The following is a 57,671-nucleotide window of genomic DNA, read 5'->3' on the forward strand; positions in this document are numbered from 1 at the left end:
AAAAAAGTTGCATTAACGGCCTGCATGCGAAAGTTTATTACTATGTTGAATGCCATGGTAAGAGATCAAGTTACTTGGGCTTATTGATCTTTTTATTAGTCGGGTTGACGCCACAGTCGCTTGTTAGTAATACTCTACTTTCCTCGAAAACTAACGCGTCATCTTGGTGCTGATGAGTTGTTAGATTTAGAATTATGAAATATTTAGAAAAATATCTATTAAGTGCTTCACGTATTGAGTTAAAGAATCTCGTGTAATGCTTTTGAAGCCTTAGATACTTCTTTTAAAGCTCCTGTTATATGATACAATCCTCGGGTCGATAAAAGGATATGGCAGGAACAATGGAAGAAGAAGAGCTACTCGGAATTGCTGATTACCTGGCCATTCTCAAACGGAGGAGAAAACAGTTAGTTATCCCGGCAGTAATCATCCTCCTTTTAAGCATTGGCTTGGCAGTGGGACTGCCGTCTATCTATCGATCTGAAGCTACCATCTTAATCGAACAACAAGAAATCCCCAGTGAGCTCGTCCGATCAACTGTAACCTCATATGCAGGTGAGCGAATTCAGGTGATCAGTCAGCGAGTAATGACGACTGAAAATCTGGGTAAAATCATTGACAATTATGGTCTTTATAAAGATGAGCGTGAAGACACCAGTATTTCATTGCTTGTTGACGAACTACGTGAAGATATTGAATTGGATATGATCAGTGCTGACGTGATCGATCCACGAAGCGGCCGACCTACCAGTGCGACAATTGCATTTACACTCGCATTCAGTAATAAACAACCGAGGGTTGCACAGAAGGTCACAAACGAACTTGTATCCCTCTATCTCGACGAGAATCTCCGCCAGCGTACTCAATCTGCATTGGAAACCTCGAGCTTTCTCAGTACTGAGGTAAATCGGTTAAATCAGGAGATAATCAAGCTGGAAGCATCACTGGCTGAGTTTAAAGAAAAGCATGTACATAATCTACCGGAGCTTCAACAGCTCAATATTCAACTGATGGAGCGTAATGAAAGGGAGTTGTCTACGACAATTCAACAGATTAGAAATCTGGAAGAACGGAAAATCTACCTACAATCAGAGCTAGCCCAAGTTAATCCTACCACTGATATCTATAATTCCAGTGGAAATCGAGTTATGGGGACAGAAGACCGACTCAGGGCACTGAAAGCAGAATACCTGGCATTATCAACGCGCTACACGGACAGTCATCCAACGCTAGTTAAAATGAGCGAAGAAATGGAGGTGCTTGAAGCGGAGCTTGGTGCTAATACGAGTGTTAAAAATAAAACTCATTCCGACAATCCTGCTTATCTTGCGCTTGAAACACAGCTCCAAGCTGCAGATAGTGAACTAGCCTCACTTGTTATTGTGAGAGAAGATATTAAAGAAAAAATTAAGGGTTTTGAAGATAGATTGGTTCAAAGCCCGCAGGTGGAGCGTGAATATAGAAACTTAACACGTGACTATGAAAATGCTTTAGCTAAATACCAGGAAGTAAAATCAAAGCAATTAGAAGCACAATTGTCAGAATCTCTGGAACGAGAACGGAAAGGTGAAAGGTTTTCACTCATTGAACCGCCTCAATTGCCAGAAGAGCCTTACAAACCAAATCGTATAATTATTCTTGTTTTAGGCGTGGTTTTTAGCTTTGTAGGTAGTATGGGAAGTGTCTTTATCAAAGAAAGTATGGATGAGTCCATATATAGCATCAAAGATGTTTCAGTAGCAACTAAGTCGCCGCCGTTAGTAGTCATTCCATATATAGAGACTAGTGATGATATCGATAACCATAAAAGAAAAAGGTTAGTGTTGTTGTTCTCTCTTAGTAGCGCGTTTTTACTAACTCTTATTGTGATACATAACTGGTTGAAACCATTAGATGTTGTATTGTTTACGGTATTAAGGCTATTTGGATAGAGTTTGTAGTTTATTAAAAATGTATTTAACTATTACATGATTAGCTAAATAAATGAAAAGTTCATTATTCTAACTCGAAGCGGTGATGCGGTATGGAGAAAATTAAGAAAGCTCTCGAGAGGGCTAGAGAGAAACGTAGTTCAGAACTTATCGATAGTTCGGATCAGTATCATTCACATATGCGCATTAACCCGATGGAGAAAGTAGATCTCACAAAAATATCATATACAAAGACCAAAAAAATTGAAGTATCAAAAGAATTACTAAGAAAAAAAAGGGTGTTTTCTGGTAATGAGAATAGCAATATATCAAGTCAGTACAAGGTACTTAGAACGCATGTTTTACAATGTTTAAAGTCAAACAATTGGAATTCAATAGCAATCACAAGTCCAAATGAGGGTTGTGGTAAAACACTCACTGCTATCAATCTAGCAATAAGTATGGCTCGTGAAGTCAATCATTCTGTTCTTCTTGTTGATATGGATTTGCGTAGACCTAGTGTGCAAGATTATTTTGTAGATGAGAGGCTTCCTGGAATAAGTGAATATTTACAAAATGAAAAGGATTTAAATGAGATATTGTTTAACCCAGGCCTGGATAGAATGGTTGTATTACCGGGTAATAAATCGATAGAAAATTCTTCTGAAATGCTCTCTTCACCTAAGATGGTTGACTTGGTAACTGAACTTAAGAAACGATATCCAAATCGTATCGTTATTTTTGACTTGCCTCCTCTTTTGTCGTGTGATGATGTAATAGCTTTTTCGCCATATATTGATGCGCTAATGTTAGTCGTGAGTGAGGGAGAGACACTTAAAAAAGATCTAGTTCGGTCTTATGAGCTTTTATCAACGAGAAATATAATTGGTACAGTTCTGAATAAATCAAACGAAGAATGTAATAATAGTAGTTATTACTAGTAAGGTATCTAGACGATAATGTAAAGCATTAACTGCAATTGACGATGTTTTCCAGAAAGATTAGATATTTTAGTAATATATATATACTAGACTGACGATAGTCCAATCTTAAAACTTCTTCCTATATAAAAAAGTTACCTAATCAATAATTGCAATCAAACAATCATAATATGTATTTCGAGATATTATGTAATATTTAGATTATATAGGCTTTACTAGAAAATAAGATAGTACTCAAAAGAACAAGATTAGTCGAATAAAATCCAATTTTAATTTAAAAAGCAAAACTGAGTGAAAATACGCAAAACTATGGAGCTAATAAAAAGTTTATTATAACCAATAATTTTTCACTAGCTGTGAATTACAGGATAAATTCTTTGTAGTTGTTTTATGAAAGTATTAATAATAAATAATATCTACTACCCATACAGAATAGGAGGTGCAGAGGTATCCGTTCAGGTACTAGCTGAAGGGCTTAAAAAGCAAGGATATGAGGTTTTAGTTATTGCACTTGGTAACGTTAAATTTGAACAAGATACACCGAAAGATGTTAGTTTCATTACATACCCATATATGGAAAAACTGTGGCCAGTAGTAGAAAATAGAAATATTATTTCCAGACTTGCTTTTCAATATGTCGGAGATTTTATAAAAATACACGCTTCTACAAATATTAGACGTATTATACATTCATTTATGCCTGATGTGGTTCATACAAATAATCTTGCTGGAATTGGAAGTTGTGTTTGGTCAATAGTGTCAAATTTAAAAGTGCCAATTGTTCATACTCTTAGAGATTATTATCACTTATGCATTAAGCAAACTATGTATAACCCGAATAAAAGCTGTAATTGTTCAAGGCAATGTAAAATGTGTCTTATTACAACTGTAGTCAGGCGGATACGCTCATCACATGTAAATGTGGTAGTGGGAAATTCTGAACATATTCTTCAGTCACACCTTAGAGAAGGTTACTTCAAGAATGCTCGTACAGATGTAGTAAGTGGCGGGTTACCAGATTCCTTTAGGCTTTCAAACAGAGTGCCTACAAAGAGTGTGAATCGCGTTGGATACTTAGGACAAATAGTCAAAACAAAAGGCGTAAATGATTTTATTAATCTAGCATATATCAATAATAGTATTGAATTCTTAATTGGTGGTGATAATACGAGCCTATATGCATCAAAGTTGCAAGATAACAATCTATTGCACAATCTAAAATGGATGGGCCGTGTTGATCCGAAAGAGTTTCTAGATTCTATAGATATCTTGATTGTCCCAAGTAAGTGGCATGAACCGTTACCACGCGTTATCTATGAGGCTTATTCCCGAGGAGTCTTGGTTGTAGCTACAAAGAATGGTGGGAACCCTTCAGTTATGGATGAATTACCTAAAGCATATCGCTATCTGTATGAAAGTAATAACTTTGAATTAATGACTTCAACGTTTCAAAAGGCAGTTTCATTTGTTGAATCAAACGATTTCAAACCAAATATCCTAATTGACCATTCGATTTTATTTTCTGAAAGTAACATCATTGATAAATATTGCAGGATATATGAGGGTGTAAAAAACTTCAGCCCTAAAAGTAAATAAAATGAGATTAATATTACATTTAATACAAATTAATAAATATTTGTAATTCAATAATGGTCAATCTAATTTAATATTACATGGCTCACACTTTAGCAACAGGTAGAAAAGCTACTTTTGTGAAAATTACTTATGCTGCTACAGCAAAGGTTACTTCAGCTTTTATTCTATTTATTCTTACGGCACTGGTAACGCGAAATATGCCAGGAGAGGAAGCAGGTTTGTTTCTCCTTGGTATCTCGTTACTTGGCGTAATGTCAGTTATTTTTCGTTTAGGTCTGGACAATGTTATTCTGAGGTTTTTATCTGCGCATAGTAATAATAGTTTTGCACAAGATAAATTAAATCGTGGTCTTCAGTGGATAGTGACTTTGTCTATCCCGGCTGCTCTGTTTGGCATTATCAATAGTAAATATATAGCAATATATATCTTTCAAAAACCAGAATTTGGTGATGTATTATTTTGGCTGTTACCAGCATTACCAGCAATGGCTATATTTTTTCTATTATCTTTTGCTTTTCAATCACAACATAGAGTAATTACCACGGCAATATTCCAAAAACTAGGAATATCTTCGCTATTTATAATAGGTTTTGGGTACCTATTGTTTAATATGCCGAGCTCGATAAGTGCTGTCAATAGCGCTAAGATCTACACAGTTGCTGCCATAATTATATGTGTCGCAGCAATAGTAACCTGGTATCGACAATCAGGAACTAAACTGTCACTGACAAGCTTTTCTGATCATGAACTTAAAAGCGCAAGTCTAAATCTATGGGTCGCCAGTTGTATGGGTTTAGCTGTTGAATGGTCTGGTTTGTTAATAGCAGGAGTAATTCTTACAGCTGAAGACGTAGCATTACTGAGTGCGGCTCAGCGTACTGCAATGTTAACTAGTTTTGTGCTTATGGTAGTGAATATGGTAGTTGCTCCCAGATATGCAAAAATGTGGAAAGAGAGTAATTTACCAGGCATAGAGCGTTTAGCAAAATATTCAACACGTGGTATGGTTACGATGGTAATACCAGTTGTAATTATAATCTTTTTATTTTCAGAACAACTTATGAGTTTATTTGGGGTTGGTTATGAGGCGGCAGGTATATTATTAATTATAATGACAATAGGTCAGTTTATAAATGTCTCGACTGGTTCGGTAGGTTATTTATTAAATATGAGTGGACATGAAGAAGACTTTCGTAAAGTAACATTAATGACGGGTCCTATTTCAATCATTATTTCTATTTTATTTATCACCGAGCTCGGATTGATGGGGGCCGCCATTGCAACTGCTATTAGTGTAGGAATCCAAAATATTGCTGCGTTAATCATGGTTAAAAAACGGCTTGGATTCATCCCTATAGGTTAATAAGGTATAAGATGTAAAACACAATAGACAAATTTAGTAAAAATCATCTCTCTTGCTCTTTAAAATGAAATAGTATTAAGATCGACTGCTTGTGAAAAATACTGATTTAGTCAATTCAGAAGTCACTACCAGATAGATGATTATATAATATAGCAACTGAATAAGTTAGATAGTTAAACTTAATGTGTGAACAATGTGATTGCTTACTACCAAACATTGAAAGAAATCATTTAACTAAAGGGAAGGATAGTGTAAACAATAGTATGATATTAAAAAGGGTTTATGTCTTCATTCTTATGTTCACCTATGATTACATATACCATTTTATATGGCGCTAATTTGCATAAAAAAACACTGTTAAGAAATTCCAAGATGTCATTGTTAATACTAACTATAACTAACTAATATATTTCAACATTAAAATGAAATAAGAGAGCACAAAAGTCAAAAAAAGTACTTAGATAATATCCTAGTAAATATTACAGTGTAATAATGAAAATATTGTACATCGGTATCAAATTTAATGGAGAATATATTTTATAATCTCTTAAATATTACATTGTAATCAGAGAAAGGAACAAGGATGTAATGAATAAGATAAACGTTAGTAAGAGTATATAGTATGAAAGGATATCTAAAAGTTGTTGCAGTTTATCTAACAGGTACATTACTTTCACCCTATCTGTTTCTTCAATGGTTAAGAATAATAAGAGAAGGAAAAGTTTGTAGTTTGGATGCCTATATAAGAGTAACAAGCCGCTATTTCCTGCGCTTTTTTCGTATGCCTAATCTAATTAGACCCCAAGACTACAACGAAAAAATAACGTGGTTAAAACTTTTTGACCACAATATGTTAAAAGTCGAGTGTTGTGATAAATATGATGCAAGAAAATACATAGTAAACAAAGTCGGAGAAAAATTCTTACCAGATAATTACTATGTAGGCCACGATTTTGATCGACAACTAGCTAAAACTATTAACCATCCATTTGTGATTAAAACTACACACGATCAAGGTGGGGTTTACTTCTGTACAGGTGACGAAAATATCGAGGAAATAGAAAAGGATGTAACATCAAGGCTCAAAAAACGTTATGGTTTTATAAATTATGAATGGCCATACCTAATGCTAAACGGAAAAGTAGTGTATGAGGAGTACCTAAACTACGGTGGAAGAATTCCAGATGATTACAAATTTCATTGCGCTAATGGTGAAGTAAAATGGTTACAATATATTACTGACCGTGGTATCGATACTAAAGAAGGCATTTACGACCTGGAAGGTAATAAATTAGATCAGGTACTTGATGCAGATATGAAAAGATTTTGTGGAAAGTTAGCTGTAGATTTCAAACTTTTTCAAAAGATGATCTCTCTTGCAGAAATGTTAGCAAGCGAATTCAAGTATGTACGTGTCGATATGTATTGCATAGGAGAAAAAATAAACATAGGTGAACTAACGTTTTTTCCATTAGGAGGCCTATACAAAAGTAAAGATGTTGATTTCTTTGGTAATTTAATAGATTTTGATACCAGTTCTGGCTATAAGAATAATTTAGATGAAAAGTAAAGTAGATTTATTTATTGTTGGTTGTATAAAAGGTGGAACAACGTGGTTGTATGACGTGCTATCAACATCACCTGACATATATGCACCAATGCTTAAAGAACCACATTACTTTTCTAGAATAAAACAAATAAGACCTCATATTAAGCATGTAAATGATTATAATGAATATTTAGCACTTTACCAGTCAGGAGATAGTCATAGATATCGAATGGATGGGAGTGCAAGTTACTTATATGAGAAAAACACCGCACAAAGAATATATGAATATAATCCTGATGCTAAAATATTAATATTGTTAAGGCACCCAGTGAGACGTGCATTTTCTCATTACCAAATGCTTTTGAGGGAGGGTGTTTTGGTCGATGACTTTGAAAAAATCATTGATGTTGATTACTACAATGGTTGTAGTATGAATGATTCACATTGTTTGATTAAGATGGGAGAGTACTTTGGGCAAGTTAAAAACTATTATGATTTATTTGGTAATAATGTTCTAGTTCTTACCTTTTCAGATTTGTCGAATTCCAAGGAGCAATTAATTAAAGAAGTTACAGAATTTATAAGCATTAATTATTCGGAGCTCGAGATAAAAAATGAAAAAAGCAATGCTGCCGCACTACCAAAAAACAAACTATCTAGATTAATACTAGGTACCAATTCGCTGCGTTATATAATCCAAAAAGCCTTACCAAAATCATTTCGTGTATTTATAAAGAACAAATATTTACTAGAAAAATCAAGTATGAAATTACAAGAAGAAAAGATTGTACAGTTATACAATAAGTACTTTAAGTCAGATAGTGAAAAATTATTTGAGTTGATTAATAGAAGATCGTGGAATGAGGTGAATGATATATAAATAGAATGATAAAGAATCCGACACTATTCAATGACAGAAGAGTAAAGAAACTGTTCTATTATTCTTGAGTCTTATATTAGTTAATAAACAGTACGCGATTTGTGTCAATCTGACAGAGAGGTAAGTGGTTAGTTTGTTTATATTGGTTTCATTAAATTATTATCTGTTGAATAGATTCACATAGTAATAGAATAATTTAAGTTATGAGAAGTTCAGTACATAAAAAACCAAAGAAATATTAAGTGTGTATTATTATATGTTATGGTTGTAATGTAGGAACTAAACAGAAGTAATAAAATCAGAAAGCCTTATTCAACTACGAAATGGCCATTGCTGCAATTACATGGATAGCCTCTTTAATCTTAGTAGTACTCCTACTAAAGTGGTCTATTGTAAATACAAGAGTCGCTGTTGTAGCAATTGCTTTAGTGTTGGCGTGGCAGTATTTACCTAGGTCTTTAATGTTTCTTACAGGCTTGGATGATCCCTATCCAGCTTATTTGTTTAACAAAGATGCGTGGGATTTAATAGCTCAAAGCTTGATAGCGCTTTTAGCATGGCTTGTTATTTTTTTCTTAACTTACTCAATATTTTATCAGAAAACAATATCTATACACAGACTTTTACCTAAAATACCTGACAGTAATGTAGGTGTAATATTGTTTTTTGTTGCTCTTATTACGACATTAATAGGAGTATCTTCAACAGGATATTTGATAGAAAGTGTGGGCTCCATCGGTAGCTTTATGTACCAAGTAAAGGTTGGTAAAACCTTTGCAGGGTACTACGTGATTAGAGAGATATCGATTACTGGTGCGATATTTAGTGGAATTGCTCTATTATATTTCGAAAAAAAATACAGATTGTCAAAAAAGAATAGACGTTCACGTAAAGTTGTCTGGCTTTGCGTAATACTTTATGTGGCTAACCTTGCTTTTAATTATTTTTGGGGAAACCGTTACAATATAGCAATGCTACTTGGTGCTTTTGGAATTGGATGGCATTTTTACATACATAAAATCAACGTATTAAAAGCAGCTATTTTGATTCTCGTTGCGGCAACAATGCTACAAACGTTAAAGAATTTACGCTCAGAAAATTTTGGCGAAGTATTATTTGTCGAAATTAAATCAACGCAACCCTTTTGGACAGATGTCTCGTTATCATTACATATGAGTCAATTTGATGCATTTATGTTGGCTTACAGAGATGCGGGAAAAATATTTCCATACAGAAATGGTAAAGATTTTAAAAATGGTCTATTAGCGTTTATTCCAAGAAAACTATATCCTAATAAAGAAACATACGCAGTAGGAGGTTGGTTTAGAAGGGTATATCAGCCAGAAAAAATTAACGGCTGGCCAATTACAATAATAGGTAATTGGTATGTTAACTTCGGTATGCTAGGTATTTTGTTAGGCGCTTTAATATCAGGAATTATAGCAGCAATATTCGACACAATTAACCGACATCTTAAAGACTCCTATTGGCAGGCAGGGGCTGTACCACCAATTGCATTTTTTATTTTTGACGGTGGAGTCAGTACGGGTTTCGTCCAAAAAATATTTCTTAATGTTATTCCAGTGGTTTTATTAGCAATAATTCTAAGTCGTACAGCCAGAAAAAAACATATATAACTAATAAATGTATCAATGCAATATAAATAACATATAGATTATTTTACTTTAGTACTAGAGTAAATCTTAAACTTTTACGTTAAAAACCATTATCGTCGCAACAGTTGATAAATGAGATTGATATATGATGACTTATGGTAATAAAACACGCCGCAGTTTTATAAAAAATTTGATAGCAACAATATTAGGTGCCTATACAGCAAGTACAAGTTCTGCACAAAAAAATAAAATCAGTAATCGTCCGATTAAAGCAGCAAAAAATTTCGCGTTTGCACATTATATGACTGGCTTATGTACGCGAAAAAGAAAACAGTCTGTGGATGACTGGAAGCAAGATATAGAAGATGCTATAGAGTATGAGATTGATGGATGGCAGTTTAATTTTGGTTTTTATGAGGGTATGTTCAAGAAAAATGTCAGCAACTTTATACTTGCTTTAGAGCAATTGAATATTGGTTCGAATGATTTTAATTTTTTTCCATCATTTGATTGTAATCATGGAAAAGTGCCAAATGTAAATCATATCATCGACTGGTTTGCAACTTATTACAATCACCCAAATCACTTTCGACTAAATGGGTTACCATTGCTAACTGTATGGCAAGGACGTGACGTAGGTAATGACTATTTTATAAAAATCAAAGAAATTCTTGCTAACAAAGGCATGCCAATAGCGTTTATTCCCTATGTAGCTAGTAGGCCTAAGTACTCAGTAATGCTCAAGCTATTTAAAGATTGGCCAGTAGTTGATGGTTTTTATACATGGGTCGCTGGGCAAACATCTAAGAATGTTGTTCTATTCAATAAAATCGCAAGTAGTTTATGCAAGAGTTTCGATAAAACGCTAATGGCAGGACATGGATATAGCTATCTGGCAATAAACAAGAGACCTGTCTTTGTAAACAAGCACGCAGGAGAAGCAATTACAGAACAAATGATGCCACTTATAAATGGAGAATTTGGTGACTGTAACATCTTAAATATATCTACATGGAATGATTATGGTGAAGATCACCATATTTCTCCACACCCCCCGTGGGGGGCTGTCCCGGTTGGAAGTACACACCCAGTGTGGTGTCATATTGGTTATTCTGTGATTGTTAAATACTATCTAAAATGGTGGAAAACTGGCACGCCACCAATCATAAACAGTGATACTGTAGCCATTTTTCATTTAACACAACTTGCAAAGGATGGGACTCCACCTTTTCCTTACAAAGATTATCAACCCGATAAAGAAGATGATACTCTATACATCACCTCGATCCTAAAAGAACCTGGGGTTATTGTTGTAAAAAGTGGTCAAAATGATCCAGTTGTTTTTCATGCCTCCTCTGGTGTCTCGCATTGGCGTACCTCCTCGAACATAGGAGAGCAGAAATACGGTTTGTGGCGTAATGGTGTGCAAATATTTAATAAAACGAGCGAAGTACTAATTAAGCCGGGAAATAAGTCTCCATGGTCGTGGGGTAGATTTACGGATGTATACACAGTGTAGAAGAGGGATATCAATTTTGAGGAATAATGGTGGCACAGTAGTTATATCATCATTGGATTATAATCCAATTAATTACAACTGAACATTTAGTATAAAAAAATATACTAAGTAAAAGTAATTAAATGTTTATGTTTACTTTAGTTATCAAAAAGTGTGATTACTAATAGTTTAGATACACTTTATATAATATTAAATATTATAAAAGATAGAAAATATATTTAATAAATTAACTTCATTAACTTAAAAAATGAATGGCAATATGGAAAGTTCTGGTAATACCTTTGGACAGTACAAAGTAGCAATAGTACACGATTGGTTGACTGTATTTGGTGGAGCGGAAAGAGTATTAGAGCAATTATTGAAATTATTTAAACAAGCGGATATATACACGATTGTAGATTATTTAGATGACAAAGATCGGTCATTTTTAAATAATAACAATATTACTACATCGTTTGTACAAAAATTACCCTTTTCAAAAAAACATTACCGCTCGTATTTGCCTTTGATGCCATTGGCGATTGAGCAGTTCGACTTAAGTCAATATGACCTGGTCATTTCCAGTAGTTATGCTGTAGCAAAGGGTGTGCTCACTGGGCCAAACCAATTACACATTAGTTATGTGCATTCACCTATTAGGTATGCATGGGATCTTCAACACGAATATCTACACACAAGTGGTTTCGATAAAGGATTAAAATCAATCCTAGTAAGATGGTTTTTGCATAAAATAAGAATATGGGATCATAGAACATCGAGTGGTGTAGATGAATGGATTGCAAATTCAACATTTATCAAAAAAAGAATCAGTAAGGTTTATCGATGCAAATCGAAAGTTATTCATCCACCAGTAAATACAAATCGTTTTAAACCAACGGAATTAAAAAAAGAACACTATTTTACCGTTTCAAGAATGGTGCCATATAAACGCATCGACTTAATAGTAAACGCGTTTAAAAAAATGCCAGATAAAGAACTTATTGTAATAGGTGATGGTCCAGAATTTGGAAAAATAAATAAGAACCTTACACCTAATATAAAATTACTTGGGTTTCAAAGTTCATCTATTGTTGAAGAGTATATGAGTACTGCGAAAGCATTTATATTTGCTGCACAAGAGGATTTTGGAATCGTGCCTGTTGAAGCTCAGGCATGTGGTATTCCAGTAATAGCCTATGGAAAAGGAGGCGTTTTAGATTCAGTCGAGGAAGGAAAAACAGGCATGTTTTTCTCCCAGCAAACAGAAGACTCCTTAATACAATCAATACAAATGTTTGAATTAAACTATAAAAACTTTGACAGTAATTATATTAGAAAGCACGCAGATAAATTTTCTGAAGAAAGATTTAGAAATGAAATGAGTGAAACTGTTCAGAGAGCAATAGATTGCTACTTTGATAATAAACAATAGAAGTATCTAACATCTTTAGTTTAAAGTAGGGTAGGCAATTAACCAAAACAAAGTTACATGTTTAATTAATGTAAGGTCCTCCTTGATTAAACTTGTTGATACGAGAAAAACACTCACAAAAAAACATCTATCAGAATATTTAAATGAATAATTCACTATGAATTGGTCAAAGATTGTTACCTGATAAATGGAATAGTTAGGTGTTATACTTTGGTTATTTTAATGTAATTTATCGACTAGAAAATATACAGGCATAAAGCGAATGATTGTTACAAGAATAAAGTGCTACATCCTTGTGATGCATAAGCAATAATTTAACAAGATTCAACACTAGAAGTCACAAAACATGCATATTTGACCATCTATTCAACAATCACATAATTATATTACGTGCAGTGTGATAAAGTTCTCTAAGTTATTACTCTTAACAAGTAAAATATAAACGATGTCTAAAATATAGATAATCAATTAAAAGGAAGAGCGGTTAAAGAAAAGGAATATTACTGTTATGGCCTGGCGGTATTCATTATTAACAATAGTTCTTATATTCACAACATCAATCATTGTATTATACGGATTTTGGGATGGTATTACAGATATGGTCCATTTATGGGCTAGGAAGGAAGAATATGGGTATGCCTATTTCATTCCATTCATAACAGCTTATTTAATATGGCAAAGAAGAAATACACTTACGCTAATTGAGTTTAACTCATCCTGGATTGGTGTGGCGATTATTGTTTCCGGTGGCCTGTTATTTTTTGTGGGAACAATTGCAACAACTTTTACACTTGTCCAATACGCACTAATATTAACAATAATTGGGTTTGTATACGCATATCTAGGCACGCAAGCAATAAAAACAATACTTGGGCCATTACTGCTGCTTTTCTTTATTATTCCTTTACCTCCATTTATTTACAATTCCCTTTCAGGTGAATTACAACTTATATCATCAAAATTAGGTGTATACGTAATTCGTATGTTTGGTATTAGTGTTTATTTAGAAGGTAATGTCATTGATTTAGGTAATTATAAACTTCAGGTAGTGGAGGCTTGTAATGGATTACGTTATCTCTTTCCTCTAGCTACTCTTGCTTTTCTTGCAGCTTATCTCTACCGGGTCGAACTGTGGAAAAGGGTAGTAGTTTTTCTATCCAGTATACCAATAACAGTATTGATGAATAGCTTCCGTATTGGTGTTATCGGTATACTTGTTGATAACTGGGGACAAGAGCACGCAGATGGATTTTTGCACTATTTTGAAGGTTGGGTCGTTTTTATGTCATGTCTTTTAATTCTGCTGATAGAGATGACATTGCTAGCCAAGATTGGTTCGCCGAATAGAAAACTGAAGGATGTTTTTGGATTGGAAATGCCAAAACCTTTACCAGAAGGAATTACTTATCATATCAGACCAATATCCTCCGTCCACTATGCGATTCTTATTACCGTTTCAATGATCGCTACCAGCTCACTGTATGTAAAAAATCAACAACAGATCCTACCTGATCGAGAGAATTTCAGCTCTTTTCCCTCACAAATAGGAAATTGGCAAGGTGATGAAGACTTGTTGGAAGAAAAGTATCTAAAGTCTCTGAAATTAGATGATTATATTATTGGTGATTATACCAATCAGCTGGGTTCTCTTGTTAATTTTTACATCGCTTACTACGCATCGCAACAGGCAGGATCAGCTGCTCACAGTCCTCGCTCGTGCATTCCTGGTGGCGGATGGAAGATTGATGCTGTGACAGAGGTCTCTATTACCGGCCTGGATATTAACCATACACCGTTGACAGTAAATCGATTGGTTATCATGAAAGGGGACGTGAAACAATTGGTCTATTACTGGTTTCAACAACGTGGCCGTGTGATTACAAATGAATGGCTAGTAAAATGGTACCTTTTTCTAGATGGCTTCACAATGCATCGTACTGATGGAGCACTTGTTAGGCTGACGACTACGATTAGAGATGGAGAGGATTGGATAGATGGTGATAAACGTTTGGTTGAGTTTGCAGGGAAGGTAGCACCAATTCTTGTGGACTATATTCCCAACTAACTCGCAATACATAACTTTATATAGAGTTCAATCTAAATCACAATATCAGTTTTCTTTTCTCGTAATATTTAAGTATTTAAGAATGGAATCAAAGTATAATTTTAAAGAGTGAATGCATATTTTGATTATTTTTTATAAATCAACGATAGACCGAATGAATTATTAAGGAAAGCTCGTTGTAGGAATTGTCTATGAAGGCGGCCATGGAATTTGTAAAATCAAAAAATATTTTGTTCAGTTTTCTTATATTTTCATTCCTTATGCTAGGTACTGCCTGTACAAGTAAGGAAAATAGAAAACAACACTATTTTGATCGGGGCATCGAACTGTACAATCAAGGTAACTATACAAAAGCAAGACTAGAATTCAAGAATGTCTTACAGATAGATCCTCAGGATGCTGATGCATACTACATGTTCGGCTTAATTGAAGAAAAAGAGGAAAACTGGCGCAAAGCTTTTTCGCTGTTTTTCAGGGCAGTTGAACTCAAACCTGAACATCAGAATGCCCAGGTTCACCTCGGTACAATCTATGTATTAGCCGGGGATACAGAAAAAGCATTAGAAGCTGCAGAAACCGTTCTCAAGACAACTCCGGACCACTCTGAGGCACTCGTACTTAGAGGCTTCGCACTGGCGAAATCCGGTGAAAATGAGGCGGCTATCGAAGACGTATTAAATGCTTTTTCATCAGATCCCGGTAATGTGGAAGCAGCATCGCTACTTTCAGCTCTCTACGCAGATAGAGGTGAATTGGATAGGGCTATTCAAATTGCTAGAGATTCATTAACGCAACATAAGGAAAGAGTTGCCTCCTATCTGCTTCTGGCCAGGCTTTATGCCAAGGCAAATGAAGAAAAGTCTGTTATTCAAGTGCTTAACGACTTAATACAGTCTAATCCAAATGAACTGCAACACCGGCTTCATCTTGTAAGTTACTACGAAGAAAAAGGTGATAAAGAGCTGGCGGAAGCTGTGCTACGACAGGCAGTAAATGATCTGCCTCGCAGTGCAGACGCAAAACTGGCTTTGGTCAGTTACTTAAAGAGTAACAAGGATATCATCGGCGCTGAGTCTCTATTGAGCACGTATGTTGTACAGAATCGGGACAATCATACCTTTAAGCTCGAACTGGCTAAACACCACATCAGTCTCAACCGAAAGGCTGAAGCAATACAAATGCTTTCAGATGTGATCAATCAGGCCGATTTATCAACGGATGGTCTGATTGCTCGAACACTCAAAGCCAGTATTCTAGTCAAAGAGGGTTCAATTCAACAAGCCAGTCAATTGATAGAAGAGGTATTGGAAGCTGATCCCAAGTACAAGGATGCACTCTTGGTCCGAGCCGGCATAGCACTTGTTAGTGAAGATCCAGATCGAGGTATTGCAGACCTTAGAACCCTACTGAGGGAGGATCCTGGTCATGTCAAAGCTCATCGCCTGAAAGCAAGATCTCATTTAAAAAAGGGTGAAGTTGAGCTGGCCCGTCAAAGTCTTGAAGATGCAGTGAAAGCCCAGCCTCAGGAAACCACAACCAATTTTGAGCTGGTACAGCTCTTGATTCAAACCGGTGAACTCGATGATGCAGAAGTTGTGCTGCAAAAAATGCTGAAATTTGCTCCCAAAGAGATTTCAGTGCTTCGAGGACTCGGAATTGTCTATCTCAAACAAAAGAAATGGGGTGAATTACTAAAAATAGCTAAGACCCTCCAATCTGAATATGAAGCTGAGCCAATTGGTTATTACTATCAGGGCTTGGTTGACCAGAATAATGACAGATTGGAACAGAGCGTCATATCTCTGACCCGATCACTAGAACTCAAACCAGGGGCGATTGATGTACTGGTAGCCCTGGCGAAAAGCTATTTTGGATTGAAACAGGCAGATGAAGCCCTGAAACAGGTCAACCAGGCTGTTACTACGGATCCTAATCACTATCTGGCTTACAATCTGTTGGGGGAGATACACCTTTCCCAGAAGCGCTTGAAGGAAGCAGATAAAGCATTTGAGCGCAGCCTGAGCATCAATGAGAAGTGGCCGGTTCCCTATCGGAACCTGGTCAAAGTCAAGCTGATGGAGGGTAAACAGGCTGATGCAGTTGCTATGTTGCGTAGAGGTTATCAGAATTCTCTGGATCCTGCTCTGGGCATTGAATTGGCAAATACTCAGGATAAACTGGGGCAGGTTGATGAATCGATACAGATTTACCAGCAGATTCTCGACAAAAATCCGGATAATGTGCTGGCAGCCAATAACCTAGCGATGATTCTACTGAGAGGAAAACCTGATCAGACTAAACAGGATCAGGCGCTGAAGTTGGTGGAAGGTTTTTCAACCTCTGAAAATCCCATTGTGCTTGATACTCTAGGGTGGACCCATTACAAGCGGGGAGAGACGGATAAAGCCATATCGGTACTCAGGCGGGCTCTTAGGAAGAACTCAAATATCCCGGAAATCGACTATCATCTCGCTCTGGCCTACAAACAGATTGGTAACATGGATGCTGCAAAGACACACCTGGATGCGGCATTGTCATCGGGAAAGCCATTTGAGGGTATTAGCGAGGCAAAATCCCTTCAAGCTCGGCTCCAATAGTTCGATTTGAAACCGGGTGCCACTAGGCTAAAAGACATCCCAACAGGGTGCTATTTTACGGCACCCTGTACCAGTCCGCGAAGCCTGTTACTCGTGTAGTTCACAAAACTGATTAGAGGATTAGTCGGATCGGCCCGTCTCGACATTCTCGGGTCTTGCCACCAAATACTCCGACCTGCGTCAAGATTATTTGTGGGCTTTGGCATGCTCCTGAATCGTTGCTAAAAGGCATGGTTCTCAAGCTCTGAACTCGCAATCTCAGGCCAAAAAGTTACAAATTCAATCACCACGTAGTTGATAGGGTCTCAACTCTGTATAATGCTGCATTGCATTACCAACTGGTGATGTCGTAACATATTGAAATAAATGGCATTATAAATAATGAAGACGATTCTCGTGACCGGTGGTGCCGGATTTATCGGTGGAAATTTTATCCACTTTCTACTTTCACAACAGGATTCCCTGAAGGTAATTAACCTGGATGCTCTCACCTACGCAGGCAATCTGGATACCCTGAAATCGCTGGAAGATCACCCGAATCACCACTTCGTTCAAGGGAAAATTCAGGACCGGGAATTGGTATCTGGCCTATTTGAGCGCTACAAGCCGGATGCTGTGGTCAATTTCGCCGCAGAGAGCCATGTAGATCGCTCCATTGATGGTCCGGCCGAGTTTATCGACACCAATATTGGCGGGAGCTTCAACCTGCTGGAGTGCGCCAGGGTGCACTGGCAGTCACTGCCTGAGACCGAGGCCGAATCATTCCGTTTTCTGCATGTCTCCACCGATGAGGTGTATGGCTCATTAGGGGCGGAGGGTCTGTTCACCGAGACCACTGCCTATGCTCCGAACTCTCCCTATTCGGCCTCAAAAGCGGCCTCGGACCACTTGGTGCGTGCCTGGCATCACACCTACGGGCTGCCGGTTTTGACCACAAACTGTTCAAATAACTACGGTCCCTACCAGTTTCCGGAAAAACTCATTCCGCTCTTTATTCAGAAGGCATTGAGGGGTGAACAGCTGCCGATCTATGGCGATGGCAGTAATGTACGGGATTGGCTCTATGTGGAGGACCACTGCCGGGCGATCTGGCAAGTGCTCAAGGCGGGTACACCGGGTGAGGTCTACAATGTGGGCGGGAATAATGAGATGTCCAACCTGGAGGTTGTGGAGACACTCTGCGCCTTGCTGGATGAGCTTGCACCGGATTCAGAGTTCAAACCCCACAATCAATTAAAAATCTTTGTTAATGATCGGCCTGGTCATGACCAACGCTACGCCATCGATGCGAGCAAACTTGAGCGGGAGCTGGGCTGGACACCATTGGAAACCTTTGAGACCGGGTTAAGGAAAACGGTCCAGTGGTATCTGGAGAACAACCTCTGGTGCCAGCGGGTGCTGGATGGGAGCTATCGTGGCGAACGACTGGGGCAGGGCTGAGCATGGCTAAGACAGTTAAAAAAGGCATTATTCTGGCGGGTGGCTCGGGAACCCGTCTGCATCCGCTGACCCTCACGATCTCCAAGCAGCTTCTGCCTGTCTACGACAAGCCGATGATCTACTATCCACTCTCCACCCTGATGCTGGCTGGGATCCGGGATATTCTTATTATCACCACACCCCAGGATGCCCAGTTGTTCAAAGGGCTGCTGGGAGATGGCCATCAATGGGGAATAGAGATCACCTATGCTGTTCAGCCCGATCCGGGTGGCCTGGCGCAGGCCTTTATCATCGGTCAGGAGTTTATTGCGGGTGATCCCTGCTGCCTGATTCTGGGGGACAATATCTACTATGGCCATGGGCTCGTTGACTCACTCAAGCGAGCCGCCCAAACTTCCGATGGCGCGACGGTATTCGGATACTGGGTAAAAGACCCGGAACGCTATGGCGTGGTGGATTTCGATGAGCAGGGGCAGGTGAATGATATTGAAGAAAAGCCCGTAAAACCAAAATCCAATTATGCGGTTACCGGCCTCTACTTTTATGATGAACAGGTTACTGATCTGGCGCTCTCGCTGAAGCCTTCGGCGAGGGGTGAGTTGGAGATTACCGATCTGAACAAACGCTATCTTGAGATGGGTAAACTGAGCCTGGAAAAGATGGGGCGTGGTATTGCCTGGTTGGATACTGGTACCCACGAGAGCCTGATACAGGCAAGTAACTTCATTGAGACCATCGAGCTTCGCCAGGGGCTGAAGATCGCCTGCCCGGAAGAGATTGCGTTCTCTCAGAACTGGATCAGCCTGGAAGATCTGAAATCGATGGCGGCAGCACTGAGTAAGAACGGTTATGGGCAGTATCTGCTGGGGCTCTGTGAGCGGAGAATGTAGCAATGGAAGTGGTGGAGACGAAAATTCCAGGAGTTCTGCTGCTCAAACCCAAAGTGTTCGGCGACCAGCGCGGTTGGTTTATGGAGAGCTGGCAGAACGAACGCTATGCCTCGCTGGGTATTCCTGAGCATTTTGTACAGGACAATTTGGCCTATTCTGAACAAGGTGTGTTGCGAGGTCTGCATATTCAGAATCCCTACGGTCAGGGAAAGCTGGTGCAAGCCATCAAAGGTGAGGTCTTCGATGTGGCTGTCGATGTGCGCAAAGGATCCCCCTGGTTTGGTCAATGGGTTGGTGTACATCTTTCTGAATCGAACCGCCATCAGTTTTATGTGCCTGTGGGTTTCGCCCATGGCTATCTGGTACTGAGTGAAGAGGCGATTTTTGCCTACAAATGTACCGACCATTACCATCCTGAAACCCAGTTTTCCGTACGTTGGGATGATCCGGAAATCGGTATTGAATGGCCTGGTGGACTGAAACCGCTGCTGGCAGAGAAGGATCGAGACGCACCCCTTCTCAGTGACATCCCAGAAGAGACGCTTCCTCTCTATACGGGTGAGAAAGGGGCATAGTATGTCGACAAAACACCCGAAGATTTTGTTGATCGGTTGTGATGGCCAGGTTGGATGGGAGCTGCAACGGAGTCTGGCCGTGCTGGCCGACGTGACGGCTACCTCGCTTTGTGGCAGTTACGGCTATGCATTGGATTTATTGGATCCTGACGCCATAAATAAAGCGGTTGCTGAGACAGAGCCTGACTATATTGTCAATGCTGCTGCCCATACGGCCGTTGACAAGGCTGAGTCGGAAGTAGAGCTGTCAAAACAGCTTAATGCCGAGGCGCCGGCGCAATTGGCGAGACTGGCAGCTGAGCACGATGCCGTATTCATTCACTATTCGACAGACTTCGTTTTCGACGGTCAGAGTGAAAGGCCCTATCGAGAGGAGGATCCAACAGCCCCCCTGGGTGTCTACGGACAAACCAAGCTGGAGGGTGAGCAGCGTATCCTGGCAACAGAGGCAACTGCGATGGTTTTTCGCACCAGTTGGGTATATGGCAATCATGGCCATAATTTCATGAAAACCATGCTCAGGTTGTTTCGTGAAAAGGATGAGTTGAAGGTGGTGGATGACCAGATTGGGGCGCCTACCTGGAGTCGGATGATTGCAGAGGTGACGGCTCAGGTCATCGGCCAGCTGCATTCTGGCGCAAAGCATGCTGATGAGCTTAAAGGCATCTATCATTTGACAAGTAGCGGGGAGACCAGTTGGTATGGTTTCGCCAGACAGATTCTGGAACTGTCCGGTGAATCTTGTTCCCTTTTGCCGATTGCTACCCACAAATATCCAACACCTGCCCGTCGGCCAGCGTACTCGGTTCTGGATAATAGTAAGTTAAGTCAAGTGTTTAGACTGTCTATGCCGAACTGGTCCAGCGCACTTAAGCGCTGCATGGAAGATGAAAGGCCTACTTCATGAGAACATGTCGATGTCAGATCAAATTTGTAATGCTGACTGACACAGTCTCAATCTGATTACAAATCTAAAAACCATCTTTGTTGACTACAGACTGAAAGTGTCGACTTGAATATTGCTGTGCAGCGATATAGCGTGAGATAATGGAGATTCTGATCTACAGCATTTGAGGAAGCTACCTCATTACGGGGCAATACAGCGGATGTATGAGACTTTCTACGGTTTTGCCGAAAAACCATTCACCTTGTTACCTGACCCGTCTTTCCTGTTTCTTGGGAAAAAGCACAGTACTGCCTATTCCATGTTGGAATACGGGATGCTCAGCCAGGCCGGGTTCACAGTGATTACCGGAGAAGTGGGCAGCGGTAAAACTACCCTGGTGCGCCACCTGCTCAACCAGTTGGAGGATGATGTGACTGTTGGGCTGGTAAACACCAGTCACCGTGACATGGGTGAATTGCTGCAGTGGGTATTGCTCTCTTTCGGGTTGGAGTATCGGGAGAAGGAGCGGGTGGTTCTACATGATCTCTTTACCCAGTTTCTGATCGATCAATATGCTCAGAACAAACGCACCGTATTGATTGTGGATGAGGCGCAGAACCTGGATGCGCAGGTTCTGGAAGAGCTGAGATTGCTCTCCAATATCAACGCCGACAAACATCAGGTCCTGCAGATCATTCTGGTTGGGCAGCCCCAACTGCGCAGCATGCTATCACACGAGGATTTCCTACAGTTTCAACAGCGGGTTTCGATCGATTATCACCTGTCGGCGCTCGATGAGAAGGAAACAAAGGCCTATATTTTCCACAGAACGCGCTCTGCCGGTCGTACAAAACCGCTATTTACCAAGGGTGCCTCACAGCTTATCTATCGAGCCAGTCAGGGTATTCCAAGGGTGATCAATACCATCTGTGATGCCGCATTGGTGTATGGCTTTGCGGATCAGAAGACCATACTGGATAGCAGAGTGATAACCAGTGTCTTAAGGGATAAAGCGAAAGCGCGAAGGGCGCATGTGAACAATGCTCAAAATCCTGCTGGCCATCTCAAGCCGGTAGTATTGGGAGACCGTCAGAACAATATCGAGCAATTCCAGTCCGATGACCAGCGTGGCGATCCCAATGAATCAAACAAAAAACTGACTGAGTTTAATCGGGATGCGGCAAAGTTGCTGTTCAAAAAATATTACCATGACTCATGATTTTCATAGGCTAAGTATATTTTCTGAGTGTAAATCTTAAGTATTGAAATACATCCTATTATAGGAAAGTTAATCAGGACTGATTGATATGGAAACTGGAAGTTATTCAATATCGGATTTGATGTTGAATTCCGGGGTGAGGTTTGGAACCAGTGGTGCACGGGGTTTGGTGAGTGCAATAACCGACCAGGTCGCTTACTCATACACCTATGCTTTTTTACAGCATCTTGAAATATCCGGACAGCTAAAAACAAATAGACGTGTTGCCATAGCCGGTGATTTCCGTCCCAGTACACCCAGAATCATGGCTGCGGTCTGCAAAGCAGCTATCGATCGTGGTCTTCAGGTAATCAACTGTGGATATATTCCTTCGCCAGCGATTGCGCTCTATGGCCTGCAACAGGGTATTCCATCCATTATGATTACCGGAAGTCACATTCCAGACGATCGTAATGGAATCAAGTTTAACCGTCTGGATGGTGAAATCCTAAAAGAGGATGAACAGGCAATCCGCGATCAGGTCATAGAGATTCCTGAGCAACTGTTTGATCAACAGGGATACTTTGCTCAGAAACAAGATCTTCCGTCCGTCAATAGAACGGCTTACGAGAATTATGTAAGACGCTATACCAACTTTTTTAGTCCAATGTGTCTCGAAGGATTGAGAATCGGTCTCTATGAACACTCCAGTGTTGCCAGAGAGTCAGCTGCTGAAGTTCTTGAAGCCTTGGGGGCAGAGGTTATTCGATTGGGCTATTCCGATCAGTTTGTTCCAGTGGATACAGAGGCTATCAGACCTGAAGACATTGCATTAGCCAAAGATTGGGCGAATATCCATGATTTGGATAGTATCGTCTCGACAGATGGAGACGGGGATCGGCCATTGGTCAGCGATGAAAAAGGAGAATGGCTGCGGGGTGATATGGCAGGCATGCTATGTGCGTATTTCCTTAATGCAGAATGGGTGGCTACACCGGTTAGTAGTAGTAGTGCCGTTGAGCGATCAGGCTGGTTTACTGGAGTGAGTCGTACCCGTATAGGATCACCTTATGTGATTTCTGCCATGTCCACGCTACTTGACGAGGGTAGAGAAGGCGTTGTTGGTTATGAGGCTAATGGTGGCTTTCTCAATGCGGATACACTTGTATATGGTGACAAAATGCTTGAGCCATTGCCAACCCGCGATGCACTTATCGTCATAGTCGGCATTCTAAATCGTACTCAAAATGGTGCCTTGAAGGTATCTGAACTCTGTGCTTCAGCACCAGCACGATTTACATCAAGTAATCGTTTGAAGGCTTTCCCCATTGACCTGAGTCAGGAACGGCTTGCTGCTTTCACAAGCGGGAACTTCGAACGAGACAGTAGAGCTATCGAGCAGGTATTTGGAAATCAGTTCGGTGAAGTCAAATCAATAGACTTAACGGATGGCGTGCGCATAACCTTCAAGGGTGAGGATATTATTCACTTACGCCCATCAGGTAATGCTCCGGAACTACGCTGCTACACGGAAGCGGACTCTGAACAGTGGGTTCGGGAGATGAACCGGATTTGTCTAAATTTATTGGAAGAATGGAGAGTACATTGATAGTACCAGTTATATTGTCAGGTGGGTCAGGAACGCGTTTGTGGCCACTCTCCAGAAGTGCCTATCCTAAACAATTTATACCACTGATGGATGAAACCTCCCTCTTTCAGGCCACCCTGGAACGAGTTTCAGAGTTACCTGATAGCACAGACGCCCTGGTAGTATGCAATGAAGAACATCGCTTCATGGTTGCTGAACAGGTTAGAAAACTTGCTAAAAAGTGTTCCGGAATCATACTCGAACCTGTAGGGAGAAACACAGCGCCTGCCATAGCGTGCGCTGCCTTGCATGCCTTGAAGCAGGATCAGAACGCATTGATCATGGTGACCCCTTCAGATCATATTATCAGTGATCAAACACGGTTTTCAGAATCGATGGAGAAGGGGATAGAGGCTGCAAAAAACGGTGGCTTGGTCACCTTTGGTGTGGTGCCCGACAAACCCGAGACAGGCTATGGTTACATCCGCAAGGATGAGGGTCGTCAGCAACTTGGGGCATACCGGGTTGCTGAGTTTGTTGAGAAGCCGGATCTGCAGACTGCCGTCAACTATCTCGATTCAGGTGAATATCTTTGGAATAGCGGGATGTTTGTTTTCCAGGCACAACGCTATCTGCAAGAGCTTACAAAATTCGAGCCTGAAATGGTTAAAGCAGTAACCAGCGCATTTGAAAAACAGAGTGTTGACCTGGATTTTATCCGCCTCGATAAGGAAGCCTTTCTCGCCTGTCCTTCGGAATCCATTGATTATGCGGTGATGGAGAAGACTGAGAAATCGATGGTGGTACCACTGGATGCCGGATGGAGCGACATTGGTTCCTGGTCTGCGCTCTCTGATGCTGCTGGAACCGATAGTGAAGATGACAATGTCTTATTGGGGGATGTTCTGGCCAAGGACGTGACAAACAGCTATTTACGCAGTGAAAATCGAATGATAGCTGGCATTGGACTAGATGGATTGGTGGTTATCGAAACGGCGGACGCGGTTCTGGTTGCTGATAAGTCCAGATCCCAGGATGTCAAAGAGATCGTAGATCAACTCAAGGTTTCCGGCCGTTATGAGCCTTTCACCCATGTCAGAGTTTACCGACCCTGGGGTAGGTATGAGACTGTCGATGAGTGTGCCCGGTTCAAGGTCAAACGTATTGTAGTCAATCCTGGTGCCAGTCTCTCATTACAAAAACACAACCACCGCGCCGAGCATTGGGTTGTGGTCAAAGGTACGGCCAGGATTATCAATGGCAAGGAAGAGAAACTGTTGACAGAGGACCAATCCACTTATATTCCGATCGGTACTCTGCATCGTCTGGAGAATCCAGGCCTCATACCTCTTGAGATTGTTGAGGTTCAGACTGGCAGTTATCTGGGAGAGGATGATATCGAGCGGTTTTCTGACGACTATGGTCGTCATGTGCCTGAAACTGAACCGAAGTCTATACGTAAGACTGTTTGACTTGGCTGATCATTAGTCCCATTCTTGAGGTATTGAATTAGGGCCTATTGGATTAGTGTTAACAGACCCTAACGCTCTTATAATCAAAGTTATATGGATTGATACCAATGATTTGTTCAAGCGTTTCGTGTCTGTTCAAGTGAATTGTGATTCCTTAACTTATCCCTTCTAGCCTAGGTTTTTTTGTATCTAGTCAGAGAACCTACGAGTAATCCACCAGCCTTCTGCATTTACTAAATCATTATTAAAATTATAAAATAAGCCTATTCTAAATAAGTGAGTATTAAGAGCTTTTTAAATGTATAAGCTCTTTGCTTACTTCAATTATTAGTCTAAATTTATACACTAATTCAGGATAATGTTATTTGGGATCAATATTTACAAGGAGGGTAGTGTAGATTAAAGGAAACACATATGAATGGGGTGAATGAATATACTCTGCGTATAATAAGTCGAATCTATGATGGAGGATTATCTTCTGGTAATTGGCCAGCCATTATTGATGATTTGACTGATTACTTTAATGCCAGCGGGTCTGCTTTATTCTATTCAGATAATCAAAATCCAGAAATTAATCCAAAAATAACTTGTTTAAGTGATTTCTGGCGTAAGCAAGGTAACTTAAATGAATATCAAAATAATGTAGCTGATGATGAGCCTTCAGCAAGAATCCTTAGAAATCGAGAGCCTCGAGATATTGTCACAGATGATGTTCTGACAACAGAGGAAAGGCAAAGTATCATTGATTATGGCCAAAAAATGAAAGAGATTTTTGGTCTTGAAGCTATGATGGTGGCGCGTCTTACTGAGACAGGGGCATGGTTTGACTATGTAACATTCCAATTTGACGGAAAACATGGTCCTGTAAGAACGGAGGAGATGAAAAATTTAAAAATTCTCTTACCACACATTGCCAAGTCTCTTGAGATTTCACGTCCTATGACGGTGCTTGAGCAGAGGTTCAATCGTGTCCTCGAAGCCTTGGATCACTTTCATGTGGGTGTGCTAATTTTAACAGAAAAAAACTACTGCTTACTCAAAAACAAAATGGCTTTAAAAATCCTCGAGATGAAAGATGGAATTTCACTAAATTATGGAAATCTATTAAGAGTTACAAATGATCTTGAGGATAAGCGTTTACGATATGCTGTACGGTGTGTAACTCAGACTGCGAGTGCAAATGGACTTGATGACGGTAGAGTTATGTCCATTACACGAACATCTGGGAGGGATTCATTTCTTTTGGAAGTGGCCCCTCTTAGTTGTGATGCGGATGCATTTGGAACTGGGTTCAAGGGTGCGATCGTATTTCTTATAGATCCAGTCGAGCCGGGTAAAGTATCTACATGTGGTATGCAAGAGCTTTATAAATTAACAACATCTGAAATTGAGGTTTGTAAATCAGTAGTAGAAGGGTGCAGTAATCAACAGATAGCTGATATAAGAAATGTTTCGTCAGAAACAATAAAAACTCAGATTCAGTCACTATTCCGGAAGACAAATACTGCTAACCGTTCCGAGCTCATACGTAGAGCACTCTCTGTCAATCTACCTATAGATAGAACTTAAATTGGATTGTAGAGAAAATAGTTACACTTATAGCTAGTACTCTTGTGTGGATTTACATTTCTATTGAGAGAGAAAAATAGAGTAAATACGTGCAAACCCTAGTCATAAAATCCTATGTAACAATTTTATTCTTTAATATTCTAATATAATTGCGCTTTCATGTTGGAGTATTTGGCAAAATAATCTATTTATCCCCCACATGGGGGATGTAAAAATAGGCCGCCTTTCATAATCTCACTTTTAAAAGAAGTTCAAATAAGAAATCACGAAAACCTCGAGTTAATTAGTGTGATTTCATCATTTCAATTAAATCACTATTGGAAACTAGATCGACTGCTAAGTCATTTTTTATCTAGTTTGGATTTTATATTAGTAGGTACTACAGGAAGTGAGAAAATGAACTCGAAAAATACGATATGTCGCCTATCTAATACTCAAGCGTTAATTTATCTTTTGATATTATTAATGTGTGCTTCATGCGGTGGTGGAAGTGGAGGTGGAGACAGTTCGGGATCTTCAACAGAAGTTACACCTCCACCGAATGAAGTAACAACACCACCGCCAGCAACATGTCAGGATAATGACACAGTAGAGTGTGCAGATCCATTAACTGGTAATAATCCAAGCATTACAGGACATGGAAACAGCTCTAATGATGTTCATGACTACTTTGAGTACACACCCAGTCAATCAGGGACAGTGACGGTTACATTAAGTGGCTTTGGAGCTAATGATTTTGACTTGTTTCTCAGGTCTTCATCTGGCGTAGTAATAGATTCAAGTGAGTCAGTAAACACTCAAGAACGCATAGTATTCACTGCTAGTGCGGGTGCTACTTACTTTATATCTGTTATGGCCTATCAAACATCGGGTATGACTATTTCATATGATTTAAATATAGCGTTAAGTTCAAATACTAATACACCGCCACCACCGCCGCCGCCATCAACAACTTCAACTATGAGTTACACGATTATTGATTCCTGTAATGATGGCTATTTGATTCGGTATAAATTATATGATGTCGACAATGATCTCGTGTGGCCTACAGCAACAACACATTTTTCTACTCAAGGATTGAATCGTGACAATACACACTCATTGGCCTGTAGGACGGGGGCAAGAATTTGTTACGGAGGGTCACTAACACCAGATGGGTCAGGATTGTATTGGGGAGTGGGGTTGTTTGGTAATCAAGGTTGTTCAACCTGCTGTTATACTTGTACCAATGGTGGATCCGTAAGAGTCGGGCTCACATGTGGCAGTCGAAAGCAGTCCTCTGAAAATGATATTTTATCTATGACCAATACTTCTTCAAATTACCAGCCAGGGCTAACTTCCGATGGTGAGTCTTTGGAAATGGGTAATGATGGACTAATAAAGAATATTGAGGTTTATGACCCAGATATAGATATAGATTTACATTAAGTTCGAGTGATGGGTGTAATTGGAGGAATGCGTCAACGTTAAAGCCAGGTATGGTATTACCTGGCTTTAATGAGTCCTTTAAATCAATTTACAACAGTCTGAGATAGTATGGATGGTGGAGGCGGGCGGATTCGAACCGCCGTCCGCGAGTCCTCTGCCAAAAGTTCTACATGCTTAGTCCTGCCTATTATATTTAACCGATTACCACCCGACGGACAGGGCGTGTAATAGGCGATTCCGGATAGGTTTTAACGTTTCCACCCCGGATGAGCTTCAACGCGATCTTGTGAGATATGACGCCTGAAAAGCTGGACGCACAAGCACGGCTCCAGTCAGACGGCACCCTACTGGGTATTAAGCAGCGAGTGCGTAGTTGTCGTCGTTGGCAACTATAAGTTTGCAGATGGTTTAGCGAGGTACTCTGCACCTCGGCATGCACTTCAGGTTTTGCAACCCCCGTCGAAGCCTACGTCGCCCCCATGACGGTTATGAGTCAGACATTATATGCCAGGGTTTGGTTCCAGGTCACGGAAAAACTGCACTCGAGATTGGTGTCGCGCTAGCCGTGCTTGAACAGCCGCTCTTTTTCCCGCTTCCAGTCCCGGTCCTTGTCGCTTGCCCGTTTGTCATGGAGTTTCTTGCCTTTGGCGACGCCGATCTCCAGTTTGGCCATGCCTTTCTTCCAATACAGCGCCGTGGGCACCAGGGTATAGCCCTTGCGCTCGACCAGGCCGATCAGTTTATTCAGCTCACTTCGATGCAGCAGCAGCTTGCGGGTACGTATAGGATCCGTGCGGATGTGGGTGGAGGCGGTGCTGAGAGGCACGATATGGGCGCCGAACAGGAACGCCTCGCCCTCCTTGATAGTGACGTAACTCTCTTTGATCTGAACCTTTCCTTCACGCAGACTTTTCACTTCCCAACCCTGCAGGGAGAGGCCGGCTTCGTATCGATCTTCGATGAAATAGTCGTGATTCGCCTTTTTATTCAGCGCGATGGTGGGGCGCCCCTGGACTTTTTTCTTTGCTTTACTTGCCATCGGCCTATTCTAATGCCGGAAAAGGCAACTCACCAGAGGCGGCTTGAGAAATGGTCCAATTTTCAGGAGAATCAACAACCTTTAGATGAATGACAACCCGGCGATCAGTTGGTTTACCCTCTGTCTTCTGGGCAAATATGGCCCAACTGACAACGCTGTAAGCTGATTCGTTTAGATTTTGAGAGCTGAATAAGGATCAAAAGTAATGGCTGAAAGACAATCCATACATGGCCAGTGGTCGTCGCGGCTGGTGTTCATCCTGGCAGCTACCGGGTCTGCGGTCGGATTGGGTAATGTCTGGAAGTTTCCCTACATCACCGGCGAAAATGGTGGTGGCGCCTTTGTTATCGTCTATCTTGTGTGCATTGCCCTGGTCGGTGTGCCGATCATGATGGCTGAGATCATGCTTGGCCGCCGGGGCCGGCAGAGCCCGATCAACACCATGGCTGAACTGAGTCGCGAGGAGGGGGCCAACAAAGCCTGGTCTCTGATCGGCTGGAGCGGTGTGTTGGCCGGTTTCTTCATCCTCTCCTATTACAGTGTGATTGCCGGTTGGGCTCTGGCCTATGTGGCTCGTGCCGGAGCCGGTCTGTTCAGCGGGCTCGATGCGGCCGGGGTGGAGAGCATGTTCAATGGCCTGGTGGGCAGTCCGGAACGTCTGCTGGCCTGGCATACCCTGTTCATGCTGATGAGTATGTTTGTGGTTGCCAAAGGGGTGAAATCAGGCCTGGAAAAGGCCGTGACCTATCTGATGCCGGCCCTGTTCCTGCTGTTACTGCTGTTGGTTGGCTATGCCATGAACACAGGCTTTTTCGTGCAGGGGCTTGAATTTCTTTTTTCACCGGATTTCAGTAAGTTGATATACACCTGTCAGGTGGTCGACGGGGTTGAGCAGTGTGATATCAGTGGCGGGCCGTTACTGGTTGCGATGGGGCATGCTTTTTTCACCCTGAGTCTGGGGATGGGGGCGATCATGGTCTACGGCTCCTATATGCCGAAAAAGTCTTCGATCGCAGGATCGGCGGTGCTGATTGCACTGCTCGATACGTTGGTCGCTCTGCTGGCAGGCATGGCGATATTCCCGATTGTATTTGCCAACGGGCTTGAGCCTGGGGCTGGTCCCGGATTGATCTTTCAAACCCTGCCGATCGCCTTTGGCGCTATGCCGGGGGGACATCTGTTCGGTACGCTGTTCTTTGTCTTGCTGGTCTTTGCCGCCTGGAGTTCCGCGATCTCGCTGATCGAGCCGGCGGTGGCCTGGTTGGTGGAAAACCGCGAGATGACCCGGGTGCGGGCGTCGATCTGGATCGGGCTGACTACCTGGGTCATCGGTCTGGGTACGGTCTTTTCGTTCAACATCTGGTCCGATGTCAAACTGTTCGATATGACCTTTTTTGATCTGCTCGACTACCTGACGGCCAATATCATGTTGCCGCTTGGTGGTTTGTTGATTGCGATCTTCAGTGGCTGGCTGATGAAAAAAGCCTCAAGCCAGGATGAGTTCGCCATAAGTGGGGTTCGATATAATCTTTGGTGGACCCTGATTCGCTATGTTTCGCCGTTAGCTGTCGTGGTGGTTTTCTTACACGCAATTGGATTATTTTAACTGTGCCGGTTGTCAAAAAGAGCGCGCTGGTAGCGCATTCAGCGCATGAGATGTTTCAATTGGTTTGTGCATTTGAAGCCTACCCCGAGTTTCTGCCCTGGTGCAGTGACAGTCGCCTGATCTCCCGTACGCCTGAAGAGATCTGCGGTGAACTGGAAGTGTCACGGGTTGGGATCAGGCAGCGGTTTTCCACCTGCAACAAGTTGGTAACAGACGAGAGAATGGATATCCAGCTGCGGGATGGACCGTTTCAGAAGTTACAAGGCAGCTGGCATTTCATCCCATTGAAGGAGGATGCTTGTAAAGTTGAGTTGGTGCTTGAGTTTGAGTTTGCCGGTCGCTTGATCGATGCGGCGTTCGGGCGGGTGTTCAGTCAGATCGCGAATACCCTGGTCGATGCATTTTGTAAACGGGCGGATGTAGTATACAGGAAGGCCAGTGGATGAAATTTGAAGTAGCTTATGGGACGTTGGATGGGCAGGTTCTGTTGATCGTGGAGTCCAGGGAGCCGCTCACGGTAGAGCAGGCCATCGAGCAGTCTGACATTCTGCAGCGTTTTCCGGAGATTGATCTGAAAGTCAATAAAACGGGCATCTTTGGCAAAGCGGCCAAATTGGACGCCATGCTCAATGAGGGCGACCGGGTGGAGATCTACCGGCCGCTGATTGCCGATCCCAAAGAGGCCAGAAAAAAGCGTGCCGCAGAAGGCAAGCCGATGAAAAAGGGCGGTTGAGTGCTTGGAGTTACTCCGGCTCTCCCAGGCCCAATGAGTACCAAAGCCTTTCCAGAATACCGAAATCTCCATCGTAGTCGGGTACGCTGGCTACCAGTTCGCGTTTCTCCTGTTTGGTTTCCACATTTTCTGCCGCTTTGATATCTCCCTGGTAGTGGCTCAGAAGATCATTCTCAAAAAAGACACGAAATCGCTTAATTTCAACAGCTTGGTTGCGACGTTTGATCGATAGCAGATAGTCCCAGCGGGTACCGTGAAAGACATCGATCAACATCGGCGAGCCCAGGGCAAAACGGACCTGTCTCTGGGTCATACCGGGCTGCAGCAGAGCAACCATTTCCGGAGTGATGATATTACCCTGCTCAATATCAGGTGAATGGACCAATGAGAGCTCTTCCCATGAGGAACAGGCATTGAGAAGGGGAATGATTAACAAAATGAGGATGAGTTTCTTTTTCATTACAAGTACAATTCATTAGCTGCCATCATAATAGCGCATTCCAAATCCAAGAAACACTCGTTGGAGATATATCTGGATGGATAACCAGGATATTCGAAAAGCCGGACTCAAAGTTACCCTGCCCAGGGTGAAGATACTTGAGTTATTGGAGAGTAGTGCCCAGCGTCATGTCAGTGCTGAAGATGTCTATAAGATGCTGCTGGAAAAGGGCGAAGAGATTGGCCTGGCAACCGTCTATCGTGTGCTCACCCAGTTTGAGTCTGCAGGTCTGGTGACACGGCACAATTTCGAGGGTGGACATGCGGTATTCGAGCTTGAACGTGGCAACCACCATGATCATCTTGTCTGCGTGGTTTGTGGCAAGGTGGAGGAGTTTGTCGACAGCACGATCGAAAACCGGCAAAAGGAGATCGCCAAAGAACATGGTTTTGAGATTGTGGATCACTCACTGATTATCTATGGTCACTGCGGCAATCCGAAGTGCACTGTGAACTGACGCTATCGTGTCTACAGACCCTAACTCACCCAAACAGCCCTAAGCATCAGCAGCCAATGTCACCATCTCCTCTGCATGGGCGAGCGTCTGTTCGGTGATTTTAATGCCGCCCAGCATACGGGCAATCTCCTGAATCCGCTGTTCATCATCCAGCCTGGCGATATCGGTGCTGGTGCTCTTCTGTTGAGTGGTCTTCTGGACTTGGAAATGGTGCATTGCCTGGGCCGCAACCTGGGGCAGGTGGGTAACACACAAAATCTGTCGGCTTGAGGAGAGCTTACGCAGCATCTGACCGACAATTTCGGCAACACCGCCGCCGATCCCCACATCAACCTCATCGAAAACCAGAGTCGGTGTGGTGCCGCACTCGATGGTTGCCACCTGGATGGCCAGACTGATGCGGGAAAGTTCACCGCCAGAAGCCACTCTGCTGAGCAGATCGAGGGGCAGGCCAGGGTTGGCCGAGACCTGAAAATCGACCTGCTCCAGGCCATTTGCACCGGCATCTTCTGCATCAAGGGGTGTGAGTAGAACATTGAACTTGCCACCAGGCATGCCCAGGGTCTGCATTGCTTCAGTGATTACCCGTCCCAACTGTTTGGCTGAAGTACGGCGCTTTTTGGAGAGTTGTTCGCCCAGTTTCAAATAGGCGGTACGCCTCGCCTCAACCTGGTTGGTAAGTTCCGACAGGGTCTCATCCGCCCCTTCAAGTGTGTCGATTTCTGACTGGATTTGTTGCAGTTTTTCAGGCAACTGCCGGGGTTTTACCCGATATTTCCTGGAGGCGTCATGCAATAGGCCAAGACGCTCTTCCAGCTGCTGCAGGCCACTGGGATCGAGTGCAATGTCGGTCAGGTAGTTGCGCAGAAAGGCCAGCGCTTCATCGACTTGGATCAGCGCACTGTCGATCATCTCTCTGGGATCCTTCAGGCTGCTGTCCAGATGTTCCATCTCGCTGACCAGCTCAAGTGAACGGGAGAGCTGGCTGCGCAGGGAGTGCTGCTCCCCATCCAATCCGGAGAGAATCTCGTTGCAGCTGGTTCTGATCTGCTCCAGGTGGCTGAGACGTGAATGCTCCTTCTCGATTGAGGCGAGCTCTTCTACTGAAACATCAAGTGCGGCAAGCTCCTCAGCCTGATAACGGAGCAGGTCCAGCCGTGATGCCCGCTCTTCTGTTTCGGCTGTGAGGAGTTGCAGGCGCTTCAGGTCCTTCTGGTAGCTTTTATACTGCTGTGCAAGTTGATGGCTGAGTTGTGTATGGCCGGCATAGGCATCCAGTAGCCGCCTCTGGTGATTGGCCTTGAGCAGGGACTGGTGTGCGTGTTGCCCGTGTATCTCCACCAACAGATCCCCCAGGTCCTGGAGTTGTTGCATGGGGACGCTGCGACCATTGATGTAGCAGCGGGAGCGACCCTCCCGGTTGAGGCTGCGCCGCAGGATGCATTCATCCCCCTCGTCCAGATCCTGTTGGCGTAGCCAGTGGCCGGCCTCGGGGGTCTTGCTGATATCGAACTGTGCTGTAACCTCTGCCCGGTCTGCACCGGAACGAATCAGGCCGTTGTCGGCCCGTTCACCCAGTGCCAACCCAAGCGCGTCGATGAGGATTGATTTGCCCGCACCGGTTTCACCGGTCAAAGCCGTCAAACCTCCGAGCAGTTCCAGTGCCATACCGGAGACTACGGCAAGATTATGGATCTGCAGTTGGACTAGCATCGGTTCTTTTTAGGGTTTTCCGCCCACCCGAGCTTGGCCCTGAGTATGCTGTAGTAGTCGTATCCGGTGGGGTGGATCAGTCGGACCTGAGGTTCTGCCTTGCGAATCCGGATTACCTCTCCCGGCATGGCGGGAATGGTGGCCTGTCCATCACAGGTGATCTGAACATCCTCAGTATGATCGGGGTGGAGCCGGATCTCGATCAAACTGTCGCCATCCACCACAATCGGGCGATTACTCAGGGTATGGGGGCAGATCGGTACCAGCGCGATGGCATTCAACGAGGGGTGGAGCAGCGGGCCACCGCCAGAGAGTGCATAAGCGGTCGAACCGGTGGGTGTGGAGACGATCAATCCGTCGGATCGTTGGTCGTTGACCAGCTGCTCGTCCACATAGGTTTCGAACTCAATCATTCGGGCGATATTCCATTTGTGCAGCACCACATCATTGAATGCCAGGATGTTCTGGTTTTCCGATGATTCATCCCCCATGCTGACCTCGAGCAGAAAGCGGCACTCCTGTTCATATTTTCCGTTGAGGATCTCCGTTAGCTGCTGGGTCATCTCTTCTGGTGAGATATCCACCAGAAAACCCAATCGACCGAGATTTATACCCAATAAGGGAATATTCTGCTGGGAGAGTACCCGTGCCGCATGCAACAGGGTGCCGTCGCCGCCAACCACGATTACCAGGTCACTGTGTTTGGGCAGGTCGATCTCAGGGACGCTGGAGACCGGTTTGTTATTGAGCATCCGGCAGGTCTCCTCCTCAATGACTACCTCGTGCTGATGTTCAATCAGGTAGTCGTAGAGTCGCAGGAGAGTCTGTTTGACTATCGGGTCACCATGTTTTCCAATCAGTCCGATTTGCTGAAACCGCTTATGCATACCTGGTGCTAGGCTCGTGGCTAAGGTCTAAGATCTAATGCTTGAAAAAGCGCCATTCCTCAACGTTAGCATGGTGCCATGGGCAATCCAAGTCGGGAGTGGCTGGGAAGCGGAATGCTTGACTAGGTGAATCTGAATTGCTAGCTTTTGATACATTGGCACTCGACTGGAATGAGTGCTAATCATCACCCCGGAGACTCCCTTGTCAGAGAACAAATCGGTCAATGAAACCGCGGTCAGTGAGCGCGCGCAGCATTTCCTGAAAGCGCTGATTGAACGCTATATCAAAGAAGGACAGCCTGTGGGTTCCCGTACCCTGGCGAAAGACACCGGTTTGGATCTCAGTCCGGCCACGGTGCGGAATGTGCTGGCCGACCTGGAGGACCTGGGACTGGTCTCTTCCCCTCATACCTCGGCCGGCCGGGTGCCCACCATCACCGGTTACCGGATGTTCATCGATTCCCTGCTGACCGTGCAGGATCTGAAAAAGGCGGAAGTGGAGAAGATCCGCTCTGAACTGATCATGGGGGGCGAGGAGAGCAAAGTACTACTCGCATCGGCCTCCCGTCTACTCTCCGGGGTGACCCACATGGCGGGCGTGGTGACCCTGCCGAGGCGGGAGAAGACCACCTTCCGTCAGATCGAGTTTCTGCCCCTCTCCGAGCATCGGGTTCTGGGCATTCTGGTGACCGATGCAGGCGAGGTGCACAACCGGATTCTGCATACCCACCGGGATTTCGAGCGGATCGAGCTGGAACAGGCGGCCAATTTCCTCACCAACTCCTTTGCCGGGCGCGATATGGATCTGGTGCGCCAGCGTCTGCTGCAGGAGCTGAATGATGCCCGGGATCACTTCGATCAGATGATGACCCAGGCCCTCAGCATGGCGGGCGAGGTGGTCAATGCCAGTGAGTCGGAAGAGGACTGCATGATCGCAGGACAGACCAATTTAATGGAATTTGCTGAACTTTCCGGGCTGGACCAGCTGCGCAAGCTATTCGATGCCTTTACTGAGAAACGTGAGATTCTGCATCTGCTGGATCAGTTTCAGAACGCCGACGGGGTACAGATCTTCATCGGTGAGGAGTCCGGCTATCAGCTGCTCAACGGCTGCTCCATCGTCACCGCCCCCTATCAGGTGAATGAAGAGATGGTCGGTATGTTGGGCGTGATCGGCCCAACCCGTATGAACTATGAGCGGGTCATACCGGTGGTCGACATCACCGCAAAAATTCTCAGTGCAGCCTTGAAAAAAAATTAATCGTCCCAATCTGACATAAGATTGCCCCGAAAAACGGGGCATTGTATTTGTCGTTCAAATTTAGTTGAGGTCAAACCAAGTGATAGATAAGGATCAACCACAAGATTCGGCAGAGAATGTGGAAGAACCACAGGCTCAGGTGGAAGAGCCAGTTGCCGAGAATGAGGTGATTGAGGAGGCGGCTGCATCTGATCAGGATCATCAGGAGCTGACCAAGTTGCTCGAAGATGCCCGCTCAAAGGCGGATGAGCACTGGGATCAGGTAATGCGGATGCGGGCTGAAATGGACAATCTGCGCAAACGCGGCCAGCGGGATCTGGAAAATGCCCATAAATTCGCCTTGGAGAAGATCTCACAAGATATGCTGCAGGTGTGGGACAGCCTGGAGCTTGGCTATCAGGCCTCCCTGGACGATAGTGCGGATATCGACAAGATCCGTGAAGGGACCGAGCTGACCCTGAAACTGCTGATGGATGTGATGAATCGCCACGGGATCGAACAGGTGGATCCTGAGGGTGAGGCCTTCAATCCTGAGTTCCATCAGGCGATGTCGATGCAGGAGCGTGATGATGTGGAACCCAACACCGTCGTGGCGGTTGTACAAAAGGGCTATCTGCTCAATGGACGGCTGCTGAGACCGGCGATGGTGATGGTCTCCAAGGCCTCATCAGGCGCCTCGATCGACGAGCAGGCTTGAAACCCACACAGATGACCCCACATTAGGGACAGTCATCAAGAAATATCACTTATTTATAAAGTTTTCGGAGAGTTAAACATCATGGGCAAGATCATCGGTATCGATCTGGGAACCACCAATTCCTGTGTTGCGGTCATGGAAGGGAGTGCTACCAAGGTCATTGAAAACAGTGAGGGCGATCGTACGACCCCATCGATTGTCGCCTATAGCAACGACGGTGAGATTCTGGTTGGCCAGTCGGCCAAACGCCAGGCCGTCACCAACCCTCAGAACACCCTGTTCGCCATCAAACGTCTGATCGGCCGCATGTTCAAAGACAAAGTGGTTCAGCGGGATGCCGACATGGTGCCATACAAAATCGTCCAGGCGGACAATGGTGATGCCTGGGTTGAAGTGAATGGCAAAAAGATGGCGCCGCCGGAGATCTCAGCGAAGATCCTGCAGAAGATGAAAAAGACGGCGGAAGACTATCTGGGTGAGACGGTCAGCGAGGCTGTGATCACGGTTCCGGCTTACTTCAACGACTCCCAGCGTCAGGCCACCAAGGATGCCGGACGCATCGCCGGTCTCGAGGTAAAGCGGATCATCAATGAACCGACCGCAGCCGCTTTGGCCTACGGTATGGACAAAAAGCGCGGTGATCAGACTCTGGCGGTATACGACCTGGGTGGTGGTACCTTCGATATCTCGATCATCGAAATCGCCGAGATCGATGGCGAGCACCAGTTTGAAGTGCTCTCAACCAACGGCGACACCTTCCTCGGTGGTGAAGACTTTGATCTGCGCATCATCGACCACCTGGTGGATGAGTTCAAAAAGGATCAGGGTTTCGACCTGCGTAATGATCCGTTGGCGCTGCAACGTCTGAAAGAGGGGGCCGAGAAGGCGAAAATCGAGCTCTCATCCAGTCAGCAGACCGACATCAATCTGCCCTATATCACCGCAGATGCCAGTGGTCCGAAACATCTGAATCTGAAACTGACCCGCTCCAAGCTGGAATCCCTGGTCGACGACCTGGTCAGTCGCACCATCGAGCCCTGTAAAGTGGCGCTGAAGGATGCGGGTGTGGATGCCTCCAAGATCGATGAGATCATCCTGGTGGGTGGTCAGAGCCGTATGCCCAAAGTACAGGAAGCGGTTAAAGCGTTCTTCGGTAAAGAGCCCCGTAAGGATGTCAATCCCGATGAGGCCGTGGCGATCGGTGCGGCAATTCAGGGCGGTGTCCTGGGTGGTGAGGTTAAAGATGTTCTGTTGCTGGATGTCACGCCACTCTCCCTGGGTATCGAGACCCTCGGCGGGGTGATGACCAAGCTGATCGAGAAGAACACCACGATCCCGACGACGGCTTCGCAGGTCTTCTCCACCGCGGATGACAGTCAGACGGCGGTGACAGTACATGTACTGCAGGGTGAGCGTGAACAGGCCGGGGCCAACAAATCCCTGGGTCGTTTCGACCTCAGCGACATCCCGCCGGCACCTCGCGGCGTACCTCAGATCGAGGTCAGCTTCGACATCGATGCCAACGGTATCCTGAATGTCTCCGCCAAAGACAAGGCCACCGGCAAGGAGCAGTCGATCGTGATCAAGGCCTCTTCCGGTCTGAGTGACGATGAGATCGATCGGATGGTCAACGATGCGGAAGCCCATGCCGATGAGGATCGCAAGTTCCATGAACTGGTCGCGGCGCGCAATCAGGCCGATTCCATGATCCACGCCACCAAGAAGTCGATGGAAGAGCTGGGTGAGGATAAGCTGGAAGCCGGTGAAAAAGAGGCCATTGAAAGTGCCATCAAGGATCTTGAGGCGGTGCTGAGCGGCGATGACAAAGAGGTCATCGAAGAGAAAACCAAGGCTTTGGCCGAGGCCTCAGGTAAAATGGCAGAACGCCTCTACGCTCAGAAGGGTGCTGAGGCCGGAGAAGGCTCAGCACCTGGTGCGGAAGCGGAGCCGGAAGGCGCGGCTGGAGCGGCGGATGACGATGTGGTCGATGCCGAGTTCGAAGAGGTCAAAGACAACAAGAATTAGTCTGTCTTTGTTGCCATTGAACCGTACATCGGCTCGTCCGGTGTACGGTTTTTGGCGTTATACCGAAGCGTAAAAAAAGGGTGGGATTGCGGTAAAACAACAGTTTGAAGTGATCTCTAATAACAGAACACAGATAGTTTGCAGATAGAACCAGCCATGGCGAAAAAAGATTATTACGAAGTATTGGGCGTTAACAAGAACGCCAGTGAGGCCGAAATCAAAAAGGCCTATCGCCGGTTGGCTATGAAACATCATCCGGATCGCAATACCGGTGATGCGGCAGCCACTGCCGAGAAGAGCTTCAAAGAGGCCAAAGAGGCCTATGAGATCCTGTCCGATGCACAGAAGCGAGCGGCCTATGACCAGTTTGGTCATGCGGGCGTCGATCAGACCATGGGCGGTGGATTCGGTGGTGGTGATGCCAACTTTTCCGATATCTTTGGTGATGTGTTCGGCGATATCTTCGGTGGTGCCCGTGGCGGTGGCGGTTCCCGAGTTCACCGTGGCGCCGATCTGCGCTACAACCTGCAGCTCTCCCTGGAAGATGCGGTTGCCGGAACCACCGTCAAGATTCGTGTGCCTACCCTGGTGAAGTGCGACACCTGTGGCGGCAGCGGTGCTAAGAAAGGCTCCAGCCCCAAGACCTGTGAAACTTGCGCCGGTCATGGCCAGGTCAGAATGCAGCAGGGATTCTTCTCGGTTCAACAGACCTGCCCACGCTGTCACGGCAAAGGCAGCGTAATCGACGATCCCTGTCCCAAGTGTCAGGGTCAAGGTCGGATTCAAGAGCATAAAACCCTCTCTGTGAAGGTACCGCCGGGTGTTGATTCCGGGGATCGGATTCGCCTGGCCGGAGAAGGCGAGGCGGGCGAGAGCGGTGGACCTCCAGGGGATCTCTATGTGCAGGTCGCCGTCAAACCTCACTCCATCTTCAGTCGCGAAGACAACCACCTGTTCTGCGAGGTGCCGATCAGTTTTGTGATTGCCGCCCTGGGTGGCGAGTTGGAAGTACCGACACTGGACGGCAAAGTGATGCTGAAAATACCTGCCGGTACCCAGACCGGGCGTCTGTTCCGCATGCGCGGTAAAGGGGTCAAGCCGGTACGTGGTGGTCCGGTTGGTGACCTGATGTGTCGGGTGCTGGTGGAAACACCGGTGAAACTGACCAATGAGCAGGAAGAGCTGCTACAGCGCTTTGATGAAACCATGAAACGCGGCGGGGCGAAACACAGTCCACACTCCACCAGCTGGGTGGATGGGGTGAAGAAGTTCTTTGAGAATATGGGTTTCTAAGACGTTTTTGCTCAATCACATTGGGCCCTGGTGTGCCCACTAGCGTGACAATCAAGCTCCTTAGGGGAAACAGATGACAAGAATTGCAGTGGTTGGCGCTGCCGGCCGGATGGGAAAAACACTGGTCCAGGCTGTGCATGAAACAGATGGTCTGACCCTGGGGGCGGCTACCGAAAGGGCTGAATCGGGCCTGGTTGGCCGGGATGCCGGTGAGCTGGCCGGACTCGGCAGCTTTGATCTGGCCCTGGTGGATGATCTTGCCCAGGTGGTGGATGACTTCGATGTGGTGATCGATTTCACCACGCCGGCCGCCACCCTGAAACATCTGCAGATCTGTATCGAGGCCGGTAAACAGATGGTAATCGGTACCACCGGTCTCTCGGATGGTGACAAAGCCGCTTTGGCAAAGGCCGGTGAAAAGATTGGCATCGTCTTCGCACCGAATATGAGTGTTGGGGTCAATCTCTGTTTCAAACTGCTGGAAGTGGCGGCCAAAGTGATGGGAGATGAGGCTGACATTGAGATCATCGAAGCCCACCACCGGCATAAAGTCGATGCCCCGTCCGGTACAGCACTGCGCATGGGTGAAGTGGTTGCAGAAACCCTGGGCCGGGATCTGAAGAGCTGTGCAGTCTATGGCCGGGAAGGCAATACCGGACCAAGGGATAGCAAAACCATCGGTTTCGAGACGATTCGTGCGGGGGATGTGGTTGGTGAACACAGCGTCTGGTTTGCCATGGAGGGAGAGCGTGTGGAGATCGCCCACAAAGCCTCAAGCCGGATGAATTTCGCCAGAGGTGCTGTACGGGCCTCGAAATGGATCGGCAGTAAATCGACTGGTTTGTTCGATATGCAGGATGTACTGAGTCTGCGTTAGCTTCCTGCTACGGTCGTTTGAATTAACGCAGCGGATTTCGTGCATTGTATTTGCATGATTCCCAATCAGACCATAAGTGTTAATGCGATTGGCCTGGTTGGTATCTGATACATAATGGTGTTCCGGTGCGGTGATTCCGTACCCAGTCTACCTGGGGTGATTGAAATGCAGAGAGCCTTCTCACTCTTTTTCATCCTGCTGCTGGCCCATGGAATCTTGGGATGCAGCGATGATCCTCTGTCTGCCGAAGAGCAACTGCGCGGCACCATCCGTGAAGCTGAATCCACTATTCAGGCCCGCGATCTGTCGGCAACCCTGGAATTTGTGGATGCGGATTACCGCGACAATTACGGCTTCGATCTACGCCAGTTGAGAGCTATGCTGGCCGGCTATTTTTTACGCCATAAATCGATCCATATTCTCACCACCATAGACAACATCGAGGTGCGCGAGGATGGTTATGCCCAGGTGCTTATCTATGCCGGTTTGGCGGGATCGCCTCAGGATCGTGAGAGATCGCTAAGCCAGTGGCGCGGGGATCTGCTGCGTCTTGAATTGACCTTTCTGCAGCAGGATGACGATTGGCTGGTGTCCGAAGCGGATTGGCGCCGGGCAACACCCCAGGACTTTATGCATTGAGTTTGGCCCGGAACCTGCTAGTTATCTGTCGACAGGAGACCACACTGACAGGTAATGCCATGGCTCAGATACCTTTTATGCCCCAAATGACAGGGGGCAACACAACTTCAACAAAAACCGGTGAAGCTGACTTAGGGCTGATCAGTCTCTCTGCAGAGAGCTTGTCTACCGGTATTCCGTTTGATCTGGCGCTACAGGAGCTGCTCGCCTCAGAGCATAGTGAAGAGGCTTTACAGCTGTTCAGCCTGCAGATTCCGATGGATACTGAAGCTCAGCCGATGTCGAATCCGATGCTGACGCAGGACGGCAAGCTGTTGCCGCTGACCCCCCAGTTGAACGGCCAGACTTTGCCGCAGCTCAGTGAGTTGTCGCAGCAGCCGTTGGCAGCGAAGAGTGGGGAGTTGACGCCGGCACTCACTTTGACTCTGCCGCAAAAGGTTCAGACGGAAGTAGCCCTGCCGAAACTGACCAGTCTGGTGACCACCGATAGGCCGGTTGAAATGATGTCTCTGATCAACACGGATATGGGGGGTGACAGAGCCCTATCCGAGGTGTCGCGACCAGCGGATTCGGGCAACCAGTTCTCGCTCAATGCGCTCAACCAGTCAGCCACGTCGGCGCTCGGTAATCGCGCCTCGATCGTATTGCCTCTGAATACCCCGGTCGGACAACCAGGCTGGGATCAGGCGGTCGGTGAGCGGATCCAGTGGATGGTGAATCAGAATATCCAGCAGGCTGAGATTAAATTGACACCTCCAAATCTGGGGCCTTTGGAGATCAAGATATCGCTGCAGAACGATCAAACCAATGTCACTTTTATTGCTGCTCAGGCGCCAACCCGTGAAGCTCTGGAATCATCCATTCCCCGCCTGCGGGAGATGTTTGGAGAAATCAATCTGAATCTGGCGAATGTGGATGTGGGGCATCAACAGGCTGGTGAGCCTGGTCGTGAAGGTGCTGCTGAAAGTCAGGGCCGTGGTGGTTCATCCGAGGCGGATTCATCACAAGGCTGGTCGGCAGACTCTGGGAGCGTTCGGATCCGTTCGGGAGATGGATTGTTGGATACCTATGCCTGACATCGGCTAGGCCTGTTTATACTCATCCAATCGGCCCTGTTGCAGGGCCGGGATTAGCCTTCAATCGATGCCAACACAGCATGGGTCTCAGCCTAAGACCCATGCACACTTCTGCCGAGCGGTTGTTAAGCCTCACCTTGTCCATTTCAAAATCTGCCGCACTCTGTGAACTGAGCAAATAGGGTGCAAGCCGTACCTTAGGCTTTATCAGGCCCTAACTTACTGGCAAGCAACAGATTCTTTATCCTTAAACAGTGAATTTTTGTAGCTCAATGGGAATGGGATTATTTTTTGAGTCCCTATACGGACAGTAAAAATATAAACTGTTGTCAAATATTTAAACCATTTGGATGAAATATCCTGCCCAGTAAGCGAAAATGCAGTGTGCGATAGACATGTGGAATGGCTGATGCGATTCATAAAACTCCTTTTTTTGATCTTGGTGATGATGTTCGGTGCTGTATTTGCGGTACTCAACTCTGATTCGGTGCCCGTGAACTACTACTTCGGCCGCCGGGATCTACCACTCTCCCTGGTATTGACTCTGGTGCTTGGCGTCGGTGTTCTGTTGGGTCTGTTTTCCGGCATGGGACGTATCGTCGGACTGAAAAGAGAGATCCAGACGCTGAAAAGGCGTAGCGACATGGTAAGCAAAGAGGTGAACAATCTCCGTGCACTGCCATTGAAAGAGTAACTTGTGTTCAACGTTATGCAGATCTGTTCAATCCCAGGCAAGCCGAAACGCCAGCTGTTGCTGACCGCCGGTCTTGCGTCACCCTTCAGCGAGGGTCGTGCCGATGTATGAGGCACTGCTGTTGTTGCTTCCTGTCGCGGCGGCCTCCGGTTGGTTCGCGGCAAGGCGGGGTGTGGCGGTAAAGAGCCAGAAACAGCCGCAAGAGATCTCTCCGGTCTATTTCAAGGGTCTCAACTACCTGTTGAACGAACAGCCCGATAAGGCAATCGATCTGTTCATCAAGCTGTTGGATGTGGACAGCGATACGGTGGAGACCCATTTGGCGCTGGGCAATCTGTTCAGGCGGCGTGGCGAGGTGGAGCGGGCGATTCGCATTCACCAGAATCTGATTGCCCGACCGAGTCTGAGTCGGGAGCAGCGGGCTCAGGCACTGCTCGAACTGGGGCAGGACTATATGCGGGCCGGGCTGTTCGATCGAGCGGAAAATCTGTTTATCGAATTGACAGAGCTAAAGCTGCATAACGAACAGGCCAACATCTATCTGCTGGAAATCTACCAGCAGGAGAAGGATTGGAAACGCTGTCTGGAGGTGGCGGACCGGATTACGGTCTCCCACTATCCAGCGCTGCACAACTCAATTGCCCACTTCTATTGTGAACTGGCGGAACAGCAGTTGCGTCAGCAGAACACGGCGGCCGCAGAGAGTTTTCTGAAGCGCGCCCAGCAGATGAAGCGCAGTAATGTCCGGGTATTGATCCTGCAGGCTGAAATCGAATATACCCGGGGTGATTGCCGTTCAGTGATACGACTGTTACGCCAGGTCGAAGGGAGTGATCCTGCCTATCTGTCAGAGACCCTGCCGCGTACCATCGAGTGTTATCGCAAGCTCGGCCAGCATCAGGAGCTCTATGAATACTTGGAGCAACTCTATCAGCGCCACCACTGCACCGAAGCCATGTTGATCCTGGCGGATATGATAGCCGATAGCCAGGGTGAAGGGGCCGCCGTTGAGGCGATACTCAAACACCTCTCCGATACGCCGGATCTGAAAGGTCTGGAACGTCTGGTCCGATTGAATCTGCAACGTAGTGAAGAGAGCCCCAGGGAGACCCTGGAAGTACTCTTGAGTTCCGTTACAAAACTACTCGATAAGGAACCGGCCTATCAATGCGAACATTGTGGTTTCACAGCCAAGAAAATCCATTGGCACTGCCCGAGTTGTAAAACCTGGGGGGCAATCAAGCCGATCCAGGGTCTTGGCAGAAACATCAAGGGTTAATCACAGGCCCTGAAATTCCTCACCATCAACACCAATCCTGATAAGGAGCAAGCAATATGAATGGGACCGACTCTAAGGTCATTGTCGCTTTAGATTTTCCGCAACAGCAACAGGCCTTGGATCTGGTTGAACGCCTCGATCCGTCACTCTGTCGATTGAAGGTAGGGAAAGAGATGTTCACCCGCCTGGGTCCGCAATTTGTTGAGCAGTTGAGCCGTCGGGGGTACGACATATTTTTGGATCTGAAATTTCACGACATACCCAATACCGTCGCGGCGGCCTGTGATGCTGCCGCTGATTTGGGGGTATGGATGATGAATCTGCACGCCTCCGGTGGGCGGCGAATGATGGTGGCGGCTAGGGAGCGCCTGGAGCAACGCAGTGAGCGCCCATTGCTGGTCGCAGTCACTATTCTTACCAGCCTGGGTGTTGAGGATATTGCCGAGGTTGGTTATCAAGGTGAACCGGCTGAGAATGTCTTGAGGCTGGCAAAACTGACCAATGAGTCGGGACTGGACGGGGTGGTCTGCTCACCAAGAGAGGCGAGTGACATACGCCAACAACTGGGCCAGGACTTTCTGCTTGTGACTCCGGGAGTCAGGCCCAGTAGCGCCACCAAGGACGATCAGCGCAGAGTGATGACTCCTGCTGACGCAATTGGCGCCGGGTCGAGTTATCTGGTGGTAGGCAGGCCGATCACGGCTGCTGATGATCCGATTCAGGCACTGCAGGCAATTAACGCTGAGGTGTCGGAGTCTCTGAGGTGAGTGCCCATTCGGCATTTTTTGTCGATAGCCAAATAGTTCATTGACAGTCCAAACCTGTCCCCATAGGCTTGTGGCTTTAGTGCGTGCTAACAGGCCCTGGCAGGTCAAGTTACTGCGATATAGGTTGTATGTAAGGAGATATGATGGTTAAGAAGATTCGCAAGGCGGTATTTCCGGTTGCCGGTATGGGAACACGCTTTCTTCCGGCAACGAAAGCTAATCCCAAGGAGATGCTGCCTGTTGTGGACAAACCGTTGATACAATATGCTGCAGAGGAGGCAGAGGAAGCCGGAGTCAGCTCTCTGGTGTTTGTGACCGGCCGTAACAAACGCTCGATTCCGGATCATTTCGATAAGGCTTATGAACTGGAGAGCGAGCTCAAGGAGGCGGGTAAAACCGCGTTACTTGAAAAGGTGCAGAATGTTCTGCCAGAGGATGTCAGCTGCATCTATCTGCGTCAGTCTGAAGCCTTGGGGCTGGGTCATGCCGTACTGTGTGCCGAACCGGTGGTTGCCGATGAGCCGTTTGCGGTTATCCTGGCGGATGATCTTATTCGTGGAGATGAGGGCGTCGGTGCACTGGAACAGATGGCACAGATCTATGAGCGCTATCAGTGCAGTGTGATACTGGTCGAAGAAGTACCTCATGAGGAGACCGGTAAATACGGTATCGTTGAGGTTGAGGAGGATGATGGGGAAACGGCCACCATTACCTCAATCGTGGAAAAACCCAAACCGGAAGATGCCCCCTCCAATCTGGGTGTGGTGGGCCGCTATATTCTGACTCCCAGAATCTTCTCCCTGATCAAGGAGACCGGCCGTGGCGCCGGTGGCGAGATCCAGCTGACCGATGCGATTGCCGAGCTGCTCAAATATGAAAAAGTCAGGGCCTATCGTGTCAAGGGTAAACGTTACGATTGTGGTAGCAAGCTCGGTTATCTGGAGGCTACCGTCGAATTGGGCCTGGCCCATCAGGAGCTGGGGGACAGCTTTAAGGATTATCTCAAGGAAATGGCTGAAAAGCTCTAGAGAAAACGGAATACCCAAACGAGATACGGCCGCATTAATGCGGCCGTATTGGATTGGTACTCCCTAGGGGACTCGAACCCCTGTTACCGGCGTGAGAGGCCAGCGTCCTAACCACTAGACGAAGGGAGCAGCTTCTTGCGAAAGCCGGTATTATACTGACTTGGTTGCCAGGCTCAATGACCTGGCGAAAATTCTTTGGTGATTTAACTCTTGAAACAAGCTGCCAATTGGCTCAAAAAAAAGTTTACCAGATTGGTAAATGGTCAGATCCAGACAACTGGACTGGACAGTGGCGATGCTGTGTCTGCCATACAGATACCGAGAAACGAACACAATATTTCCCGCGCCAACATCAGTAACAACGCCATCAAGGTGCTTAGCCGACTGAATAAATCGGGCTATGAGGCCTACCTGGTGGGTGGTGGTGTGCGTGATCTGCTGCTCGGCCGTGAACCGAAAGATTTTGATGTGGCCACCAATGCTCGGCCGGAAGAGGTCAAGCAAGTCTTCAACAACTGTCGCCTGATCGGCCGGCGTTTCCGCCTGGCCCATGTCCATTTTGGCCGTGAAATCATCGAGGTAGCCACCTTTCGCAGTAACCACAAGGCCACTGAAGCAGGGGGTCGCCAGGTGGAAAACGGCATGATTCTCAGGGATAACGTCTACGGCACCCTGGAAGAGGATGCTCAGCGGCGGGATTTCACCATCAATGCCCTCTACTACAATATCGATGATTTTTCGGTGGTCGATTTCGCCAACGGCATGGCGGATCTGCAGCAGGGCGTGATACGGCTGCTGGGCGATGTGGAGAGTCGCTTCCGGGAGGATCCGGTACGCCTGCTGCGGGCGATCCGGTTTGCCGCAAAACTCGGGTTTGTGATTGAGCCTGTCACTGAAGCGCCAATTGCCAGGCTTGCCACGCTGCTGGAGGATGTTCCATCAGCACGGCTCTATGAAGAGGTGTTGAAGCTGTTTCTTGGTGGGGCGGCGTTGGAGAGTTTTGAAAAGCTGCGCCACTATGAGCTGTTCGGACAGCTGTTTCCCGCCACCGAAGAGGCGCTCTCCCATGAGGATCACGAATTCCCCATCACGTTTGTCAATCGGGGCATGGCGAATACCGATGATCGTCTGAGCCAGGGGAAGTCAGTGACACCGGCTTTCCTGTTTGCGGTTCTATTGTGGGAGCCGGTCAGATTGCGCGCTGAGACGCTTGAAGCGGAGGGTGTGCAACCCCTTGAGGCACTGCAGAATGCGGCGGCTGATGTATTGCGCGAGCAGTCCAGGCATGTTTCGATACCAAAACGTTTCAGTTACCCGATGCGTGACATCTGGCAACTGCAGGCACGTTTTACCCAGCGACAGGGCAAGCGTCCACAACGTCTGGCGAGCCATCCCAAATTCAGGGCCGCCTACGATTTTCTGTTGTTACGCGCTGAGTCGGGTGAGGTCGATCAGGAGTTGGCCGATTGGTGGACGGTCTATCAGCATGCCAATGGCGAGGAGAAGGTGTCGATGACCGAGCAGGCAAGGCGCGGTCGGGGCAGACGTCGCAGAAGGCGCCGTAAAAAGACCCAAACCGTTGATGAATGATTCAGCGCCAGTCGCTGTCTACATTGGCCTGGGCAGTAATCTTCAAAATCCGAAATGGCAAGTGGAGAGCGCACTGGTAGAGCTTGCGCAGTTGCCTGAAACCAGGATGGTGAGCCACTCATCCCTCTATCGGAGTCGCCCGCTCGGGCCACAGGATCAAGCCGATTTCATTAATGCGGTTGCCCATCTCACCACGTCACTGGCAGCCGATTCCCTGCTCGACGCCTTACAGCAACTTGAACAGCAACACCATCGTTTGCGGGAGCGTCGATGGGGGCCCCGTAGCCTCGATCTGGATCTGCTGCTGTATGGTAATCAGACAATCGATACGCCACGCTTGACGGTCCCTCACCCAGAGATCGCCAAGCGGAGTTTTGTACTATTGCCGCTGAATGAAATTGCCCCTGCTGATCTGAGGATTCCCGGTCTGGGCTCACTGCAGACATTGGTCACTGGCATAGAGAGGCGTGATATTGAACGACTTGCCTGAGATGCCCCGGTTTCTGGTTGTGGAGGGGCCGATCGGTGTGGGTAAGACCAGCCTTGTGCGGCGTCTGGCCAACCACTTCCAGAGTGAGATGTTGCTGGAAGGCGCGGAGGAGAATCCGTTTTTACAGCGCTTTTATGAGAATCCCAGAGAGGCGGCACTACCGGCCCAGCTGTTTTTTCTGTTTCAGCGCAGCAGACAGTGGAACGGGCTCGTCCAGGATGATCTGTTTCGTCAACAGCTGATTGCCGATTTTATGCTTGAGAAGGATCGTCTGTTTGCCCAGATCAACCTCGATAAGGATGAGTTGGCGCTCTATGAGCAGGTCTATCAACAGTTGACCCTGCAGGCACCTCCCCCCGATTTAGTGGTCTATCTACAAGCACCGGTGGATACACTTATGAAGCGGATTAAAAAGCGTGCCCGTCCACAGGAGAAGACTATCGAGGCGGACTACCTGAAAAAACTCTGTGATGCCTATACCGACTTTTTTTACTATTATGATCGATCGCCTCTACTGATCATCAATGCGGCGGAGATCAATCCATTGGAACGGCAGCGGGATTTTGATCTGTTGATTGAGCATATCAGCAGCGAAGGCCCTGACCGGCGTTATCTCAATCCGACCCTGTCACTCTGAATGAGTCGAGTCATATGAGCAGAAAGAACATTACAATCAGAAGCCTGGTGGAAATGAAAGCGGCGGGTGAGAAAATCTCCGTGTTGACCAGCTATGATGCCAGTTTCACCCAGCTGATCGAGTCGGCAGGTGTCGATGTGATCCTGGTGGGGGACTCCCTGGGTATGGTGATTCAGGGGCAGGAGAGCACACTGCCGGTAACCCTCGATGAGATGATCTACCACACCCGCAATGTGGCCCGTGCCAGAAGCCATGCCCTGCTGGTCGCCGACATGCCTTTCATGAGTTACCGCTCCCCTGAACTGGCACTGGAATCGGCCGGCCGGTTGATGAAGGAGGGGGGCGCGCAGATGGTGAAACTGGAGGGTGGTGCGATTCATTTGCAGACCATTCGTCAGCTGTCCGGGCAAGGCATCCCGGTATGCGGTCATCTGGGTTTGCTGCCCCAGTCGGTTCATAAGCTGGGTGGCTACCGGGTACAGGGTCGAGGTGAGCGGGATGCAGAACAGATCCTGGAGGACGCGGTTGCCCTCGAAGAGGCGGGAATCGATCTGCTGGTTCTGGAGTGTGTTCCGGATCAACTGGCGACCAGGATCAGTCGGAAATTAACCACTCCGGTGATTGGCATTGGGGCGGGAGTGGATTGTGATGGACAGGTGTTGGTGCTCTACGACATGTTGGGAATCAATCCTCATCCACCCAGGTTCGTGGAGAATTTTCTCCACTCCGGCAGAACCATAGAAGAGGCGATCAAGGCCTATTCCACGGCCGTCAAGCAAGGTGATTTCCCCACCAAGGAGCACAGTTTTTCATGAGTGGTTCACTGCTGACCTACGACCAGGTCGCCCCCTTGCGCCAGATGGTTCATAGCTGGCGATCACATGGCGAGAAGATCGGTTTTGTACCCACCATGGGCAATCTTCATACGGGGCATCTGGCCCTGGTGACTGAAGCAAAAAGGCGTGCCCAGAGAGTGGTGGTCAGTATTTTCGTCAACCCCCTGCAGTTTGGCGCCGGAGAGGATTTCGAGGATTATCCCCGTACCCTGGAAGCGGATAAGCAGCAGTTGCTCGAGGCGGGCGTCGATCTGCTGTTTGCACCGACACCGGAGGTCGTCTACCCGGCAGGGCAGGCACAGCAGACCCGTGTCGAAGTGCCGGAAATCTCCGATGTGCTGTGCGGCGCCAGTCGTCCTGGCCATTTTGTGGGTGTCGCCACCGTGGTGTGCAAACTCTTCAATATGGTACAACCGGATCTTGCCGTGTTCGGAGAGAAGGATTTCCAGCAGTTGATGGTGATTCGGCGGATGGTGGCGGATCTCTCCGTTCCGGTCGATATCCTCGGTCTGAAAACGGTACGTGAGGAGGATGGCCTGGCAAAGAGTTCCCGTAATGGCTATCTCAACGAGGAGCAGCGGCAGATAGCACCACAGCTTTTCCGCATAATGCAGCAGACAGCCCAGGCCCTGGCCGGGGGGGAGCGGGATTTTGCCCGTGTCGAGGCCGAGGCCCAGGAGAAGCTCCGCTCTGCCGGGTTCCAGCCAGATTACTACGTGATTCGTAATGCGGATGATCTGGCTCTACCCGCTGAAGCTGACCCACGGCTGGTGATACTCGCCGCCGCTCACCTGGGAACAACCAGACTGATCGATAATCTGTTGGTTGATTAGCATCGAATTGGGTCAAATTCGAACGGATTGTTTTAACTTTCTGGAAATTATAATAAAATCGTAATCATAATCGTTTTGATTATTACTTGGTCAGCTTGCGGTAAGTAGTTGAAGGGGAAATGTTTATTGTCTCCAAAGCCGCTGAGAGGAGGATTTTTCAGGGCTGGTATCACCCATAAGGGAATAAAATGCTGCATAGCAGCATTTATTATTGATAGCTGAGTCATAATCACGGATAATTACCGGCCAATTACAGTCTAAACTGAGGATTTATACCCGGTTTGGGTTGGTTAGATTTTAAAAATTTCACCACAAAGGTCATGAATCCATGCAGCTGACAGTACTCAAGTGCAAGCTACACAGGGCATGTGTCACCCACTCAGAATTGGACTACGAAGGCTCATGTGCCATTGATGCCGAGCTGATGCAGCTGGCCGGTATCCATGAGTATGAACAGATCCAAATCTATAACGTGACAAACGGTGAAAGATTCACCACCTACGCCATTCTGGCCGAGGCGGGTTCCCGGGTGATTTCCGTCAATGGTGCTGCGGCACATAAAGCCAATCCGGGCGATCGTGTGATTATTTGTGCCTATGCCGGTCTGGATGCGGATGAGATGAAAGGATTCAAACCAAGCCTGGTCTATCTGAACGAAGAGAACCAGGTGCTTCGTACCGGCGATGCCATCCCGATTCAGGCAGCCTGAGCGGAATCCCCTAATCCAGCCACCCAATATTAATCTGACGCCTTAATAGGCCATGTCCAGGGCTCCAAGAACGCCCTTGATCATACCGTCACTATTCAGAGGCCAGGGTCGTCGATCGCTGTCTGGTAGAGTTCGAGGTAGTGCTGCGCACTGGCCTCCCAGCTCAAATCCTGCTGCATGCCGGTCATGGCAAGAATATCCCAGTCACTGCCGGAGCGCCGGTAGAAATTGATGGCGTGTTCGATCGCGCCCCACAGGCTGTTGCCATCGGCGTTATCAAAGACAAACCCCGTAGCGGTACCGTTGGTCAGTGTGTGTGGTGTGACGTCGACGACGCTGTCCGCCAACCCACCCGTACGCCGGACAATCGGCACAGTGCCGTATCTCAGGCTGTACATCTGGTTCAAACCACAGGGTTCGAATCTGGACGGCATGAGAAAACAGTCGCTGCCGGCTTCAATGCGGTGGGAGAGTCCCTCATCATAGCCGATGGTGATGCCCACCCGGCTATGGTATCGGTTACTGATCTTTTCCAGTGCACTTTGCAGGCTATGGTCTCCGGATCCCAGCATCACCAGTTGAGCCCCTGAGTCCATGATACCCGGTAGAACCTGCAGGATCAGGTCGACACCCTTCTGATCCACCAGCCGACCGACATATCCGAGCAAAGGAATGTACTCATCCTCAGGCAGTCCGAACTCCCGTTGCAACGCCAGTTTGTTATTGCGCTTTGCCGGGAAATTGTCGATCGAGTAGGGGGTGTCGATGTGGGGATCGTTGAGTGGATCCCACTGGTGATAGTCGATGCCGTTGAGGATGCCGCTGAAATGGTTGGCGCGGTGTTGCAGCAAGCCCTCCAGACCATAACCGAACTCAGCGGTTTTGATCTCTTCCGCATAGGTGGGGCTGACCGTATTGACCCGGTCGGAGAGGGCAATCCCGCCTTTGATGAATGAGAGTTGGTCATGGAACTCCAGGGCGTGATGGGTCCAGAGCGATTTATCGAGCCCTAATCGAAGAAAGGTCGCCCAGTCAAACAGGCCCTGATAGGCCAGGTTGTGTATGGTGAACAGGGTGGCCGGGCGTTTCTCCTCGGGCTGCAGCAGGGGGGCGATCAAGCCGGTCTGCCAATCATTGGCATGAACAACTTCCGGCTGCCAGTCGAGACCGGCCCCGTCCAGCGCTACCGAGACGGCAGCCTGACAAAAGAGCATGAAACGGTCAGCATTGTCGGGCCAGTTATAGCCCTCCGGTGTGAGATAGGGATTGCCGGGACGATCGAACCATCTGGGTGCATCGACCACATACATCGGTACCTGATGGGGGCCACATTCCCCCTGGAGCAGCGTGGCTTTACTGCCATCGAGTTGCAGCTCCGCAACCTTTTGTAGATTGTCCGCTTTGGCGAGTACCTGGGGATAGCCTGGAACGATCAGGCGGCAGTCCATGCCAATATGGTTCAGCGCAGCAGGCAGACTGCCGGCTACGTCCGCCAAGCCACCAGTCTTGATAAGAGGCGCCACTTCGCTGCTGGCATAGAGGATCTTCATCGTCAGTTGCTATTCCACTCTGTTTTCGATTAAAAAGAGCAATGTAAGCATCTTTTTAATTCTCAGCGCAACCATTAATCTGTTTTAGATAGATTCCGCACCTCCGGACCGGGGCGTTTGGGCTAGTGCAGTCAGCTCGGATAGAATAGTCAAAGTGTCGATCAGATAGGGTGCATTCGTTGCGCCCTCCTTGCACTGATGCGGGTATCTTCTTACTATCTCGCAGAATCCGTGCCTCATATCTGAAGGCCAACCAAAAGATAAGAAAAGAGCGATCATGACAGAGATACATCAGACGGATGAGTGGCGCGCACTAGAGTCGCATTGGCAGGATATGGAATCGGTCCAGATGCGCGAACTGTTTCAACAGGGGCCTGAACGCTCCGAGCAGCTGTCGATCAGGCAGTGCGGCATACTGCTCGACTATTCGAAGAATCGCATCACCAGCCAGACCATGAAGCTGTTACTGGCGTTGGCCAACAGTATCGACCTGGACGGCTGGCGTCGCCGGATGTTTTCCGGAGAGCGCATCAATATCACGGAAGACAGGGCGGTACTGCATGTCGCACTGAGGAATCGCAGTAATCAACCGATCTGGTTCGATGCCGAGGATGTAATGCCCGGCGTCAACGCCATCCTGGAGAAGATGGCTTCATTCACTGAGCAGGTACGCTCCGGAGATTGGAAAGGCTACAGCGGCAAGTCCATTACCGATGTGGTCAATATCGGTATTGGCGGCTCCAATCTCGGGCCATTGATGGTCTGTGAGGCGTTGAAGCCCTATCAGCGGGATGATCTGCGTCTCCATTTCGTATCTAATGTGGATGCCAGCCATATTCACGATACCCTCAGTGGGCTGAATCCGGAGACCACCCTGTTTGTGGTGGCATCCAAGACCTTCACCACTCAAGAGACCCTGACCAATGCGGCCACGGCCAGAGCATGGCTATTGGATAGTCTCAAGGATCAGGTGGCTGTAGCCCGCCACTTCGTTGCGGTCTCCACCAACGCCGAAAAGGTCGCTGAGTTCGGTATCGATACTCAGAACATGTTCGAATTCTGGGATTGGGTGGGTGGACGCTACTCCCTTTGGTCTGCGATTGGACTGCCGATCGCCATCGCCATTGGTATGCCACGCTTCTATGAGCTGTTGGAGGGTGCCCATGAGATGGACCAGCACTTTCTGCATGCGGATCTGTCTCAGAACATGCCGGTCATCATGGCCCTGCTGGGTATCTGGTATGTCAACTTTGCCGGCTTTCACAGTCATGCCATACTCCCCTACGATCAGTTCATGAGGTATCTGCCGGACTATCTCCAGCAGGCGGACATGGAGAGCAATGGTAAACGGGTGACCCGTTTTGGCAGACCGGTGGAGTACGCAACCGGGCCGGTTATCTGGGGGGCTGCCGGCACCGATGGTCAGCATGCCTTCTATCAGCTGATTCATCAGGGCACCCAGATCATCCCTTGCGATTTTATCATTCCGGTGAACAGTCAGAATGAATCCACCGACCATCATCAGAAACTGTTTGCCAACTGCCTGGCTCAAACAGAGGCCCTGATGAGAGGTAAGAACCGTACCGAGGCACGTGAGGAGATGGAGCAGGCGGGTATGTCGCCGGAGCAGATTGTCGATCTGCTGCCGCACAAGATTTTCCCAGGCAATCGCCCCAGCAACACCCTGCTGATCGACAAGATCACCCCATCTCGTTTGGGTTCGTTGATCGCCCTGTATGAGCACAAGATTTTTGTGCAGGGCATGATCTGGCAGGTCAACTCATTCGATCAATGGGGGGTCGAGCTGGGTAAACAGCTGGCGGGTGTCATCCTGCCGGAACTGCTGCAAGAGCAGGCCGAGCTGAAACATGACAGCTCAACCAATGGATTGATCAACTATTTCCACCGGCATCGGTTGCCGACCCGGTGACCAAACAGGTCAATTTCAGGGGCTGTTGGATTGGTGTTAACAGGCCCTAGTGACTTCCTTTGAGGATGATTGCGCCCAATGGGGGCAGGGTGAGGATGATTGAATGATCCCTACCCATCCAGGAGACTTTCTCAGTATCCAGCGGTTTGCCATTGCCCATGTTGGAACCGCCGTAAAACTCGGAATCGGAGTTCATGATCTCCTGGTACTGTCCAGGCCGATTGACACCGATCCGATAGTTGTCCCTGGGCACCGGTGTGAAGTTGAGTACGATCAGTAACTCATTGCCGTCCCGGTCCTTGCGTGCGTAACTGAGAATCGACTGGGAACTGTCGTGACAGTCGATCCACTCAAAACCGGAGAATTCGAACTCATTCTGATGCAGGCTGGGGGACTCCCGGTATAATCTGTTCAGATCGGTCAGCAGGGTTGTAATTCCCCGGTGGTGAGGATAATCCTGAAGATACCAATCCAGGGCGTCATCATCATTCCACTCCCGCCCCTGGGCAAATTCACTGCCCATGAAGAGCAGCTTTTTACCGGGATAGGTAAACATGTAGGTATAGAGCAGCCGTAGATTGGCAAATCTTTGCCAGTCATCCCCAGGCATTTTGTCGATCATCGAGCCCTTGCCGTGAACCACCTCGTCATGGGAGAAAGGCAAGACAAAATTCTCAGTGAAGGCATAGAGCAGGCCGAAGGTCAGCAGGTCGTGGTGATAGTGGCGATAGATCGGATCCTGTGACATGTAGGAGAGGCTGTCATGCATCCAGCCCATGTTCCATTTCATGCTGAATCCCAATCCACCCAGCCAAGTGGGTCGTGAGACCTGAGGCCAGGCGGTGGACTCTTCAGCGATCATCATGGTGCCCGGGTGAAGATCGTGTGTAACACTGTTCAGCTCACGCAGGAAATCGACGGCTTCCAGGTTCTCCCGGCCGCCATACTGATTGGGCACCCAGTCCCCCGGCTCCCTGGAGTAGTCCAGATAGAGCATGGAGGCAACCGCATCGACCCGCAGACCGTCGAGATGAAACTCTTCAAGCCAGTAGATGGCGCTGGAGATGAGAAAATTTCTGACTTCGTTGCGTCCGAAATTGAAGATCAGGGTGCCCCAATCCCGGTGTTCACCCTTGCGGGGATCTTCATGTTCGTAGAGCGCGGTGCCGTCAAACTCCGCCAGTGCATGGCGATCTTTGGGGAAGTGGGCCGGCACCCAGTCGAGTAGAACGCCTATCCCGTTCTGATGCAGATGATCGATGAAATAGCGAAAATCGTCCGGCGTACCGAAGCGACTGGTCGGAGCGAAATAGCCGGTTGTCTGATACCCCCAGGAGCCGTCAAAGGGGTGTTCGGTGATGGGTAACAGCTCGATATGGGTAAAACCGACGGCCTTGGCATGATCACAGAGCTGATGGGCAAGATCCCGGTAGTTGAGAAAATCACCCTGTTCATCCCGGCGCCATGAGCCGAGATGGACTTCATAGACCGACATGGGCTGTTGCTGCCAATTCGTGGTGGCCCGGGTGTTGATCCACTCTTCATCCTGCCAGCTGTAGTGATCATCGGCGATCACCACGGCGGCCGTTTCCGGTCGGCGCTGAAAATAGTTGCCATAGGGGTCGGTCCTCAAAGAGACATGACCCTCCTGGGTGCGGATTTCGAACTTGTAGAGAGAGCCGGGTTTGAGTTCAGGTATGAACAGCTCCCATACCCCGGAACCGCCCCGGGAACGCATCGGATGAATACGGCCATCCCATTGATTGAAATTCCCGACCACCGAAACACGGGTGGCATTCGGTGCCCATACCGCGAACAGCACCCCATCGATACCCTCTGCCTGATGGCTATGGGAACCGAAAAAGCGGTAGACATGGCGATGTTTGCCCTCATTGAACAGATGCATGTCGAATTCCGGCAACTGGGCGGAAAAGCTGTAGGGGTCGTGATTACTGTGGCTCTGGCCGAATTTATCCTGCCAATTCAGCAGATAGTGATCACCGACCTGATCAGCCGGCAATGACAGGGAGAA

The 57,671-nt window shown here is 47.0% G+C and carries 48 protein-coding genes, 1 tRNA gene and 1 other RNA gene (1 of these 50 running past the window's edge); 42 read left to right on the forward strand and 8 right to left on the reverse strand.

What is annotated here, in order from left to right; all coding sequences use genetic code 11:
- Positions 1 to 341 precede the first annotated feature (341 nt).
- The 20 genes from AC4IE8_RS10455 to AC4IE8_RS10550 all read left to right on the forward strand — a co-directional run bounded on the left by AC4IE8_RS10455 (position 342) and on the right by AC4IE8_RS10550 (position 28,494).
- A complete protein-coding gene (locus AC4IE8_RS10455; protein WP_068995686.1) occupies positions 342 to 1,931 on the forward strand; it encodes a GumC family protein in 1,590 nt (529 codons plus the stop codon).
- A gap of 92 nt (positions 1,932 to 2,023) precedes the next feature.
- Positions 2,024 to 2,851 carry a CpsD/CapB family tyrosine-protein kinase gene (locus tag AC4IE8_RS10460; RefSeq protein WP_490790965.1) on the forward strand — a complete coding sequence of 276 codons (828 nt, stop codon included), beginning with the start codon at positions 2,024 to 2,026 and terminating at the stop codon, positions 2,849 to 2,851.
- 390 nt (positions 2,852 to 3,241) lie between these two features.
- Positions 3,242 to 4,447, forward strand: a complete 1,206-nt coding sequence (locus tag AC4IE8_RS10465) for a glycosyltransferase (protein WP_490790966.1) — start codon at positions 3,242 to 3,244, stop codon at positions 4,445 to 4,447.
- A gap of 77 nt (positions 4,448 to 4,524) precedes the next feature.
- Positions 4,525 to 5,811, forward strand: coding sequence for an oligosaccharide flippase family protein (locus AC4IE8_RS10470; protein WP_083226309.1), 1,287 nt, complete (start codon positions 4,525 to 4,527; stop codon positions 5,809 to 5,811).
- A gap of 622 nt (positions 5,812 to 6,433) precedes the next feature.
- Positions 6,434 to 7,381: an ATP-grasp fold amidoligase family protein gene (locus tag AC4IE8_RS10475; RefSeq protein WP_490790967.1), complete on the forward strand. Its 948-nt coding sequence runs from the start codon at positions 6,434 to 6,436 to the stop codon at positions 7,379 to 7,381.
- Positions 7,371 to 8,240 carry a sulfotransferase family protein gene (locus AC4IE8_RS10480; protein WP_490790968.1) on the forward strand — a complete coding sequence of 290 codons (870 nt, stop codon included), beginning with the start codon at positions 7,371 to 7,373 and terminating at the stop codon, positions 8,238 to 8,240. Before AC4IE8_RS10475 ends, AC4IE8_RS10480 begins: the two co-directional genes overlap by 11 nt.
- 323 nt (positions 8,241 to 8,563) lie before the next feature.
- Positions 8,564 to 9,877, forward strand: a complete 1,314-nt coding sequence (locus AC4IE8_RS10485; RefSeq protein ID WP_490790969.1) for an O-antigen polymerase — start codon at positions 8,564 to 8,566, stop codon at positions 9,875 to 9,877.
- Positions 9,878 to 10,001: 124 nt separating this feature from the next.
- Positions 10,002 to 11,375 carry an endo-1,3-alpha-glucanase family glycosylhydrolase gene (locus AC4IE8_RS10490; protein WP_068995693.1) on the forward strand — a complete coding sequence of 458 codons (1,374 nt, stop codon included), beginning with the start codon at positions 10,002 to 10,004 and terminating at the stop codon, positions 11,373 to 11,375.
- Positions 11,376 to 11,634: 259 nt separating this feature from the next.
- Positions 11,635 to 12,786 (forward strand): glycosyltransferase family 4 protein, encoded by a 1,152-nt coding sequence (locus tag AC4IE8_RS10495; protein ID WP_490790970.1) that lies wholly within the window; start codon positions 11,635 to 11,637, stop codon positions 12,784 to 12,786.
- A 508-nt stretch (positions 12,787 to 13,294) separates the two neighbouring features.
- Entirely contained in the window at positions 13,295 to 14,851 is a 1,557-nt protein-coding gene (gene xrtD / locus AC4IE8_RS10500) for a VPLPA-CTERM-specific exosortase XrtD (RefSeq protein ID WP_490790971.1), read from the forward strand.
- Between the two features lie 191 nt (positions 14,852 to 15,042).
- A complete protein-coding gene (locus AC4IE8_RS10505) occupies positions 15,043 to 17,448 on the forward strand; it encodes a tetratricopeptide repeat protein (protein ID WP_490790972.1) in 2,406 nt (801 codons plus the stop codon).
- Positions 17,449 to 17,829: 381 nt separating this feature from the next.
- On the forward strand, positions 17,830 to 18,888 hold the full coding sequence (gene rfbB, locus AC4IE8_RS10510) for a dTDP-glucose 4,6-dehydratase (protein ID WP_068995697.1): 1,059 nt from the start codon (positions 17,830 to 17,832) through the stop codon (positions 18,886 to 18,888).
- A 2-nt stretch (positions 18,889 to 18,890) separates the two neighbouring features.
- Positions 18,891 to 19,778 carry a glucose-1-phosphate thymidylyltransferase RfbA gene (gene rfbA / locus AC4IE8_RS10515; RefSeq protein WP_490790973.1) on the forward strand — a complete coding sequence of 296 codons (888 nt, stop codon included), beginning with the start codon at positions 18,891 to 18,893 and terminating at the stop codon, positions 19,776 to 19,778.
- A 2-nt stretch (positions 19,779 to 19,780) separates the two neighbouring features.
- Positions 19,781 to 20,353, forward strand: coding sequence for a dTDP-4-dehydrorhamnose 3,5-epimerase (rfbC, locus tag AC4IE8_RS10520; RefSeq protein ID WP_068995699.1), 573 nt, complete (start codon positions 19,781 to 19,783; stop codon positions 20,351 to 20,353).
- A 1-nt stretch (position 20,354) separates the two neighbouring features.
- The gene (rfbD, locus tag AC4IE8_RS10525; RefSeq protein WP_490790974.1) at positions 20,355 to 21,260 is read left to right on the forward strand and encodes a dTDP-4-dehydrorhamnose reductase; all 906 of its coding nucleotides are present in this window, start codon (positions 20,355 to 20,357) and stop codon (positions 21,258 to 21,260) included.
- Positions 21,261 to 21,459: 199 nt separating this feature from the next.
- Positions 21,460 to 22,458, forward strand: a complete 999-nt coding sequence (locus AC4IE8_RS10530; RefSeq protein WP_068995701.1) for an ExeA family protein — start codon at positions 21,460 to 21,462, stop codon at positions 22,456 to 22,458.
- A gap of 88 nt (positions 22,459 to 22,546) precedes the next feature.
- Positions 22,547 to 24,046: a phosphomannomutase gene (locus AC4IE8_RS10535; RefSeq protein WP_068995702.1), complete on the forward strand. Its 1,500-nt coding sequence runs from the start codon at positions 22,547 to 22,549 to the stop codon at positions 24,044 to 24,046.
- Positions 24,031 to 25,497 carry a mannose-1-phosphate guanylyltransferase/mannose-6-phosphate isomerase gene (locus tag AC4IE8_RS10540; RefSeq protein ID WP_490790999.1) on the forward strand — a complete coding sequence of 489 codons (1,467 nt, stop codon included), beginning with the start codon at positions 24,031 to 24,033 and terminating at the stop codon, positions 25,495 to 25,497. The genes AC4IE8_RS10535 and AC4IE8_RS10540 overlap by 16 nt, the downstream gene beginning before the upstream one ends.
- Before the next feature lie 414 nt (positions 25,498 to 25,911).
- The gene (locus AC4IE8_RS10545; protein ID WP_490790975.1) at positions 25,912 to 27,066 is read left to right on the forward strand and encodes a helix-turn-helix transcriptional regulator; all 1,155 of its coding nucleotides are present in this window, start codon (positions 25,912 to 25,914) and stop codon (positions 27,064 to 27,066) included.
- Between the two features lie 396 nt (positions 27,067 to 27,462).
- Positions 27,463 to 28,494 (forward strand): PPC domain-containing protein, encoded by a 1,032-nt coding sequence (locus tag AC4IE8_RS10550; RefSeq protein WP_071938108.1) that lies wholly within the window; start codon positions 27,463 to 27,465, stop codon positions 28,492 to 28,494.
- 113 nt (positions 28,495 to 28,607) lie between these two features.
- Here AC4IE8_RS10550 and ssrA read toward each other — a convergent pair.
- Positions 28,608 to 28,973: a transfer-messenger RNA gene (gene ssrA, locus AC4IE8_RS10555) on the reverse strand.
- 80 nt (positions 28,974 to 29,053) lie between these two features.
- Positions 29,054 to 29,533, reverse strand: coding sequence for an SsrA-binding protein SmpB (gene smpB / locus AC4IE8_RS10560; RefSeq protein WP_068995705.1), 480 nt, complete (start codon positions 29,531 to 29,533; stop codon positions 29,054 to 29,056).
- A gap of 205 nt (positions 29,534 to 29,738) precedes the next feature.
- Here smpB and AC4IE8_RS10565 point away from each other — a divergent pair, with 205 nt between their 5' ends.
- From AC4IE8_RS10565 to AC4IE8_RS10575, 3 genes are read left to right on the forward strand one after another with little or no spacing between them, the layout of a single operon-like run.
- Positions 29,739 to 31,139: a sodium-dependent transporter gene (locus tag AC4IE8_RS10565; protein WP_068995706.1), complete on the forward strand. Its 1,401-nt coding sequence runs from the start codon at positions 29,739 to 29,741 to the stop codon at positions 31,137 to 31,139.
- 2 nt (positions 31,140 to 31,141) lie between these two features.
- Positions 31,142 to 31,585, forward strand: coding sequence for a type II toxin-antitoxin system RatA family toxin (locus AC4IE8_RS10570; RefSeq protein ID WP_068995707.1), 444 nt, complete (start codon positions 31,142 to 31,144; stop codon positions 31,583 to 31,585).
- Positions 31,582 to 31,872, forward strand: coding sequence for an RnfH family protein (locus AC4IE8_RS10575; RefSeq protein WP_068995708.1), 291 nt, complete (start codon positions 31,582 to 31,584; stop codon positions 31,870 to 31,872). Before AC4IE8_RS10570 ends, AC4IE8_RS10575 begins: the two co-directional genes overlap by 4 nt.
- 10 nt (positions 31,873 to 31,882) lie before the next feature.
- On the opposite strand, the gene AC4IE8_RS10580 is transcribed toward AC4IE8_RS10575, so the two are convergent.
- Positions 31,883 to 32,332: an outer membrane protein assembly factor BamE gene (locus AC4IE8_RS10580; protein WP_068995709.1), complete on the reverse strand. Its 450-nt coding sequence runs from the start codon at positions 32,330 to 32,332 to the stop codon at positions 31,883 to 31,885.
- A 76-nt stretch (positions 32,333 to 32,408) separates the two neighbouring features.
- Between AC4IE8_RS10580 and fur the strand changes: the two genes are divergently transcribed.
- Complete coding sequence (gene fur, locus AC4IE8_RS10585; protein ID WP_068995710.1) at positions 32,409 to 32,828, forward strand: ferric iron uptake transcriptional regulator; 420 nt, start codon at positions 32,409 to 32,411, stop codon at positions 32,826 to 32,828.
- Positions 32,829 to 32,867: 39 nt separating this feature from the next.
- On the opposite strand, the gene recN is transcribed toward fur, so the two are convergent.
- Both recN and AC4IE8_RS10595 read right to left on the reverse strand, forming a co-directional pair.
- Complete coding sequence (gene recN, locus AC4IE8_RS10590) at positions 32,868 to 34,541, reverse strand: DNA repair protein RecN (protein ID WP_068995711.1); 1,674 nt, start codon at positions 34,539 to 34,541, stop codon at positions 32,868 to 32,870.
- Positions 34,535 to 35,428, reverse strand: coding sequence for an NAD(+) kinase (locus tag AC4IE8_RS10595; RefSeq protein ID WP_068995712.1), 894 nt, complete (start codon positions 35,426 to 35,428; stop codon positions 34,535 to 34,537). The genes recN and AC4IE8_RS10595 overlap by 7 nt, the downstream gene beginning before the upstream one ends.
- 202 nt (positions 35,429 to 35,630) lie before the next feature.
- On the opposite strand from AC4IE8_RS10595, the gene hrcA reads away from it, so the two are divergent.
- The 11 genes from hrcA to galU all read left to right on the forward strand — a co-directional run bounded on the left by hrcA (position 35,631) and on the right by galU (position 47,064).
- Positions 35,631 to 36,689, forward strand: a complete 1,059-nt coding sequence (gene hrcA, locus AC4IE8_RS10600; RefSeq protein WP_068995713.1) for a heat-inducible transcriptional repressor HrcA — start codon at positions 35,631 to 35,633, stop codon at positions 36,687 to 36,689.
- A gap of 79 nt (positions 36,690 to 36,768) precedes the next feature.
- A complete protein-coding gene (grpE, locus tag AC4IE8_RS10605; RefSeq protein WP_068995714.1) occupies positions 36,769 to 37,386 on the forward strand; it encodes a nucleotide exchange factor GrpE in 618 nt (205 codons plus the stop codon).
- Positions 37,387 to 37,467: 81 nt separating this feature from the next.
- Positions 37,468 to 39,411 carry a molecular chaperone DnaK gene (gene dnaK, locus AC4IE8_RS10610; RefSeq protein WP_068995715.1) on the forward strand — a complete coding sequence of 648 codons (1,944 nt, stop codon included), beginning with the start codon at positions 37,468 to 37,470 and terminating at the stop codon, positions 39,409 to 39,411.
- Positions 39,412 to 39,567: 156 nt separating this feature from the next.
- A complete protein-coding gene (dnaJ, locus tag AC4IE8_RS10615) occupies positions 39,568 to 40,704 on the forward strand; it encodes a molecular chaperone DnaJ (RefSeq protein WP_068995716.1) in 1,137 nt (378 codons plus the stop codon).
- 73 nt (positions 40,705 to 40,777) lie between these two features.
- Positions 40,778 to 41,581 carry a 4-hydroxy-tetrahydrodipicolinate reductase gene (dapB, locus tag AC4IE8_RS10620; RefSeq protein ID WP_068995717.1) on the forward strand — a complete coding sequence of 268 codons (804 nt, stop codon included), beginning with the start codon at positions 40,778 to 40,780 and terminating at the stop codon, positions 41,579 to 41,581.
- A 165-nt stretch (positions 41,582 to 41,746) separates the two neighbouring features.
- The gene (locus tag AC4IE8_RS10625; protein ID WP_490790976.1) at positions 41,747 to 42,220 is read left to right on the forward strand and encodes a hypothetical protein; all 474 of its coding nucleotides are present in this window, start codon (positions 41,747 to 41,749) and stop codon (positions 42,218 to 42,220) included.
- Between the two features lie 77 nt (positions 42,221 to 42,297).
- Positions 42,298 to 43,296, forward strand: coding sequence for a flagellar hook-length control protein FliK (locus tag AC4IE8_RS10630; RefSeq protein ID WP_490790977.1), 999 nt, complete (start codon positions 42,298 to 42,300; stop codon positions 43,294 to 43,296).
- A 409-nt stretch (positions 43,297 to 43,705) separates the two neighbouring features.
- On the forward strand, positions 43,706 to 43,990 hold the full coding sequence (locus AC4IE8_RS10635; RefSeq protein WP_068995765.1) for a lipopolysaccharide assembly protein LapA domain-containing protein: 285 nt from the start codon (positions 43,706 to 43,708) through the stop codon (positions 43,988 to 43,990).
- A 103-nt stretch (positions 43,991 to 44,093) separates the two neighbouring features.
- Positions 44,094 to 45,269: a lipopolysaccharide assembly protein LapB gene (gene lapB / locus AC4IE8_RS10640; RefSeq protein ID WP_068995720.1), complete on the forward strand. Its 1,176-nt coding sequence runs from the start codon at positions 44,094 to 44,096 to the stop codon at positions 45,267 to 45,269.
- 56 nt (positions 45,270 to 45,325) lie between these two features.
- The gene (pyrF, locus tag AC4IE8_RS10645) at positions 45,326 to 46,036 is read left to right on the forward strand and encodes an orotidine-5'-phosphate decarboxylase (protein WP_068995721.1); all 711 of its coding nucleotides are present in this window, start codon (positions 45,326 to 45,328) and stop codon (positions 46,034 to 46,036) included.
- Positions 46,037 to 46,179: 143 nt separating this feature from the next.
- Complete coding sequence (gene galU / locus AC4IE8_RS10650) at positions 46,180 to 47,064, forward strand: UTP--glucose-1-phosphate uridylyltransferase GalU (protein WP_068995766.1); 885 nt, start codon at positions 46,180 to 46,182, stop codon at positions 47,062 to 47,064.
- Between the two features lie 54 nt (positions 47,065 to 47,118).
- Here the strand turns inward: galU and AC4IE8_RS10655 are convergent.
- A tRNA-Glu gene (locus tag AC4IE8_RS10655) sits at positions 47,119 to 47,193 on the reverse strand.
- Between the two features lie 171 nt (positions 47,194 to 47,364).
- Here AC4IE8_RS10655 and pcnB point away from each other — a divergent pair.
- The 6 genes from pcnB to panD all read left to right on the forward strand — a co-directional run bounded on the left by pcnB (position 47,365) and on the right by panD (position 52,159).
- Positions 47,365 to 48,654: a polynucleotide adenylyltransferase PcnB gene (gene pcnB, locus AC4IE8_RS10660; RefSeq protein WP_490790978.1), complete on the forward strand. Its 1,290-nt coding sequence runs from the start codon at positions 47,365 to 47,367 to the stop codon at positions 48,652 to 48,654.
- Positions 48,647 to 49,144, forward strand: a complete 498-nt coding sequence (gene folK, locus AC4IE8_RS10665) for a 2-amino-4-hydroxy-6-hydroxymethyldihydropteridine diphosphokinase (protein ID WP_068995722.1) — start codon at positions 48,647 to 48,649, stop codon at positions 49,142 to 49,144. The genes pcnB and folK overlap by 8 nt, the downstream gene beginning before the upstream one ends.
- Positions 49,128 to 49,781, forward strand: a complete 654-nt coding sequence (locus AC4IE8_RS10670) for a deoxynucleoside kinase (protein WP_490790979.1) — start codon at positions 49,128 to 49,130, stop codon at positions 49,779 to 49,781. Before folK ends, AC4IE8_RS10670 begins: the two co-directional genes overlap by 17 nt.
- 14 nt (positions 49,782 to 49,795) lie before the next feature.
- Positions 49,796 to 50,596, forward strand: coding sequence for a 3-methyl-2-oxobutanoate hydroxymethyltransferase (gene panB, locus AC4IE8_RS10675; protein WP_068995724.1), 801 nt, complete (start codon positions 49,796 to 49,798; stop codon positions 50,594 to 50,596).
- Complete coding sequence (gene panC, locus AC4IE8_RS10680; RefSeq protein WP_071938109.1) at positions 50,593 to 51,450, forward strand: pantoate--beta-alanine ligase; 858 nt, start codon at positions 50,593 to 50,595, stop codon at positions 51,448 to 51,450. The genes panB and panC overlap by 4 nt, the downstream gene beginning before the upstream one ends.
- A 328-nt stretch (positions 51,451 to 51,778) precedes the next feature.
- Positions 51,779 to 52,159 carry an aspartate 1-decarboxylase gene (panD, locus tag AC4IE8_RS10685; protein WP_068995725.1) on the forward strand — a complete coding sequence of 127 codons (381 nt, stop codon included), beginning with the start codon at positions 51,779 to 51,781 and terminating at the stop codon, positions 52,157 to 52,159.
- Between the two features lie 95 nt (positions 52,160 to 52,254).
- Here the strand turns inward: panD and glgA are convergent, their stop codons facing one another.
- Positions 52,255 to 53,709 carry a glycogen synthase GlgA gene (glgA, locus tag AC4IE8_RS10690; RefSeq protein WP_068995726.1) on the reverse strand — a complete coding sequence of 485 codons (1,455 nt, stop codon included), beginning with the start codon at positions 53,707 to 53,709 and terminating at the stop codon, positions 52,255 to 52,257.
- 277 nt (positions 53,710 to 53,986) lie between these two features.
- On the opposite strand from glgA, the gene pgi reads away from it, so the two are divergent.
- Positions 53,987 to 55,639 carry a glucose-6-phosphate isomerase gene (gene pgi, locus AC4IE8_RS10695; protein ID WP_490790980.1) on the forward strand — a complete coding sequence of 551 codons (1,653 nt, stop codon included), beginning with the start codon at positions 53,987 to 53,989 and terminating at the stop codon, positions 55,637 to 55,639.
- Between the two features lie 46 nt (positions 55,640 to 55,685).
- Here the strand turns inward: pgi and glgB are convergent, their stop codons facing one another.
- Positions 55,686 to 57,671, reverse strand: partial view of a 1,4-alpha-glucan branching protein GlgB gene (gene glgB, locus AC4IE8_RS10700; protein WP_490790981.1) — the 3' portion only. 198 nt of this gene lie beyond the right edge of the window; only the last 1,986 of its 2,184 coding nucleotides appear in the window; its start codon lies off the right edge, out of view; its stop codon occupies positions 55,686 to 55,688.

The sequence above is a fragment of the Candidatus Thiodiazotropha sp. AKAK2 genome, from assembly GCF_058244685.1.

Bases quoted from the DNA above. Each gene is read 5' to 3' on its own strand.
- AC4IE8_RS10455 (WP_068995686.1), top strand. From the start codon at position 342: ATGGAAGAAGAAGAGCTACTCGGAATTGCTGATTACCTGGCCATTCTC.
- AC4IE8_RS10460 (WP_490790965.1), top strand. From the start codon at position 2,024: ATGGAGAAAATTAAGAAAGCTCTCGAGAGGGCTAGAGAGAAACGTAGT.
- AC4IE8_RS10465 (WP_490790966.1), top strand. From the start codon at position 3,242: ATGAAAGTATTAATAATAAATAATATCTACTACCCATACAGAATAGGA.
- AC4IE8_RS10470 (WP_083226309.1), top strand. From the start codon at position 4,525: ATGGCTCACACTTTAGCAACAGGTAGAAAAGCTACTTTTGTGAAAATT.
- AC4IE8_RS10475 (WP_490790967.1), top strand. From the start codon at position 6,434: ATGAAAGGATATCTAAAAGTTGTTGCAGTTTATCTAACAGGTACATTA.
- AC4IE8_RS10480 (WP_490790968.1), top strand. From the start codon at position 7,371: ATGAAAAGTAAAGTAGATTTATTTATTGTTGGTTGTATAAAAGGTGGA.
- AC4IE8_RS10485 (WP_490790969.1), top strand. From the start codon at position 8,564: ATGGCCATTGCTGCAATTACATGGATAGCCTCTTTAATCTTAGTAGTA.
- AC4IE8_RS10490 (WP_068995693.1), top strand. From the start codon at position 10,002: ATGATGACTTATGGTAATAAAACACGCCGCAGTTTTATAAAAAATTTG.
- AC4IE8_RS10495 (WP_490790970.1), top strand. From the start codon at position 11,635: ATGGAAAGTTCTGGTAATACCTTTGGACAGTACAAAGTAGCAATAGTA.
- xrtD (WP_490790971.1), top strand. From the start codon at position 13,295: ATGGCCTGGCGGTATTCATTATTAACAATAGTTCTTATATTCACAACA.
- AC4IE8_RS10505 (WP_490790972.1), top strand. From the start codon at position 15,043: ATGAAGGCGGCCATGGAATTTGTAAAATCAAAAAATATTTTGTTCAGT.
- rfbB (WP_068995697.1), top strand. From the start codon at position 17,830: ATGAAGACGATTCTCGTGACCGGTGGTGCCGGATTTATCGGTGGAAAT.
- rfbA (WP_490790973.1), top strand. From the start codon at position 18,891: ATGGCTAAGACAGTTAAAAAAGGCATTATTCTGGCGGGTGGCTCGGGA.
- rfbC (WP_068995699.1), top strand. From the start codon at position 19,781: ATGGAAGTGGTGGAGACGAAAATTCCAGGAGTTCTGCTGCTCAAACCC.
- rfbD (WP_490790974.1), top strand. From the start codon at position 20,355: ATGTCGACAAAACACCCGAAGATTTTGTTGATCGGTTGTGATGGCCAG.
- AC4IE8_RS10530 (WP_068995701.1), top strand. From the start codon at position 21,460: ATGTATGAGACTTTCTACGGTTTTGCCGAAAAACCATTCACCTTGTTA.
- AC4IE8_RS10535 (WP_068995702.1), top strand. From the start codon at position 22,547: ATGGAAACTGGAAGTTATTCAATATCGGATTTGATGTTGAATTCCGGG.
- AC4IE8_RS10540 (WP_490790999.1), top strand. From the start codon at position 24,031: ATGGAGAGTACATTGATAGTACCAGTTATATTGTCAGGTGGGTCAGGA.
- AC4IE8_RS10545 (WP_490790975.1), top strand. From the start codon at position 25,912: ATGAATGGGGTGAATGAATATACTCTGCGTATAATAAGTCGAATCTAT.
- AC4IE8_RS10550 (WP_071938108.1), top strand. From the start codon at position 27,463: ATGAACTCGAAAAATACGATATGTCGCCTATCTAATACTCAAGCGTTA.
- smpB (WP_068995705.1), bottom strand. From the start codon at position 29,533: ATGGCAAGTAAAGCAAAGAAAAAAGTCCAGGGGCGCCCCACCATCGCG.
- AC4IE8_RS10565 (WP_068995706.1), top strand. From the start codon at position 29,739: ATGGCTGAAAGACAATCCATACATGGCCAGTGGTCGTCGCGGCTGGTG.
- AC4IE8_RS10575 (WP_068995708.1), top strand. From the start codon at position 31,582: ATGAAATTTGAAGTAGCTTATGGGACGTTGGATGGGCAGGTTCTGTTG.
- AC4IE8_RS10580 (WP_068995709.1), bottom strand. From the start codon at position 32,332: ATGAAAAAGAAACTCATCCTCATTTTGTTAATCATTCCCCTTCTCAAT.
- fur (WP_068995710.1), top strand. From the start codon at position 32,409: ATGGATAACCAGGATATTCGAAAAGCCGGACTCAAAGTTACCCTGCCC.
- recN (WP_068995711.1), bottom strand. From the start codon at position 34,541: ATGCTAGTCCAACTGCAGATCCATAATCTTGCCGTAGTCTCCGGTATG.
- AC4IE8_RS10595 (WP_068995712.1), bottom strand. From the start codon at position 35,428: ATGCATAAGCGGTTTCAGCAAATCGGACTGATTGGAAAACATGGTGAC.
- dnaK (WP_068995715.1), top strand. From the start codon at position 37,468: ATGGGCAAGATCATCGGTATCGATCTGGGAACCACCAATTCCTGTGTT.
- dnaJ (WP_068995716.1), top strand. From the start codon at position 39,568: ATGGCGAAAAAAGATTATTACGAAGTATTGGGCGTTAACAAGAACGCC.
- dapB (WP_068995717.1), top strand. From the start codon at position 40,778: ATGACAAGAATTGCAGTGGTTGGCGCTGCCGGCCGGATGGGAAAAACA.
- AC4IE8_RS10625 (WP_490790976.1), top strand. From the start codon at position 41,747: ATGCAGAGAGCCTTCTCACTCTTTTTCATCCTGCTGCTGGCCCATGGA.
- AC4IE8_RS10630 (WP_490790977.1), top strand. From the start codon at position 42,298: ATGCCCCAAATGACAGGGGGCAACACAACTTCAACAAAAACCGGTGAA.
- AC4IE8_RS10635 (WP_068995765.1), top strand. From the start codon at position 43,706: ATGCGATTCATAAAACTCCTTTTTTTGATCTTGGTGATGATGTTCGGT.
- lapB (WP_068995720.1), top strand. From the start codon at position 44,094: ATGTATGAGGCACTGCTGTTGTTGCTTCCTGTCGCGGCGGCCTCCGGT.
- pyrF (WP_068995721.1), top strand. From the start codon at position 45,326: ATGAATGGGACCGACTCTAAGGTCATTGTCGCTTTAGATTTTCCGCAA.
- galU (WP_068995766.1), top strand. From the start codon at position 46,180: ATGGTTAAGAAGATTCGCAAGGCGGTATTTCCGGTTGCCGGTATGGGA.
- folK (WP_068995722.1), top strand. From the start codon at position 48,647: ATGAATGATTCAGCGCCAGTCGCTGTCTACATTGGCCTGGGCAGTAAT.
- panB (WP_068995724.1), top strand. From the start codon at position 49,796: ATGAGCAGAAAGAACATTACAATCAGAAGCCTGGTGGAAATGAAAGCG.
- panC (WP_071938109.1), top strand. From the start codon at position 50,593: ATGAGTGGTTCACTGCTGACCTACGACCAGGTCGCCCCCTTGCGCCAG.
- panD (WP_068995725.1), top strand. From the start codon at position 51,779: ATGCAGCTGACAGTACTCAAGTGCAAGCTACACAGGGCATGTGTCACC.
- glgA (WP_068995726.1), bottom strand. From the start codon at position 53,709: ATGAAGATCCTCTATGCCAGCAGCGAAGTGGCGCCTCTTATCAAGACT.
- pgi (WP_490790980.1), top strand. From the start codon at position 53,987: ATGACAGAGATACATCAGACGGATGAGTGGCGCGCACTAGAGTCGCAT.